This window comes from Cytophaga aurantiaca DSM 3654, assembly GCF_000379725.1.
Taxonomy (GTDB): Bacteria; Bacteroidota; Bacteroidia; order Cytophagales; family Cytophagaceae; genus Cytophaga; species Cytophaga aurantiaca.
This window is the reverse complement of record NZ_KB903635.1, coordinates 1-57671: the sequence shown is the minus strand read 5'-3', so window position 1 is coordinate 57671 and position 57671 is coordinate 1. Positions and strand designations below refer to the sequence as shown.

Annotated in this window: 57 protein-coding genes (1 of these 57 running past the window's edge); 20 read left to right on the top strand and 37 right to left on the bottom strand. The window is 36.1% G+C overall.

The features are described 5' to 3' along the window. From radC to A3EE_RS0109630, 6 genes are all read left to right on the top strand, one after another. A protein-coding gene (gene radC / locus A3EE_RS0109660) for a RadC family protein (protein ID WP_018343241.1) crosses the window boundary here: on the top strand, positions 1-397 show its 3' portion. Its footprint begins 305 nt before the window's first position; only the last 397 of its 702 coding nucleotides appear in the window; its start codon lies beyond the left edge, outside the window; the stop codon is at positions 395-397. Next, the gene (locus A3EE_RS0109655) at positions 381-1025 is read left to right on the top strand and encodes a DUF1684 domain-containing protein (protein WP_018343240.1); all 645 of its coding nucleotides are present in this window, start codon (positions 381-383) and stop codon (positions 1023-1025) included. The genes radC and A3EE_RS0109655 overlap by 17 nt, the downstream gene beginning before the upstream one ends. A gap of 2 nt (positions 1026-1027) precedes the next feature. Next, positions 1028-1465, top strand: a complete 438-nt coding sequence (arfB, locus tag A3EE_RS0109650; protein ID WP_245553826.1) for an alternative ribosome rescue aminoacyl-tRNA hydrolase ArfB — start codon at positions 1028-1030, stop codon at positions 1463-1465. A 550-nt stretch (positions 1466-2015) separates the two neighbouring features. Then, complete coding sequence (locus A3EE_RS0109640; protein ID WP_018343237.1) at positions 2016-2465, top strand: DUF1569 domain-containing protein; 450 nt, start codon at positions 2016-2018, stop codon at positions 2463-2465. 21 nt (positions 2466-2486) lie between these two features. Next, positions 2487-3182 (top strand): hypothetical protein, encoded by a 696-nt coding sequence (locus tag A3EE_RS0109635; RefSeq protein ID WP_018343236.1) that lies wholly within the window; start codon positions 2487-2489, stop codon positions 3180-3182. Positions 3183-3300: 118 nt separating this feature from the next. Beyond that, a complete protein-coding gene (locus A3EE_RS0109630; RefSeq protein ID WP_018343235.1) occupies positions 3301-3561 on the top strand; it encodes a hypothetical protein in 261 nt (86 codons plus the stop codon). Between the two features lie 63 nt (positions 3562-3624). On the opposite strand, the gene A3EE_RS0109625 is transcribed toward A3EE_RS0109630, so the two are convergent. The 3 genes from A3EE_RS0109625 to A3EE_RS0109615 form a co-directional block, all read right to left on the bottom strand. Then, on the bottom strand, positions 3625-4080 hold the full coding sequence (locus A3EE_RS0109625; RefSeq protein ID WP_018343234.1) for a hypothetical protein: 456 nt from the start codon (positions 4078-4080) through the stop codon (positions 3625-3627). Between the two features lie 4 nt (positions 4081-4084). Beyond that, the gene (locus A3EE_RS0109620; RefSeq protein WP_018343233.1) at positions 4085-4711 is read right to left on the bottom strand and encodes a hypothetical protein; all 627 of its coding nucleotides are present in this window, start codon (positions 4709-4711) and stop codon (positions 4085-4087) included. A 125-nt stretch (positions 4712-4836) separates the two neighbouring features. Then, positions 4837-5184: a hypothetical protein gene (locus A3EE_RS0109615; RefSeq protein ID WP_157446964.1), complete on the bottom strand. Its 348-nt coding sequence runs from the start codon at positions 5182-5184 to the stop codon at positions 4837-4839. Between the two features lie 634 nt (positions 5185-5818). Here A3EE_RS0109615 and ilvC point away from each other — a divergent pair. After that, complete coding sequence (gene ilvC / locus A3EE_RS0109610; protein ID WP_018343231.1) at positions 5819-7297, top strand: ketol-acid reductoisomerase; 1479 nt, start codon at positions 5819-5821, stop codon at positions 7295-7297. A gap of 76 nt (positions 7298-7373) precedes the next feature. On the opposite strand, the gene A3EE_RS0109605 is transcribed toward ilvC, so the two are convergent. From A3EE_RS0109605 to A3EE_RS20350, 3 genes are all read right to left on the bottom strand, one after another. Continuing rightward, positions 7374-9923 carry a winged-helix domain-containing protein gene (locus tag A3EE_RS0109605; protein ID WP_018343230.1) on the bottom strand — a complete coding sequence of 850 codons (2550 nt, stop codon included), beginning with the start codon at positions 9921-9923 and terminating at the stop codon, positions 7374-7376. Beyond that, the gene (locus tag A3EE_RS0109600; protein WP_018343229.1) at positions 9920-11080 is read right to left on the bottom strand and encodes an AAA family ATPase; all 1161 of its coding nucleotides are present in this window, start codon (positions 11078-11080) and stop codon (positions 9920-9922) included. Before A3EE_RS0109600 ends, A3EE_RS0109605 begins: the two co-directional genes overlap by 4 nt. Positions 11081-11321: 241 nt before the next feature. Then, positions 11322-12293 (bottom strand): DUF4349 domain-containing protein, encoded by a 972-nt coding sequence (locus tag A3EE_RS20350; RefSeq protein WP_018343228.1) that lies wholly within the window; start codon positions 12291-12293, stop codon positions 11322-11324. 494 nt (positions 12294-12787) lie between these two features. On the opposite strand from A3EE_RS20350, the gene A3EE_RS0109580 reads away from it, so the two are divergent. The 8 genes from A3EE_RS0109580 (at position 12788) to A3EE_RS21640 (ending at position 20448) form a co-directional block, all read left to right on the top strand. Continuing rightward, on the top strand, positions 12788-13876 hold the full coding sequence (locus A3EE_RS0109580) for an ATP-grasp domain-containing protein (protein WP_083921263.1): 1089 nt from the start codon (positions 12788-12790) through the stop codon (positions 13874-13876). Then, positions 13866-14984, top strand: coding sequence for a hypothetical protein (locus A3EE_RS0109575; protein WP_018343224.1), 1119 nt, complete (start codon positions 13866-13868; stop codon positions 14982-14984). Before A3EE_RS0109580 ends, A3EE_RS0109575 begins: the two co-directional genes overlap by 11 nt. After that, the gene (locus A3EE_RS0109570; protein ID WP_018343223.1) at positions 14974-15945 is read left to right on the top strand and encodes an aromatic ring-hydroxylating oxygenase subunit alpha; all 972 of its coding nucleotides are present in this window, start codon (positions 14974-14976) and stop codon (positions 15943-15945) included. The genes A3EE_RS0109575 and A3EE_RS0109570 overlap by 11 nt, the downstream gene beginning before the upstream one ends. Next, entirely contained in the window at positions 15945-16949 is a 1005-nt protein-coding gene (locus A3EE_RS0109565; RefSeq protein ID WP_018343222.1) for an NAD-dependent epimerase/dehydratase family protein, read from the top strand. The genes A3EE_RS0109570 and A3EE_RS0109565 overlap by 1 nt, the downstream gene beginning before the upstream one ends. Continuing rightward, on the top strand, positions 16928-17770 hold the full coding sequence (locus A3EE_RS20345; RefSeq protein ID WP_018343221.1) for an MBL fold metallo-hydrolase: 843 nt from the start codon (positions 16928-16930) through the stop codon (positions 17768-17770). The genes A3EE_RS0109565 and A3EE_RS20345 overlap by 22 nt, the downstream gene beginning before the upstream one ends. After that, complete coding sequence (locus tag A3EE_RS0109555; RefSeq protein WP_018343220.1) at positions 17763-19064, top strand: F390 synthetase-related protein; 1302 nt, start codon at positions 17763-17765, stop codon at positions 19062-19064. The genes A3EE_RS20345 and A3EE_RS0109555 overlap by 8 nt, the downstream gene beginning before the upstream one ends. Next, positions 19048-20031, top strand: coding sequence for a 3-oxoacyl-ACP synthase III family protein (locus tag A3EE_RS0109550; RefSeq protein ID WP_018343219.1), 984 nt, complete (start codon positions 19048-19050; stop codon positions 20029-20031). The genes A3EE_RS0109555 and A3EE_RS0109550 overlap by 17 nt, the downstream gene beginning before the upstream one ends. A gap of 306 nt (positions 20032-20337) precedes the next feature. Then, entirely contained in the window at positions 20338-20448 is a 111-nt protein-coding gene (locus A3EE_RS21640) for a DUF1731 domain-containing protein (protein WP_245553827.1), read from the top strand. A gap of 355 nt (positions 20449-20803) precedes the next feature. Here A3EE_RS21640 and A3EE_RS0109540 read toward each other — a convergent pair whose 3' ends face one another. The 7 genes from A3EE_RS0109540 to A3EE_RS0109510 form a co-directional block, all read right to left on the bottom strand. Then, positions 20804-21913 carry a hypothetical protein gene (locus A3EE_RS0109540; RefSeq protein WP_157446963.1) on the bottom strand — a complete coding sequence of 370 codons (1110 nt, stop codon included), beginning with the start codon at positions 21911-21913 and terminating at the stop codon, positions 20804-20806. 48 nt (positions 21914-21961) lie between these two features. Further along, the gene (locus A3EE_RS0109535) at positions 21962-22666 is read right to left on the bottom strand and encodes a hypothetical protein (protein ID WP_026209707.1); all 705 of its coding nucleotides are present in this window, start codon (positions 22664-22666) and stop codon (positions 21962-21964) included. A gap of 10 nt (positions 22667-22676) precedes the next feature. Beyond that, the gene (locus A3EE_RS0109530; RefSeq protein WP_018343216.1) at positions 22677-23156 is read right to left on the bottom strand and encodes an RNA polymerase sigma factor; all 480 of its coding nucleotides are present in this window, start codon (positions 23154-23156) and stop codon (positions 22677-22679) included. A 121-nt stretch (positions 23157-23277) separates the two neighbouring features. After that, positions 23278-24261, bottom strand: a complete 984-nt coding sequence (locus A3EE_RS0109525; protein ID WP_157446962.1) for a hypothetical protein — start codon at positions 24259-24261, stop codon at positions 23278-23280. 140 nt (positions 24262-24401) lie between these two features. Then, positions 24402-24665 (bottom strand): hypothetical protein, encoded by a 264-nt coding sequence (locus A3EE_RS20340; RefSeq protein ID WP_018343214.1) that lies wholly within the window; start codon positions 24663-24665, stop codon positions 24402-24404. Between the two features lie 202 nt (positions 24666-24867). Next, complete coding sequence (locus tag A3EE_RS0109515; protein WP_018343213.1) at positions 24868-25932, bottom strand: response regulator; 1065 nt, start codon at positions 25930-25932, stop codon at positions 24868-24870. Positions 25933-25943: 11 nt separating this feature from the next. Further along, the gene (locus A3EE_RS0109510) at positions 25944-27038 is read right to left on the bottom strand and encodes a PAS domain-containing sensor histidine kinase (RefSeq protein WP_018343212.1); all 1095 of its coding nucleotides are present in this window, start codon (positions 27036-27038) and stop codon (positions 25944-25946) included. A gap of 274 nt (positions 27039-27312) precedes the next feature. On the opposite strand from A3EE_RS0109510, the gene pheT reads away from it, so the two are divergent. The 4 genes from pheT (at position 27313) to rny (ending at position 32082) form a co-directional block, all read left to right on the top strand. Beyond that, positions 27313-29724 (top strand): phenylalanine--tRNA ligase subunit beta, encoded by a 2412-nt coding sequence (gene pheT / locus A3EE_RS0109505; RefSeq protein WP_018343211.1) that lies wholly within the window; start codon positions 27313-27315, stop codon positions 29722-29724. A gap of 102 nt (positions 29725-29826) precedes the next feature. Continuing rightward, positions 29827-30126, top strand: a complete 300-nt coding sequence (locus tag A3EE_RS0109500) for a hypothetical protein (RefSeq protein WP_018343210.1) — start codon at positions 29827-29829, stop codon at positions 30124-30126. Between the two features lie 21 nt (positions 30127-30147). Continuing rightward, positions 30148-30438 (top strand): cell division protein ZapA, encoded by a 291-nt coding sequence (locus A3EE_RS0109495; RefSeq protein ID WP_018343209.1) that lies wholly within the window; start codon positions 30148-30150, stop codon positions 30436-30438. Between the two features lie 75 nt (positions 30439-30513). Next, positions 30514-32082: a ribonuclease Y gene (rny, locus tag A3EE_RS0109490; protein ID WP_018343208.1), complete on the top strand. Its 1569-nt coding sequence runs from the start codon at positions 30514-30516 to the stop codon at positions 32080-32082. 360 nt (positions 32083-32442) lie between these two features. Here rny and A3EE_RS0109485 read toward each other — a convergent pair whose 3' ends face one another. The 7 genes from A3EE_RS0109485 to A3EE_RS0109455 form a co-directional block, all read right to left on the bottom strand. Next, positions 32443-33912, bottom strand: coding sequence for a T9SS type A sorting domain-containing protein (locus tag A3EE_RS0109485; protein ID WP_018343207.1), 1470 nt, complete (start codon positions 33910-33912; stop codon positions 32443-32445). Between the two features lie 236 nt (positions 33913-34148). Next, a complete protein-coding gene (locus tag A3EE_RS0109480) occupies positions 34149-34706 on the bottom strand; it encodes a hypothetical protein (RefSeq protein WP_018343206.1) in 558 nt (185 codons plus the stop codon). A 207-nt stretch (positions 34707-34913) separates the two neighbouring features. After that, positions 34914-35279: a hypothetical protein gene (locus A3EE_RS0109475; RefSeq protein ID WP_018343205.1), complete on the bottom strand. Its 366-nt coding sequence runs from the start codon at positions 35277-35279 to the stop codon at positions 34914-34916. Between the two features lie 159 nt (positions 35280-35438). Then, the gene (locus A3EE_RS0109470) at positions 35439-35900 is read right to left on the bottom strand and encodes a hypothetical protein (protein ID WP_157446961.1); all 462 of its coding nucleotides are present in this window, start codon (positions 35898-35900) and stop codon (positions 35439-35441) included. 119 nt (positions 35901-36019) lie between these two features. After that, positions 36020-36454 carry a hypothetical protein gene (locus tag A3EE_RS0109465; RefSeq protein ID WP_018343203.1) on the bottom strand — a complete coding sequence of 145 codons (435 nt, stop codon included), beginning with the start codon at positions 36452-36454 and terminating at the stop codon, positions 36020-36022. 45 nt (positions 36455-36499) lie between these two features. Further along, entirely contained in the window at positions 36500-37042 is a 543-nt protein-coding gene (locus A3EE_RS0109460; protein WP_157446960.1) for a hypothetical protein, read from the bottom strand. 161 nt (positions 37043-37203) lie between these two features. After that, the gene (locus A3EE_RS0109455; RefSeq protein ID WP_018343201.1) at positions 37204-38070 is read right to left on the bottom strand and encodes a hypothetical protein; all 867 of its coding nucleotides are present in this window, start codon (positions 38068-38070) and stop codon (positions 37204-37206) included. A gap of 219 nt (positions 38071-38289) precedes the next feature. Here A3EE_RS0109455 and A3EE_RS20335 point away from each other — a divergent pair, with 219 nt between their 5' ends. Continuing rightward, complete coding sequence (locus tag A3EE_RS20335) at positions 38290-40446, top strand: OmpA family protein (RefSeq protein ID WP_018343200.1); 2157 nt, start codon at positions 38290-38292, stop codon at positions 40444-40446. Between the two features lie 41 nt (positions 40447-40487). On the opposite strand, the gene A3EE_RS0109445 is transcribed toward A3EE_RS20335, so the two are convergent. The 17 genes from A3EE_RS0109445 to A3EE_RS22270 form a co-directional block, all read right to left on the bottom strand. Continuing rightward, complete coding sequence (locus A3EE_RS0109445) at positions 40488-40958, bottom strand: hypothetical protein (protein ID WP_018343199.1); 471 nt, start codon at positions 40956-40958, stop codon at positions 40488-40490. A gap of 78 nt (positions 40959-41036) precedes the next feature. After that, entirely contained in the window at positions 41037-41615 is a 579-nt protein-coding gene (locus A3EE_RS0109440; protein WP_018343198.1) for a hypothetical protein, read from the bottom strand. A gap of 6 nt (positions 41616-41621) precedes the next feature. Next, the gene (locus tag A3EE_RS0109435) at positions 41622-41855 is read right to left on the bottom strand and encodes a hypothetical protein (RefSeq protein ID WP_026209705.1); all 234 of its coding nucleotides are present in this window, start codon (positions 41853-41855) and stop codon (positions 41622-41624) included. Between the two features lie 29 nt (positions 41856-41884). Continuing rightward, positions 41885-42943, bottom strand: a complete 1059-nt coding sequence (locus A3EE_RS0109430) for a bestrophin family protein (protein WP_018343197.1) — start codon at positions 42941-42943, stop codon at positions 41885-41887. Between the two features lie 93 nt (positions 42944-43036). Next, entirely contained in the window at positions 43037-43522 is a 486-nt protein-coding gene (locus tag A3EE_RS0109425) for an OmpA family protein (RefSeq protein WP_018343196.1), read from the bottom strand. A gap of 56 nt (positions 43523-43578) precedes the next feature. Next, positions 43579-43968, bottom strand: coding sequence for a DUF1801 domain-containing protein (locus A3EE_RS0109420; protein ID WP_026209704.1), 390 nt, complete (start codon positions 43966-43968; stop codon positions 43579-43581). 16 nt (positions 43969-43984) lie between these two features. Next, a complete protein-coding gene (locus A3EE_RS0109415) occupies positions 43985-44692 on the bottom strand; it encodes a hypothetical protein (RefSeq protein WP_018343194.1) in 708 nt (235 codons plus the stop codon). Between the two features lie 23 nt (positions 44693-44715). Beyond that, complete coding sequence (locus A3EE_RS0109410) at positions 44716-45102, bottom strand: DUF4267 domain-containing protein (RefSeq protein WP_018343193.1); 387 nt, start codon at positions 45100-45102, stop codon at positions 44716-44718. 146 nt (positions 45103-45248) lie between these two features. Next, complete coding sequence (locus A3EE_RS0109405; RefSeq protein WP_026209703.1) at positions 45249-45653, bottom strand: hypothetical protein; 405 nt, start codon at positions 45651-45653, stop codon at positions 45249-45251. 42 nt (positions 45654-45695) lie between these two features. After that, a complete protein-coding gene (locus A3EE_RS0109400) occupies positions 45696-46571 on the bottom strand; it encodes a cation diffusion facilitator family transporter (protein WP_018343191.1) in 876 nt (291 codons plus the stop codon). Positions 46572-46749: 178 nt separating this feature from the next. Continuing rightward, entirely contained in the window at positions 46750-51768 is a 5019-nt protein-coding gene (locus A3EE_RS0109395; RefSeq protein WP_018343190.1) for a cellulase family glycosylhydrolase, read from the bottom strand. Positions 51769-52040: 272 nt separating this feature from the next. Next, positions 52041-52697, bottom strand: coding sequence for a GTP cyclohydrolase I FolE (gene folE, locus A3EE_RS0109390; protein ID WP_018343189.1), 657 nt, complete (start codon positions 52695-52697; stop codon positions 52041-52043). Further along, a complete protein-coding gene (locus tag A3EE_RS0109385) occupies positions 52694-53350 on the bottom strand; it encodes a sigma-70 family RNA polymerase sigma factor (RefSeq protein ID WP_018343188.1) in 657 nt (218 codons plus the stop codon). The genes folE and A3EE_RS0109385 overlap by 4 nt, the downstream gene beginning before the upstream one ends. 22 nt (positions 53351-53372) lie before the next feature. Further along, a complete protein-coding gene (locus A3EE_RS0109380; protein WP_018343187.1) occupies positions 53373-53753 on the bottom strand; it encodes a hypothetical protein in 381 nt (126 codons plus the stop codon). Between the two features lie 242 nt (positions 53754-53995). Then, the gene (locus A3EE_RS0109375) at positions 53996-54622 is read right to left on the bottom strand and encodes a hypothetical protein (protein ID WP_018343186.1); all 627 of its coding nucleotides are present in this window, start codon (positions 54620-54622) and stop codon (positions 53996-53998) included. 68 nt (positions 54623-54690) lie between these two features. Next, positions 54691-56490, bottom strand: a complete 1800-nt coding sequence (locus A3EE_RS0109370) for a tetratricopeptide repeat-containing sensor histidine kinase (RefSeq protein ID WP_245553825.1) — start codon at positions 56488-56490, stop codon at positions 54691-54693. A gap of 212 nt (positions 56491-56702) precedes the next feature. Continuing rightward, complete coding sequence (locus A3EE_RS22270) at positions 56703-57314, bottom strand: Ig-like domain-containing protein (RefSeq protein ID WP_425386822.1); 612 nt, start codon at positions 57312-57314, stop codon at positions 56703-56705. Positions 57315-57671 lie beyond the last annotated feature (357 nt).

Here is a 57671-nt window from a genome sequence, read left to right as displayed (position 1 = left end):
AGTGTCGGAAGTAGAGATCAAACCTCAGGTAAAATCTTCTGAAGATGTGTACAATTACATTCAAGGTGATCTGGCAGATCTTCCCTATGAAGAATTCTGGATCTTACTGTTAAACAGGGCGAATCGAATTGAAAAGAAAATCCGTATAAGTACGGGTGGGGTATCGGGTACAATAGCAGATCCAAAGCTCATTTATAAATATGCATTGGAAAATCTTGCTTCTTCTATTATCTTAGTACATAACCACCCGTCGGGGAATAAAAAACCAAGTGATGCAGATTGCAGCCTGACAAAAAAATTGTGTGAAGCAGGAAGGTTTTTAGAAATTCCTGTTTTAGATCACGTAATTATATGCAATCACACCTGGTACAGTTTTGCAGATGAAGGAAAAATATAACAGTTTAAAACGGAAACAGATTTTACGGATCATATTTGTGCTATGTGCGCTTTGCATTGTAGGCAGTTTGATCTTATCCAGTATCAATGTGGATACACATGCGGAGATCAACCGTAAATACCGAGAACAAAAAGACGAGAATTTTCGAAAGTCGATCAAGTCTCCCATCAAAGACAAAGACAATTTTGGCGGACTGATTTACTTCGACTATTCAGAAAAATACCGTGTAAATGCGTTTGTTGAATTTACGAACGACAGTCAATTGATCAGTATGCCCCGCACCGATGGAAAACGTTCGTTTTATACGGCGTTTGCAAAAGCAAGCTTTAAAATCGATGGGAAGATGCAAACCTTGATGATGTACAAGCATCCCGACGATTATCAAAACAAGCCCATCCTCTTCATTCCGTTCTACGATGTGACCAACGGCACAGATACCTATGCAGGCGGAAGATACCTGGATGTTGAATTGAAAAATAATAAATCCATTATCATCGATTTCAATTATGCATACAATCCATTTTGTGTTTATAATTATCAATACACCTGCCCTGTTCCGCCAGCAGAAAATAAATTGAATGTACCCATCCTTGCAGGTGAAAAATTATTTGCGCAAGAAGCACATTAATTATGATGTTCCCTCCACGATATAGCAATCCGGATTACTGGAAAGAGTCCGGTATCATTCAGGAAGCCCGCTTTCAGACCTCTTTATCCGGAGGTAAAGGCGGACAGAATGTAAACAAGGTTAGTACGAAGGTTGAAATTTACTGGTCGCCGTCGTCTTCTACCGTTCTTTCAGAAGAAGCACGTAGCCGTATAGTAGAAAAGCTTGCATCAAAGATCGATAACGATGGAGAGATCCGTGTGACCTGTGATACAAGCAGAAGCCAATTGCAGAATAAAAAAACTGCGATCGATAAGATCAGCATCATCATTGCTTTTTGTTTCAAAGAGAATAAACCACGCAAGGCTTCGAAGCCTACTTTTTCATCTGTGAACAAACGTCTTGAGTCGAAGAAGATCCATAAGGATATTAAGGCGAACCGTAGGAAAACGGATTGGTAGACGCTGTTAGAAATTCCAAATAACAAAAGACAAATTCCAAACGAAGTGAATATAAACTAACCAGCCAGAAAACTGAGATAAATATCTAAAAACATGATTAGATTTATTGGATTGAGTATTGGTTTATTTTTCATTCAAATATTAGGATTAAGAATTGTTGCCGATGGCAATAATGAAGCAGTAATTTTTTCTATGATTTTATTTATAGATTTCATTTTAAGTTTTATTACAACATTCGTCCTTAATTTAATAAGGCGTTTTTCAAACAAAAAAGACATCTTATTTATTATACTTGTTTGTATTGTAAATATGTCCCTATTCTTTTATACTTCATATTATCATTTACAAGAAATCACAAATGAATTAAAATATTCTTTAATCATTTGTAATTTTGCCACATTATTATTTATGATTTATTCAACCATCTATATGAATAAAAAAATCATACACATTCCATAACCTAAGATGAACCAGAAGAAGGTAGCCCCAACTGGATGCAGAGACAAGGCACAAGCGAATGCTTGCGCCAGCGCGTAAACCAACTAACGATATGCAATTAAACCGTGAACAATTAATACCCCTTCTTGAGAAGTTAACAAATGAAACCCCAGGGCAATTTGGCAATCTGAAACCTCAGGAAATGATCGAGCATATTACGGTAACGTTTCAAACTTCTTCCAATCAAAAACAATGGGCCGCACCTAAAGATGCGGAGAAAGCAAACGGTGTCAAACAATTCATGATCTATACAGATGCAGAAATGCCTCAAGGCCTTAAAACAGCAACAATGGGAGAACTTCCTCCGCCATTGATACATACAACATTGGCTGATGCAAAAGAATTTTTATACAACGAAATAGAAACGTTTCATACTTACTTTAGAAATAATCCTGAGGCCCAAACCAGTCACCCGCGTATGGGAAACCTCACGTATGCAGAGTGGGTTGTTTTACATACAAAACATCTTGACCATCACTTTAAACAATTTGGGTTGTTATAAATATCCTCACACATTTTTCATATGACAGCACTCGAGATCGTACACATATTACAACCCTATCAAGAGTATCTGATTCAATTACAGGGATTGGAAGCGAAACAACAGCCACAGTATGAATACTCTTACAGTGCTAGTCTAAGCTATACATTTATCACTTTAAAATTATTCAGAGGAGCAAAAGACAGCACGGACAAAAGCCTTCACATTCAAATTGTATTTAGGATTGAAAATAACAAAATCGTTTTCGCTGAAATTTTTCATACGGACAAGATCAATATTTTTCCGTTAACAGAAGAAATAAAATCAAATGTTTTACTACACAACGTTTCATTTGCGGCACCACAAAAAACAGATAAATACTTATCGGACGAAATAACAACTTCCCTCGCTACTGCTGATCGTATTTCTCAACATGGAATAAACATGCATTCTGGAGATAGCTATTGGCCGGGAAATTACAGCAAAATAAATCTTACACAGGATGTAATTAGGTTAGAGCAGGTGAATCATATGAACAGCCGTTCTTTAAATCACAAAGACGATTACAGTTTGCGGGATCTGGTTTTTCAAATCCCGATACAAAACACCGTTACGCTAAAACAATCTTATGATGATGTTTTCATAGGAAAGATGTTGATCTCTTTTTCAGATCGTTCGACACAAAATAACCGTGAGGCAGGCAATGCAATTCAGGAGCAGATAAAAAGTGAATTATAATTCATCCTATTCAATAATACAGCTCTTATGAAATACATTACTTTTGTATTTTTATTTAATACAATGCAGCCAAAGACCTTCGCATAAAAACAGCAGAGATTTCTTTATTCTATAAATTATGATTAGCAAAAAAACGATCTCATCTATCCGAATTGCAATGGGCGCTTATACATTTGGTGCTACAATTTTAACATACTTCTGTATATTCAAAGGTATGCAACCTGCTGTGTTCTGGTATAATTTATTTACCAGCTATATTACATCTGAAGCCATATTAACATATACCAACAAATTCACCTTTTTATTCACACTACTAACCTTGATTCTGCCTGCATTAATTGTTATTGGAGTTGTTGGGCTATTTGAAAAAAAATCATAGTCGATGTACGCATTACTTCTACTGTGTTTAGACAACACTTAAGAACGGATGTCCATTATTATTTTATTCATTCTTATATGTATCCAAATCAATTTCATAAAGCTCTCTAACATTCGCTTTATATTCATCCTGACCATATTTTAATATTCTTCTTTCCCACCAATTCTTATGGAATGCCAGAACAGAAAATTCAAATGAAATATTCAATAGTTTATTATCAATATCTTCAATTTGCTTTTTAAAATTATCATAAAAGTACTCGAAGCTTTTAATCTTTTCATTCGTAAGAATGAATTCCACCGCATCTCTGACTGAAAGATCATCCCACCAATCATATATTGACCAAGGATAATATTCTGCAGCTCCAACTACCTGACCCCAAACCTCAATTATTGTATTGGGACTGTGATACATTTGAATCGATCTGGTATCCGAATATTTACTCATCATAACATCCTTAAACAATTGAATAAATTGTTTATAATCATCCCAATATGTATCAGAGTATTCGTAGTTCATTTTTCTATTTACATTCAGCCACGTCTTCCGGAGTAATTGTATAGGTCACATATTGTATTTCCTGATTACTAAAAAAGCCTTCTTTGCCTGGTGACGTATTTATCTGAGCTCTTGAAAGCATATTCGTAATGGCGCCAAAGTTTTCATTGCTGAACGTTTGCGATTTACCATTTACTGTTATTTTAATATAGAATTGTTGAGAGTATAAATAATCTGTCGGCAATTCCTCCCCAATAACAGCACTTAAACAACCTCCATTTACATAAGGACTGTTCAATGCTTTTGAAATGTTTGTTTCAACAACCACCGGAACATTAGATGTATTGCAGATCTTTACCTTTATCAGAGCATACGTTTGTTTTCTGTATTGATTAAAGAAGAATAACTTCAACAACACCAAAACAACAAACAGTAAAATTCCAATAGATATTATTTTCGATTTAGAACTTTTAGTCCCTTTTGAGGAATCTTCTGATGAATTATTTTCTTCGTTGGCAAATTCTATTTGATTCAATTCGCTTTCAACAGCATCGGAATCATAGCCTTTAGAAAGTAAATGAGCTCTGGCTTTCGTCTTGTCAGCACCAGTTATCAGTATCTCATACAGGTCTTCTTGCAGATCGTTTGGCATAATTTTAAATATTCGTTATAATTTCAATTTATGTTTTATTATAATGAAAACACAAGCGAATGATTGTGTCAGCATATGATTTGTAGTTAAAAATATCTTAATCTTAAATATGGTTTCAACTAATATTATTTTCTTTTCCTATTAGGATCAACATATAAATTAAATGTTAGCGTCACACGATGATTTGATATAGCATTATATTTATCTCCTCCAATATGAATGTTGTATCCATAACAAATGTTTGCAAATGTTACAAAGTCAAATCCAATCTCAGGCAAAAGTCTTATATCAACTGATTTGTCATGCAGGTAATTTATTTCTGACACTCGAAAACAAAGCAGCATGCTAGATAATTCGTATCCAATTTTAGGTGCAAAATTTATCTTTGCCCCATTAAAAACAAACTCTGAACCAAGTCGTAATCCGGATACTGAATAGTTGCATGGCCCCATATTATAGTTTGCATACATCATGTAAATTCGCCTGTCCATTGTCTTTGGTATGTGATTGCCGGAGAAAAAACAATCCTCTTGGGCGTATGATATTTTGTCGAGTCTTGAGCAAAGCCAATTTGTGCCAGGTTAAATAAAATCAAGAATAAGAGGTATTTGCTCATTGTTAATGTCTTCTGTTGTACCAGTGTGAACGTTTGTATATACGTTCGCACTCGTTTCTTAAATCATACGTAGCGTTATGAATATGTAATAATACAATTTAATTTATTGTTTCAAATATCTGTAGCTAAAACCGAGGTTATGTACATGCTACATTGTCTCATATTGTTTCCCTATATATCTGATACATGTCCCGTACTAATGATCGGGTACTTCTATACACATGTCATACACTATTCATACTTCAGTCATACTTCCCCTCATACTATCGCCATACTTAACCCATACTTCAATGATTTCAAGCCAACAATATTACCCGAATTGAAATCATTTTTATTTATTGATTTACTGATAGTTACAAATATTAAGCATTAAATAAATATTACCAATCCATAAATATTACCTAAAAAAGACAAAAAGAACCATGTTTTTACCTGAATTTTATGCAATTTTGATATCGTAAAATTGTAATTCATAAACAGGTACATACAAAATGGCAAATTATTTCAACACTCTTTCTTTAAGAGAAAAATTAGCTCAGTTAGGTGTTTGCGAATTCATGGATAGAAGTGAATTCACAGATGGCGTTGCTGCTTTAAAAGGTAAAAAAATTGTAATCGTAGGTTGTGGTGCTCAAGGTTTGAACCAAGGTTTAAATCTTCGTGATTCAGGTTTAGATGTTTCTTACACGTTACGTAAAGAAGCAATCGAATCTAAAAGACAATCTTTTTTAAATGCATCTGAAAATGGTTTCAAAGTTGGTACGTACGAAGAATTAATTCCTTCTGCTGATCTTGTGATCAACCTTACTCCGGATAAACAACACACTGCTGTTGTATCTGCTGTTATGCCGTTAATGAAAAAAGGTTCTACATTATCTTACTCTCACGGTTTCAACATCGTTGAAGAAGGTATGCAGATCCGTAAGGACATCACGGTAATCATGGTTGCTCCTAAGTCTCCAGGTTCTGAAGTTCGTGAAGAATATAAAAGAGGTTTCGGTGTTCCTACATTGATCGCGGTTCACCCGGAAAACGATCCTGAAGGTAAAGGCTGGGATTATGCGAAAGCATATTGCGTAGGTACAGGCGGCGATAGAGCTGGTGTATTGAAGTCTTCTTTCGTTGCTGAAGTAAAATCGGATTTAATGGGTGAGCAAACAATCCTTTGTGGTTTGTTGCAAACAGGTTCTATCCTTTGCTTCGACAAAATGGTTGAAAAAGGTATCGATAAAGGATATGCTTCTAAATTGATCCAGTATGGATGGGAAGTGATCACTGAATCGTTGAAACATGGTGGTATCAGCGGTATGATGGATCGTCTGTCAAACCCTGCTAAGATCAAGGCGTTCAACGTATCTGAAGATTTGAAAGACATTATGCGTCCATTGTTCCAAAAGCATCAGGATGACATCATCAGCGGTGAATTCTCTCGCATCATGATGGAAGACTGGGCTAATGGCGATAAAAACTTATTGACCTGGAGAGCTGCAACGGGTGAGACTGCGTTTGAAAAAACTCCAGCTGGTGATGTTAAAATCTCTGAGCAAGAATATTATGACAATGGTTTGTTAATGGTTGCTATGGTTCGTGCGGGTGTTGAATTGGCATTCGAAACAATGACTGAATCAGGTATTATTGATGAATCTGCTTACTACGAATCATTACACGAAACTCCACTTATCGCAAACACAATCGCGCGTAAGAAATTGTTCGAAATGAACCGTGTAATTTCTGATACTGCTGAATACGGCTGTTATTTATTCGATCACGCTTGTAAGCCTTTGTTGGCTGACTTCATGAAGACTGTAGATACAGACATCATTGGTAAAAACTTCAACGCTGGTAAAGACAACGGTGTTGACAACCAATTATTGATCGCTGTGAATGAAGTGTTACGTTCTCACCCAATTGAAATTGTTGGTGCTGAATTACGTGAAGCGATGACTGAAATGAAAGCAATCGTTTCTTAATAAGACTAATTAGAAGTTTAGTATAGATTAAAAGTGGTCGACAGTGCAATGCTGTTTGACCACTTTTTTTATGAGTTTATTTATAATCAATAGCCATTTTTTTAATTTCCTTAAGAACATCTTCAACAGGCTGCTTTAATTCTTCACCCATTTTCAAATATTCATTTGGATATTCCTTTTGCATATAAAACATTAATGCATAATAAATTGGTTTCATCCTTTCTTTTAAATTTATTTTCTTATTTTCGAAAAGAGAATAAGTAAAATGATATTGTTTTTTGGCCAATAACAATAAAATTATTTTTTTCAAATAATCATGATTTAACTCTCCATCATTTAAGAATATTTCTTCAGCATGTTGGTTTATCAAAACAAATGTATCATCAAACCGATCATCCCATACATGTATATATAAGAATATAACTAAACCTAATCCTCCTATTTCTTGAAAATCAAAACCTTCAATAGCTTTCAATGCATTAATTTTATTCTTTCGTTCAATACTTATATCGGCTAACATAGCCTTTCCTATAATAGAGTATTGGTTTAATGGTGCATTCTTTTTATTTGCCAATTTATATGCTTCAATAAATATTCTCTCTGATTTTTTAACATCATCATCATATAAAAATAAATTAATACCCTTAAGAAATAGATAATCCAAATCTTTAGGATTATTCATTAGCTCTTTTTCTATAATAAAATCAGCCTTAGAAAAACTTTGTATATTAAATATATAAATCATTATTAAATCTTTGTAACAATCAAAATTGCCACTATTAATACCTTCAAAACAATATTTTTCTGCCAATTCAAATTGCTCTAAATTTACATATAGATCAATTAATTGATTATAAGATTTTACATTTCCCTCTTTAATTGAAATTAAATAATATTGAATTGCTTTTTCAAATTCATTCTTTCTTTTATATATTAATCCAATTTTATTTGCAATTTCACCTTTATTTTTAAATTGAGGATTATTTAATACAGCTAAAAAATATTCAATTGCTTTGTCATATTTCTCCCAAAATATATTAATATCTCCAAGTATTAATTTTTTCATATTAGAATCTTTTACTTTGATTATAATATTATATCCTTTGTCAATATTATTTGTTTCTAAATAACACAATGCCAACAATTCATTAATACTATCTTCGCTTTGCTCAATAGTTTCTAAGATATTAATAGCATCAATAAATTTCCTCTCTTGATATAATCCGAATGCTTGTCTCTCTTTTTGCGAATTAATTGACGGCAATAATTTACGGTCCTCATCATTTAATATATTAAATGTTTCTTCTAATAATTTTATACGATTTTCGAAATCAATATGTATTGAATTACTCAATGCATCAACAATCAAAATAGCCGACTGACTATAATATTTTCCCGATTGAAGATGCTTTATATGTCTATTAATAAAACTTTTCATTTCATATTCATCAGCATACCATGTTTCTAAAAATTTTGTAAGCCACTTAACCTTACATTTATCATTTCTATCTCCATGGCGCATCAAATACCAAATATTAAAGAACCGTTCCTTCATTTGATACAAATGATTCTTTGTATTCGTCTGCTTTTTCTCTATTACATTATTTTTTTCAAGTTGTTGCAATTGCGCGGAAATAGTTTTGGTAGAAATTTGTTCTCCATCTTCTCTAATATTTTCTGCGATTTCTTTTGTGCTAATAGCATCCCATTTTTTCGCAATAACATCTACAATTCTTCTTTGTTGAACTGGCAGATCCTCCATTCGATGTTTATATAACGGAGTAATCCGATCTAAAATACTTTCCAAATCCTTTAATGCACTCCCATCCTGATCTGCAAGTATAACTTCATACACAAGCATTATGGTACGTATTACACCACCTGTTAAAATTGCTAAGGTCTCAATTTTTGCTTTACTTTTTTCTAAATCAATTTTATCAATTGATTTATCTTGAAGTTTACTAATGAGATTATATGTTTCTTCTTTATTTAAACCTTCTAAAGGCATTATTTTAAAAAATTCATAAAAAGGTTTTGAGTAATCATGTAAATCATTCAATACAATTGCAGAAGCACCTACAATTCGTATATCTGAAGAATTCATCAGAATTTCTCTTAAACGATGTTGCTCTTTTTCTTTTAAATTATTCAGGAATAATTCACCAAAATTATCAAAGAATATAATAAGCTTCTTATTCTCTTTATTCAATATTTGTTGTAACCATTCAAAACATTTTTTTTCATAATCTTGTCTACTTACAAAATCATTCGTCTTATCATAATAAGCACCACCAGTTCCCCATAACTCATCCAGGTACTTCAAAAGTTTTTCCCATAAATTAGAAAGCGATGTTAAATCGTAGGATTCTTCATTAAAAAAAACAGGCGTGAGCCAGGTGTTTAATTCCGGTGTATTTTCTATCTCATATTTAAGTCTTAGTAACAAAGTAGTTTTACCCATTCCTCGCTGCCCTTGAATTAGATAATGCTGTTCCGGATACTTCATTTCACCTGTACGAATATCCTTAAATATCTTTTCAAACACATTCGTACGCACGACAAATCGTTCAATCAACTGATTCTTATCTTGTGAGGCAGGGTTGTATATTTTGTTTTCGTAACTCATTTGCAAATATGTTTTTTACACCATTGTTGAAGAATTGGAGAAGTATATCGATATGCTTTATCTACTTGAAATAAATAGCCATCTGATTCTAGAACATCTAAAATTTGTTTTATCTCACCTAAACCATGCTTAATTCCTTTGTCATAAAGTATTGCCTTCTCTATACTATCATTTTCCGCAACAATCATTAATATCTCTATAACAAAATCATATTCGTTATCCTTAAACAATTTTGTTAGTCTTGAAAAATAAGGTTCAAATTGAGGTTTATTTCTACTGTGAACAACTCTTTCGAATGCTTTATCAATCGTATCATTCGTTATTTCTTCTCCGGTTGTTTCGTGAACATCAATTATTTCTTGTTCTATCAACTGTATATGAAAAGGAATTAACCAACCAATTTTATTTAATGTGTAATCAATAACCTTATCACTAATTGTAATCTTATATTCCAATAACAAGTCATTTAAAAATAGTTTTGCATCTACCACATTTAATGGTTCAACATCAACCGTTCTCAAATCATTTATTGATGTTAAAGCTGTAACTTTTTCTACCATCGGAATAAGTGAGACAGATCCAGTGTATATGAAATTTATTTTTTCCTGAACATTTTTGTGATGCCTTAACTCTCTATTTTTTAAAATAAAATTTTCCGCGCTACTCTTTCCTAACGTTTGAAAGATATTCTGAATAGTTTGTGGAAATTCATCGACCATAATTACTACTCGTCCATGCTCATCAGTAATATTTTCAAAAAGGTCTTTAAGTAATTCAAAATATTCAGGCTCTTCTCCTTCTCGCAATTCTATTACATCAATACTCTTCACTCTACCTATTATTGAAGAAATTGCTTCTTTAAACTTAGTTGATAATTTGGAGAATTGTTTTATAGCATCACTTTTTAAAAGCCCTTCAAAAAGGACTTTAAAGAACTCATTCTCATCATAGACAGATTCTGTTATTACATATACAAAACAATATCCATCCTTTGAAAAATCTTCTAAATTCTTTAGAATAGAAGTCTTACCAACTCTCCTTGGAGCAGATAGATATATACTCGTTCCTGTATCAAGAACCCTATAAATTTTATTGATAATTTTATCCCGTTGAAAGAATGCATCTCCTCTAGCAGGATTCCCTAAACTGTTTCTCATTTGACAAAATATTTATAGTCAAATATAATGACAAAATTTTTATTGTCAAATATTTTAACAAAATTTTTATTGTCAATATTTTAAATGATACTAAATATCTGATTTTGTGACATTTGAAAATATTGTATTATCTAATCTCCGCAAATTATGCGGAGATTAGAACACTTATTCTCCGCATACCAAACAAAAAATCGTCTATAGAATTGTTTCTATAGACGATTAAAAATATACTTTCAGATTATTATTTTTTCAACTTAGTCGCAGCAAATCGATACAGGAAAAACACCGCAACCGCCGCTAAGATCAATCCCCATAAATTCAGTATAAACAAAATTACAACTTCCAAGATGTGCCAGCCGGAACTTAATGCATCGATCAATTTATGTCCGAAGCCAACTTCATACGCGTCAATATTTTTGTGATTTGAAATCAGTTCGCGCTTGATCTCCTGACGCTGATACATATTGAGTGTTATCGTACTGAAACTGATCTGATCGTTCAAGGTCAGGTTTGCAATCTTTGCATTATCCGCTTGTTCTTGCTTGTTCGATAATATTTCTTCGGATTGTACAGTTTCGTCCAATTTCTTTCCCCTGTTATCAATCGCATCCGCCAATCGCTTTTCAGTTTTCGCACTGCGCTTTTGAGTTAAGTCGTTAGACAGGATCTGCAAGGATACATCCTCCGCTTTAATCAGTCTATGATCTAAATATTCAATGTGTTTCGCAATATCTTTTAAGGTTGTGTCCAGTTTGGTGTTGGGCACACGTATCGTCATATAATTAACAACCGTAAAATACGTCGTTTCTAAAGATGAATCCGCACTGATCGCTGTCGTATTTACACTGTTAATATTACTATTCAAACTTGTGTGTGTTACAAAACCACCATGACGGCTGACAATATCTTCTATACTATATGTAGCCTTAATAACATTTTTCACCTTAAACAGGAGGTCTGCCGTTCGGACAAATTTTCGTCCATCATTTTTGTTTGTTTCAACAGCTGCCGATGATGAGACGGGTGGATTCGCATTTCCATTCGCTTCATCTTTATCTGCAGCAGGTTCGGCACGAGCAGCGGTAGAACCAGGACTGCTCTGTGAATTTGCATCCCAAGTTAAATCTGCACTTGTTTGTTCTGCTTTTTTTTCGGCACAGCTTCCAATAAAGAATAGGAAGCCTAGCCCAATCAAAAATTGTTTGGTTTTCATGTTAGTTGTAGTTTATGGGGTAAATAGTTAAAAAATTGTCTAAGAGGTAACGGAGGATTTGAGTTGTGTAGTATCTGTATTTGAATAAATAAGTTTTATATAATTTAACCGCAAAGAGCGCAAAGATTTCGTTAGGGGCGCAATTAAAATTTAATTAGAAACTTTGGGCTGTTGTTGATGTTTCTCCCTGAACAGATGTGATGTTAGAGGAAACACATTTGCGCAGAGCACCAAAAACCATGTACTACTAACTAATAAGAGCAACAGGTTGTTGGTAGCCCGTGTTGTTTTCTGTGCAATATTCAATCTGCAGAACTGACGGGAATACCAACAACAGCATTCACATATTTCTTTGCAATCTTTGCGTTTTTATCTTTGTGAACCTTGCGATAAAAATCTATTAAAAGACTTAATGTGGAACCAATTTCTATAAAAGTCATCCTCTCTGCATCCTACCATTAAAACTACTATATTGCACCTGTTTAACCGACTCTATGCAAACAATTCTCATATTAGGAGCGCGAGCACCTATTGCTCTTGAAATGGCAAGATCCTTTTCAGCTTTTGGATGCAGGGTGATCATGGCAGACTCTTTAAAATGGACCCTGGCCCGTTGGAGCAATTCCGTTGAGAAGTACTATAGATTGTCTGCTCCGAATACAAAGCTTACAAAATACATACTGGAACTTAAACAGATCATTTCGAAGGAACAGGTTACGCATTTGATCCCAACCTGTGAAGAAGCTTTTTACATAAGCATGTATAAAAATGAATTTGCCTGTACCGTATGGACGGCAAATTTCAATTTAATGAATCAGCTGCATAACAAACACGATTTTATAAAACTGGCAAGCACATACTTTAGTGTTCCGAAAACAATATCGGTTGATACATTTTCAGATTGGGCAAATAGCAAAGACTATGTTTTTAAACCCATTTATTCGAGGTTCGCAACATCGGTTATTATTAATAAGAATCAGGAATATTGTAAAAGAACGATTCCGCAGCCGGATAAGTGGATCGCCCAAGAACGCATTCATGGAAAAGAAATCTGTGTGTACACCGTCTGGAACGATGGAGTATTAAAAGCATTTGCTGCTTATCATCCGCTTATGCGTATCGGTAAAGGATCGAGTATTTACTTCGAACCTTATTTCGACGAGCATCTATTTGAACAGATACAAACATTTGGAACGGCGATCAACTATACAGGACAATTGTGTTTCGATTTTATTGTAAATGAGAACGGTGCTTTTGTACTGGAATGCAATCCCCGCGGCACATCCGGAGCGCATCTGTTGCATCAGAAATTGGCACCTGCTTTTTTAACAAACGACTCTTTTATCTTAACGTCAGCAAAAACGTTTTCAATTAAAGCAGCGATTCTTTTAACCCAACCACTTAGTCTGTTCACAAAAAAATTCCACAGATCCAGCGATGTAATTATACAATACAATGACATACTTCCGGGACTACTACAACCCTTAAGTTTATTGGAGATAACGTACATCAAATTCAAGTATAATAAAACCTGGCTGGGCGCAACAACAGGCGACATAGAATGGGACGGTCATGAAAATTGAATGGATCAAAGCTGAAGCCATCAAAGATCCATTGTTAAAACGTGTTGCCGCACTTTTTAGCAATCATACAAGTCGTGCGCTCATCCAAAACGTTGATACAGAAATACGGTTTATACAGATTCAACATTCTCTTGTATTCCCTGTAACCATCAACAACGCCGAATGGGACAATTCTTATGTATGCTCTCCTTATACAGCCTATGTTACGTATGCAAAAGAAGAAGCTGAACAAAAGATACAGAATAAAATCCTTCGATTTATTCTTAAATTATTCATTTCAACTTTTGGCATTTATTTAAAAAGTACACAGATCAACAAGGTTGTACATGTAAACAACTTTATGCTTTCTACCAATCCATATCCTGAATGGAAGGGATCACACATCAGAGAAGTACTTGCATTTTTAGTTAAAGAGCTTCCCGGACACGCAATCATCTTCCGCTCTATCAATGATATTCAACACAAAGAACTACTGAAAGCGTGTGTGAATGCAAATATGAAATTGATAGCGAGCAGGCAGGTATATATATACAACGAACCGTTCACTGATTTTATGAAACGCAACAACAATTATCAGGATCAGCGGATCATTCGAAAAAAAGGACTGATCTATGTATCACACGAAGAGATGTGGGGCTACCTGGAAGAAGCATTGCATCTATATAATTTATTATATCTTAAAAAATATTCGAAACATAATCCCCAATTTACCTTAACATACTTTACTGAAAGTTATACACTGGGTCTGATTCATTTTCAAGGATATAAAGATCATACAGGAAGATTACGGAGTTTTTGCGGACTCTTCACTCAGGGAGACACCATCACCTCTCCCCTTGTTGGTTATGATACGAGTGCTCCTAAAGAAGATGCCTTATACATTCATGCGATACAATTAATTTATATGTATAGATTAAACGCAAACAAAACATTAAATTTAAGTTCGGGTGCTCCTTTATTTAAACGTTTAAGAGGCGGAATTCCTGCTATAGAATATTCCGCTGTGTATGTAAAACACTTATCTCTGTTCAGAAGAAGTGTATTTGTCTTATTGAAATTTGCAAGTAATTCTATTGGTGTGCCTTTATTAAAAAAGTATGAACTCTAATCCGTATTTTATTCCGGTACTATTTGAAAAGCAGCTGACTGCCGACAGTCCGGTGAAGGTATGGCTGATAGATACACCTGTAGTACTTGTAAAATCGAAAGATGCGATACATGCATACGAGGATTTTTGTCCGCACAGAGGTGCACCGCTTTCCAAAGGGTTTGTAAAGGACGGCGTACTTACCTGCAGATACCACGGTTGGGAATTCAATGCAAATGGAAAGAACAAACATGTGCCTGTTAAAAATGCAGCTGTTGATTGTGAACTAAAAAGAATACAGGTAGCTGTAAAATATGGCATCATATGGATCAGTAAAGATTCAACTGCACTGATACCTGAGTTGTCTGAAGAACTTCCTGCGTTTACATTAAACGGAAAAATACATGCAAGTATATTAAATACACTTGAGAATTTTCTGGAAGGCAGTCATACACATTTTGTACATGATGGCCTGGTTCGTTCAAAAAAAATAACACGACAAAAAATAGAGGCTACACTTATACCTTCTGAAACCGGCTTCTCGGTTCACTATCAATCGGAGCCTCCAAAAGGTTTGCTAACGGTTCTTACTCCAGCACGATTTAGAAATCTCCGTGCAGTTTCAACATATATGCATCCAAATATTTCTGTTCTTGAATATTGGAACGATGCCAATATACGTGTAGCCAGAATAGAAGGAATCTTAAGTACACAACAAACTCAAACCGTTTATCTTGCAAGAATCTATCTGCATCTGGGTTTATTTACTCCCATTGCAACGATGATTGCCAAACCTATTTTTAAAAAAATCATTCAGCAGGATAAAGTAATTCTTGAATTGCAGGAAAAGAATCTTCAGCATTTCAAACAACCTAGTTTTGTATCCGATGAAACAGATGTGGTAGGTGTTGAAATCCAACGATGGTTGTATAACAAAGAAAACAGAGCAGTTGAACCGTTCAACTTTACAGTATATTGGTAGTGAATAGAAAAACAAAAATTATAATTACCGGAGCTGCAGGTTTTTTAGGCGGCAGACTTGTGAAACAGCTTGCTGCATCAGGTATGTATGATGTCATTGCAACATCGCGCAGAACAGAAAGAAAAACGGAGCTTGAAAGTGCTGGCTGTACATTTATATCAGGAGATCTGTTGAATAGTGATTTTTGTTTGCAGCTAACAAAAGAAGCGGATATTATTGTGCACTGTGCAGCCTTGTCTTCTGTTTGGGGAAGCTATTATGATTTTTATGATGCCAATGTGATCACAACAAAAAATCTATTGGCAGCGGCAATACAAAATGGTGTACGTAAATTCATTTTCATTTCAACACCAAGTATTTATTTTGATTTTACAGACAAATACAACATTTCCGAAAACGATGTACCTCCGGAAAAATCTGTCAATGCCTATGCTTCAACAAAACTAATGGCAGAACAGTTTGTGCTTGAAAAAAATTCTGAACAGATCAAAACAGTTGCCTTAAGACCTCGGGCAATTATCGGTGCAGAAGATACCGTGATCTTTCCACGCATCATTCGTGCGTATACAGAAGGAAGATTAAAAATTATTGGTGATGGAAAAACACTGGGAGATTTAACTGCGGTAAGCAATGTCATTGAAGCGGTACACTGTTGCATACGCGCAGACGATTCAGCGATGGGACAAGCATATAATATCTCGGATGGAAATCCTGTTTTATTATGGCCAACCATCAATCATATTTTAAAGGAATTAGGACACAAACCGATTACTAAAAAAATATCTGCAGGACTTGTTTTAACAATAGCATCTATCATTGAAGGTACGGCGAAGTTATTCAATGCAAAAAAAGAACCAAGCATCACAAAATATGGTATTGGTGTATTGGCCAAAAGTATTACGATGGATATCCATAAAGCAAGAACTGCTTTAAACTATAAACCTGTTCAAACAACCGAAGAGGCAATAAACGAATTTATAACATGGTACAGGAAACAGAAATAACATTTCAGCTTTTTGCTTCGGGATACTGTACTGCAAACGCAAAGATCATTGATCCCACATCTGCATTGAAGTCAAGCAGGTTTTATGCTGTATGGGCTTTGCTGAAACATCCTTCGTTGGGACTTGTACTCTTTGATTGCGGTTATAATGAACTGTTTCAGAAAGAAACACAATCCTTTCCCGAAATACTGTATCGTTGGGCCACGCCAGCGCACATACCAAAAGAACAAACTGCTAAATATCTGTTAGAAGAAAAAGGAATCAAACCCGAAGATATCCATTACATTATTGTATCACATTTTCATGCCGATCACGTTTGCGCATTAAGAGATTTTCCGAACGCTCAATTTATCTGCAATCAATCTTCCTTAGATGAATATCGATCCGTATCCGGATTTTCTGCCTTAAAAAAAGGAATCATAAAAAAATTAATTCCTCCTGATTTTGAATCGAGAGTTATTGTGTTGCAGAATATTTCAACTTCTTATGTAGATGTAAATTCCGGATTGCTATTTCATAGATTTTTCGACCAGGATGTATTTGAATTGATAGAATTACCAGGACACGCTAAAGGTATGCAGGGAATTAAAGTAAACCTATCCGACAAAAAGATTGTTTATGCTACGGATGCAGCATGGAGTAAAGAGGCTTTCAACAAAGGGATTTTACCCATGAAAATTGTGAAGCTATTCTTTGATTCATGGAAAGCATATAAAAATACATTTACAGCACTAAAAAAGTATGAGGCAAATCATCCGGACTATACAGTTCTGTTTACACATTGTCCGGAGACATTACAACTCATAGAAAATAATGTTTAAGATAAAGATCATTTTCTATTGGATTACTTTTAAACTGAGAAGAAAATTCACAGATAAGGAATCCTTGATGTCTTTTCAGGAAAAATCATTTAAGCGTTTTGCTTTACAAACACTTACAAAATCGCCGTACTATCGTCCCTACAACAGCAACACGTTGCAAGATCTAGCTCATATTTCTGTGATTGAGAAATCACAATTCATGGAACATTTTAATACGATCAATACATTAGGCATTGATAAGGAACAGGCATTGCAAATAGCATTAGAAGCAGAACAATCCCGCAATTTTACTCCGCAGATCAACAACGTAACGATTGGTTTATCGACAGGTACCAGCGGTAAGCGTGGCATTTTCCTTGTCTCTGAAGATGAGCGTGCACAATGGGTTGCGATGGTAATGAGTCGTGTTATAGAACCTAAATTATTCAAAAAACAAAAGATCGCTTTTTTTTTACGCGCAAGCAGCAATCTGTATAGTTCCGTACAATCTTCTCTTTTTATTTTTGAATATTTCGACATCTTTGAACCCATCGAACAGTTAGCTGCTAAACTACAGCAATACCAACCCGATATTCTTGCAGCCCCACCTTCTATGCTGGCAGATCTAGCCAAACGACAAGAGGATGCTGTTATAAACATTCACCCCCATCAGATCATTTCATTTGCAGAAGTGTTATACGATTCAGATAAAATTTATATCGAAAAAATATTCCGTCAGCAAATCAAACAGATCTATCAATGTACCGAAGGATTTTTGGGGGTAAGTTGCAGGTATGGGAACATTCATTTAAATGAAGACATTGTTTATATTGAAAAGGAATACATAACACACAATCGCTTCTACCCCATTATTACAGATTTCACCCGAACCACACAGCCGGTTGTACGTTATAAGTTAAACGATGTATTGATCGAAAAGCAGGAACCTTGTGCCTGTGGATCAGCATTTACAACGATTGAAAAGATAGAGGGACGTTCGGACGACATACTTTTATTCCATGTAACGAATCAATTTATAAAATTATATCCGGATCTGATCTGCAGAAAAATCGCACAGTATACAGATAATTTCAGAGCCTACAAGATCGTACAGCCTGCATGGGATCAATTACATATTTATATAGAATCAGCTGCTTATGAAGAAGCAAAGGTCCTTTTTACTCAAGCAATAGAATCCTTGTTTGAAATGTATTCTATACGAAACATTTCATTCAGCTATTTCAACACAATCCCTGTTATAAAGGGAAACAAGATCAGAAAAATTGAACGCACATTCGATGAACATAACATTTAGAGCAATCAGTACCTACTTTCCCGGAGAACGGATCGCATCTGCAGAACTGGATAAACGCTGCGGTTTAAAAGAAGGGTATATAGAAAAAAACACGGGCGTTAAATTCCGGCACCATGCACATAAAACAGACACGGTTGCAAAAACCGCTGCACAGGCTTTAAACAAAGCGCTACAGACGGCAGGATTGAAACCTTCGGACATTGACCTGCTTCTTTTTACGGGTGCATCGTTTGATCGTCCGATCCCGCACAACGCCTGTCTGATCAAAGCGCAGATAACAGACGACAGCAATCCATTTCCATGTTTTGATATTGACTCAACCTGTTTGAGTTTTGTCAATGGTTTGGATGTTGCACATCTGTATATTCAATCAGGTCGATACAACCGCATTGCATTAGTATCGGCAGAAATTCCTTCAGACTGTTTGAATATAAAAGATCCGGGCACCTACGGTTTATTTGGCGATGCAGCTGTGGCTGTCATTATTGAAAAAGGAAATGGGTATACTCCTTTACCGGGAATGTTTTTAACTTATCCCTCCGGTGCCGAGCTTGCAGGCATTAAATATGGCGGCGTTGAAGACAGAGCACTGCATAAAGATACCAGCGACCCTGATTTCTTTTTTAAAATGGAAGGTCGGCCGATGATACAATTGAGCAAAAAACATCTCAATAATTATATTGAACGTCTGGAAGCACAGTCTCACATGCCTTTACAGAAGATGGATTATATCTTTCCGCATCAATCCAGTAAATACGGAAACATGTATTTCATGGAACAGTATGCACTGCAGGAAAAGCAAGTCATCAATACGCTGGAAGAATATGGTAATTGTATTTCAGCATCCATCCCATTGGGATTGGAACGGATATTAAATAATAAAAACATAGATCTTCAGCATAAAAACATGCTGCTGATTGGTACTGCAGCGGGATTTTCGTTGGGCGGAATGGTATTGAAATTTTAAAATAAATCATTTTTAACCTAGCCTGATAAATATTATCGTTTTTCTAAACTTACTATTTACAAACAATAGAAATTAGATCAATTAAAACTGTTTCTCAGGACGACTCCTGCGGGATCGAATATTTATAGCTCATACATAATAGTTTTTTTACGCACAATATCGAAGGTATTTTATTTGAAAGAATACCTTCAGTATTGTGCGTATTTTATTTAAATCTGATATTCTATAAACATATGACCCCGACTATCAACACCCAAATGGTTATTGAACATTGGTGCAGTACTTATTCGTACGGAAACGGAATTAATATTAAAAAGCAGATGGGTATTGCCGGAACGACTGCAAGCTAAGGGATATGTATTTAAACATCCGCAATTAGAGGAAGCATTACATGACATTCTCCATAATGAACAGTAGGCATAAAATTCTGTTCTCCCTTATTGCAATTATTATTTACATATCTACCCTGACAAATACTATTATTATTCTATCAATAGTATAGATTATATTTAATTGAAAGCATTGTTCATGAAAGACCCCATCGGGGTCAAATATCTGTAGAAAAAACATATAAAAGATTCTACGCGCGATAGCGAAGGTATCATACTGTCAAAATACAATACCTTCGGTATTGTGCGTGTTCTTTTCATTCTAATCAATGCTACAGATATTTGACCCCGATGGGGTCTTCTCATAATATACAAGTACCTCAGTTGTATATTACGAGAAGACTTGCCACAAAAAACAATTGTATTTTTCAGGGTAGATCTAATTATCTAATTAAAATATCGGTAGTAAGTTCGAAAAGTTTATAATTACGATCCTTTCCAATAATACCTTTTCCCATAGTACCCATAACTTTCACCCAATCATTCTGAAAGCCCAGGGTAAGGCCTTCAAACGTGCTGCTGAAATATTCCGTATAAGCGAATCCAAAAAGCATTTTATCGTATCGTGCATTAGCAGAGATGTGCACATACGATAATTGTGTAACAGAAGAATTATTCAAAAGAAACCGGTATGCATCACCGCTTTGATCGCCTGTTGATTTACTGAGATTGAAATAATGTTTCATTCCCACTCCTACGATCGGAGTAAAAACAAAAGCAGCATGTTCACTTCTGCTGAATGAATAACTAAAATTTATGTTTGGTTCTATCGAATACAATACCGCATCTGAAACAGATTCAGACTGTTGCTCTGTCTTTGTGTTGTACGAATACGTACTTATTATTGTGTGTTCATTGTAAGCACTTCTTTCAAATGAAATTTTCGATAGTAAAAGTAACTTTCCGGAATTCAATTGTAATCCAATACCCGAACGAATGATGTTATTGGAGAAATTATATTGAACATAATCTGAAATAATTGAATCCTTTAGTTGTATGCCATCCGGATGATCGGAAGAATATATTATTTCACCACAATTCTTTGCGTTAAAATTCAGAATACTTGAATTCGTTGTTTTACCTACTTCTAAAAAAAGAGAAGGTGAAAAAGTATACTTCGGTTTATAGTGGCTCTTTGCAGATTTAATAGTGTATTTAGGCGCGATACAAAAACCAGCCAGATATTGTTTCTGATCATTAAAATATTTCTTTTGAGAGAGTTGATCCGGCAAATACGTTTGTGTCTCACTTGTCATCATATTATCCTTCAAATTCCGATATAGAAAATATGCCCCAATGCCTGAACTTAATCTACGTGACATCTGGTCATACCCAACAGCTAGATTGGAATATTTTGATAGATCCTGGTTCAATGCATTCATTCCAAAACTTACACGCTTGTTTTCTTTTGAACCGGCCATGGATGGATTCAATTGTAAGGGCAATTGATTAACCTGAGCAAAAGGAGTCTGCGCCTCTGACAAATAAATCAAAGAAATAAATAAACCAATACATAAAAAGAACCTCCTACACATAGTCCCTTAAAAATTTGGATTCGTTGGTATAAAATCGGATGATGGTTTAAGAGTTACTTTTGTTTTATGTTTCACTTTTTTCTTTTCCTGTGCTGCAGTGTTCGGCTTGGAAACTGTACTCTTTGAAGCAAGCGTATCAACCTGTTGTTTTTCATTTACCGTACCAATCGTTTCATTTGTTTTAATCGTTTGCAACGATGTAGTATCTGCTATAGATGCGGATGACTGCACTTGTTGATTTATCATTGCATCAGGCAATAAAATGCCGGATGAAACATCATTTGCTTTAACAGGATTTATCTTTGCTGGTTTTATTGTTGAAATAACTGTATTGGATTGTTCTTTCCCGACAGCAGTGTTTTGTGATTGTATCGTTTCATTCGTTTGAATAGATTGCTCCTGCACCTGTTTCGTTTCATCTGTATAAACGTAAGCAAGTGTTCCTGTTATCAGCAATATGAACGACACGATAATTGTATATTTATTTAAATAAGGAGAAAGAACGGGTTTCTTCAGTAACTGTGTAGTTAAACCATAATCAGGCTCTGAATGATCCACATGCGCATAGGATTGAGCCCAACGGGTAAACTCAACCTCATACTCGGGATGTTGATGAATCAGATTCAACAGATCCGTTTTTTCCTGCTCTGACAAATTACCTTCGTAATAGTCGAACATGCGTTCTTCTATATGTTCAATATTTATTTTCACAACTGTAGCCTTATAAAACCAAACGTAAATCTCCGATGTAACTTTTAATTATCTGACGCGCTCTGAATAAATACACTTTCACCTGTGAGTCCGAGAGAGTCAGTATCTCTCCTATTTCCTGATAACTGTATCCTTCATAATCTTTCAGCAACACAATGGATCGCTGCTGATCCGTTAATAATGCCAATGAATCATTGACTATTTTTTTCAAGTCTGTATTTTCCTGCTCGATCCATCGTTCGGGCAATTGATCGAAGTTGTCAAATCGTTTCTGTTTATTCAGATGATCCATACTCAGCCGGTATGCTGTAGTAAATAACCACGCACGAACTTTATCGAAATTAACACTCGCTCTTTTTTCCCATAAACGCAGATAGGTTTCCTGCGTGATGTCTTTCGCAACAACGGTATCGCGCACGAGTTTATCAACAAACCGGCAAACCCGATTGTTGTACTCCTCCACCGACTGATTGTAACGTTTATGCAACATGTAGCTATATTCTGATTGCTTGCTATCTCAAATTTTCGGAACCATTTAAATCATGTGATTCTTCACTTTACATAATCAAAGTAAAGTACCACATGTATGTCTTTTACCGATCTCAATCCAATTAATAATAGATTGTTTTTGTATAATACTCATGACCTATAATTATAAACTGGCTCAATGGTTCACCGTAATATACCGGCATGCCTGTGACTTCCGCTTCAATACTAGTCAAACGACCATATGTATCGAAGGTATAGGAAGCATCGAAATATCGATAATTAAAGAGAGGGCCTACAAGATATTCTGCATGCGTTGCATACTTATAGGGGGTAGTTCTTGGATACATGTTCACATATCCTGCTTGTCCGATCGGTATAATAGTAGAAGCTACTTCATCTTGAAATTTTATTTCTTTATTAATGCCATTCACAGTACCCGAATTCCAAACCGACGTACTAGTCTCCATACCCGGATCAACAAATATTCCCTTAAATGGATAAACTCCATTCTCCGTGTTATTAAAAAATTCGATTAAGTTGCCACCGTAATCATGAGATGAACCGAGTGTTCCTTCTCCTTTACCTGTAAATATAGATGCAGAACTGGAATTCATTTGAATACTATCCTGAAATGTATGTGCGATATTTGTCCTGATTATATAATCAACCGTTCCTGTAGCCGTGTAATTATATACATACATTGTATCATAATCCTGAAATGTTGCAAGTTTCCCCAGATTATTGTATGTATATATTTGTGGTCTGATATAACCGGAATATTGAGGATTCACATTATCATCAATATAATAGATTTTACTTGATAACTGATTGCTTGAATTGTATGTATACACAATAGAATCCTGGTGATCTGTTCTTATTGAATCATACATACACATTTTAGTGACTAAACCTTGAGCATTATATGTAAAAAGTTGAATATTAGTTGGACGATACCAACCATCAATACCAAACGTTATAACCTTTTTGGGCAGTTTATCCTCCTTGGATAATTTAGTGCCTGAGCTATTATGTATTGGCTCAACATGCTCCTTTTTACATGCGCTTAAACAAGCAAGAAGACACAGAACAAAAATAAGTCTTTTCATAGTTTTATAGGTTTTATATCGGTGAGACAGACATCCCCTATAAAATGTTACAAGCAATATGAATATTTTTCAAAAAATAATTTGCTACGCAGACAATATACAGATCCGTAGTTGTTTTTTCTAAAGCGAAATGTATCTTTTTATACGAATGAGAAGATTTTTTTAAATCTTTCATATATCCCATATCTCTCAATTATTTCCTTCTTTGCTTTCTGTCTTTGAACATATCGAGACAACCCCTTCCCCTTTCTTGCCAGCACTTTCATTTCTTCAATCATCCCCTTGGGGTTGCAGGCAACATTATATTCTACAAGCTCATTTTTGGACTTGATGCGAATATATTCCTCTCCTATTTCGTAATGTGTAATAGTTGATTCGCCGGTATCATTCACATATATTTTCATAAAAATTAAAAAGTTATAGCTATTGATAAAATATAGAAAACCCGTACAATAAAATGATGTTTCAATATCGAAGTTCAATTATTTATATTGCAATGCAATTAATTAAAAAAAATAATTATTTCCTAAGAATTAGATCCTTCGATCGATCTATTTTCACGATCGGTATGTGCATTCAAAACTGCAGCGGATTAGAAATTCTCAATTAATTTTTCATCCGCTGCAGCTTTTCAATACTCACAATTGTTATTTTACTTCCTGCAATCTGTACCAATCCTTCATCTTTAAAATCTGACAAGGTACGAATCACTGTTTCTTTTGAAGCACCTGCTAATGCTGCCAGATCTTCCCTGTATAATGCAATTGTAAATTCATCTGTTTTGTCTTCTTTATGAAAATTCGAATACAACATGAGCAATGACTCAGCCACACGTTTACGAACTGAGTTAAATGCCAGCTGCAATAAGCGCTCTTCTTTTTCAATTAAATTATCAGAGAGCATTTTAATAAATGCATTTGAAATTTCTTTGCTACTCGACAATACTGCAAAAAATTCTTCGGCAGGAATAATATAGATCTCTGTTTCATCCAGTGCCATAGCCGACTCTGTATATATCGCACCTTCAAGTATGTTCTGATATCCCAAAAATTCACCGGCACCATACAATCCGGTAATAAATTCGCGACCTTCATCATTTGTTTTAAAGGTCTTTACCCTTCCCCTCACAATAAAAAATAATGCACTTGCAGGTTTTCCTTCTGCATACAACTGCTGTTTCTTTTTGAATGCACTAACTTTGCGTTGATTTGAGATCAATGTTTCCAGGCCTTCCTTATCCTTCGCTTCCAACATTAATTTATTAATTGTATTGAGATCGCTTAACGAATTTTTCTTAATCAACTCATGTCTGCGCAATCGTATGGTAACAGCATCCAGCAGATCCACATCATCAAAAGGTTTTGTTAAATAATCATCCGCGCCCAGATTCATACCCTTTCTGATATCATTCCGTTCAGTCTTCGCTGTTAAAAAAACAAATGGTATAGCGGAAGTTTTCGGAGATTTTGACAATATATGCAGCACACCGTAACCATCCAGTTCCGGCATCATGATATCACAAATTATGAGATCCGGCTTTTCCTGTTGTGCCATTTCAACCCCTCTTCGTCCGTCGTCTGCAGTGATCACCGTGTATTTAGCAAGCTCTAATATCTCTACTATATTTTCTCTTACGTCAAAATTATCTTCAATAACTAATATTAATTTCATGCATTTAGTAATTATAATGGTATTTGTACAGTGAAGGTTGTTCCCTCATGATTACTTGTGAATGTAATTGTACCATTCATCAAGTCTAAATATTTTTTAACAATGTTCAAACCCAGTCCGGTACCCGATATGCTTGTTGCATTCTGAGCCCGGAAGAACCGACTGAATATATACTTCTGTTCGTAAGCAGGTATACCAATGCCTTCGTCCTGAATGATCAATGTTAATTGATTGTTTTCAATCGTAGTTGTAATCTGTATCTTTTTACCTTCTTTCGAATATTTGATCGCATTAGAAACTAAATTTAGCATAATATTGCGAAGCAAACTTTTATCTAAGTATACGGTTTGTGTATCGCTTGTATGCTTAGAAACAATCTGCTGTCTATTCTTTAAAATCCCATTCAATTCGTCACTAACTTCTTCTGTCAGGTCTCTTATATCAAACGCAACGGCATCTACAACCGTTACTCCTTCTTCGAGTTTACTTAATGATAAAAAACCATTTAATATGGTAGTTAAATTATCAACAGAAGATTTGATACGGCCTACATGTTTTAAACGCTTATCGGTATCGTCATTTTCATTATACCGTGCAATGAGTGATATAGAAGATAAGATAGCACTGAGAGGCGTACGAAATTCATGCGAAGCCATTGTTACAAACCGTGACTTCAATTCACTTAATTCCTTCTCTTTTACCAATTCTTCTTTTACTTCTTTTAATTCTGAAATATCATGAACAATCCCGATGAATGTTTTTTTGTTAGCAAGAAGAACTTCACTCATGCTTAATAAAAAGGGGAAGATTGTCCCATTTTTACGTTTGCCGATTACCTCTCGTCCTCTGCCAATACTGTGCTGCCCGATCACATAACAATTGGTTGCGCCTTTATCTTCATCCTGCTCCCTTTCCGGAAGCAGCATTTTAATATTTGCCCCGAGCATTTCATCCTGCTCATATCCGAAAATTTCCAATGCCGCCGGATTTACTGATTCCATTGTACCACTTTCGTTGATCGTAATAATGCCGTCTACAGCATTTGTTACAATTGCCTGGTACCTGGGTTCCAGATCATCAAATTTAGCAGCTTTTTTTTCAGGCATATGTTTAATTTCACTTGCGGATTTAAAGCTACAATTTAATTCAAATTTAACAGTAAAGTTTTTTAGATATCCTTTAAAATCAACACCTAACCAAATTATTCAGACGTTTACGAAATACTTTCCTGAAAAATGATATTAGTCACCCCTATCTGCTCAATCGGAAAAGCTCTTTTTACAAATCAACCAGCCCTGCATTATTCAATTCTATATTGAAATATATGCCAAAATCTCACTTTATTCCGTATTTTTGTACGTTATAACATAGAATAAATACATGCGCATTTCTTATAATTGGCTAAAAGACTATATAGATTTAACAGAATCTCCTGAAGAGATTGCTCGTTTATTAACCCATTCCGGATTAGAAGTTGAGAAAGTAGAGACCTACGAAAGTATCAAAGGCGGACTTGTCGGCATTGTTATTGGAAAAGTATTGACGTGTGAACAACATCCCAATGCAGATAGATTAAGAAAAACAACTGTTGATGTTGGCGGTGAAACACCTTTGAATATTGTGTGCGGCGCACCAAATGTTGCAGCCGGACAAACTGTTGTTGTTGCAACGATTGGCGCAACCATATATCCATCCGAAGGAGAGCCTTTTAAAATACAAAAATCAAAAATACGCGGCGAAGTTTCTGAAGGCATGTTGTGTGCAGAAGATGAACTGGGCATGGGCAAATCGCACGATGGCATCATTGTGATTGAGAAAGAAATCAAACCGGGCACTTCTGCTCAATCGTATTTCAATATTGAAGTAGATTCTATTTTTGAGATCGGTTTAACACCTAACCGTGCAGACGCCGCATCACACTTAGGTGTAGCACGTGACCTGCGTGCATTGCTTAACCGTGCACTGAAAAAAGTAGATCTTAAAAACTTTCAGCCGGGCTTTAAGGCAAGCGGCATTACATTAAAAGTTGAAAATACAAAAGGCTGTCCACGTTATACAGGCCTCAGCATCTCAGGTGTAAAGATCGGAGATTCGCCGGAGTGGCTTAAAACACGTTTGCGTTCCATTGGATTAAATCCGATCAACAATGTAGTAGATGCAACCAACTATGTAATGCACAGCCTTGGTCAGCCGCTGCATGCGTATGACCTGGATGAAATAAAAGGCCATACCGTTGTTGTTAAAAACCTTCCTGCAGGTACTGAATTTGTTACGCTTGACGGTGTGAAGCGTAAATTACTGGAAACAGATCTGATGGTATGCAATTCTTCTGAACCTATGTGTCTGGCAGGTGTATTCGGTGGTCTGGATTCAGGAGTAAAAAACAATACCCGTCATATCTTCTTAGAGTGTGCATACTTCAATCCTGAAACCGTGCGTACTTCTTCCATGAAGCATGGCTTAAAGACCGATTCATCTTTCCGTTTTGAACGCGGTACCGATCCGAACATGCCTAAGGTAGCGCTTCGCAAGGCAGCAGCATTGATTGTTGAAATTGCAGGCGGAGAAATCTCTTCAGACATTTTAGATTCTCAAACAGAGACCTTCCCTCCGTTCCGCATTGAAACAACACACCAACGCATCTGCAAAATGATTGGTAAAGAAATTCCTGCAGACCGCATTCTTGAGATCATCAGTTTACTGGATATAAAACTGGCATTCCGTAACGGAGATCTTCTTGTACTGGATATTCCTCCCTTCCGCGTAGATGTGCAGCGTGAAGCAGATCTGGTAGAAGAAGTACTACGTATTTACGGTTACGACAATATTGAATTAAGCGATCATTTAAGTTCTGAATTCTTATCTGAATTCCCTGCAAAAGATTCTGATCGTATACACAGCTTAGTTGATCAAACATTGATCGCTAAAGGCTTTCAGGAGATCTTAACCAATTCGTTAACGAAAGCTTCGTACATTGAAATGCTTTCGAACAGTGAAGATGCCGTTCCAATTCTAAATAAATTGAGTGAAGAACTAGCCTACATGCGCTCTTCGCTTGCATTTACAGGTCTGGAAACCATTGCCCACAACATCAACAGACGTCAGAAAAACCTAAAACTGTTTGAATGGGGTAAAGTATATCACAAGAGAGGAAATAAATATAAAGAATATAACAAGCTGGCTGTATACCTATCGGGCAATCAGCATGCAGAAAGCTGGAACGCAGTTTCAAAATCCGTTGACTTCTTTGACCTGAAAACAATCGTTGTTCAGGTTCTTGAAAAGTTAAACATTGCTGTTACGCAAGTTCAGGAAATTGAATCAAATCCATTATTCTCCAAAGGTGTTATTTATAAAAACGGCGGTAAGGCATTGGTAGAATTCGGATATGTATCTGCTTCTTTCCTGAAAGCCACGGATGTAAAACAAGATGTTCTGTTTGCAAACTTTGATGCTGATCTGTTATTGGAATTGTATTCAAACAAATCCAAATACACTGAAATTTCAAAATTCCCGGAAGTACGCCGCGACCTTTCATTGGTACTGGACGCTTCGGTTACATTTGAGCAGATCAAAGAACTGGCTTTAAAAACTGAGCGCAAGATCTTGACAGATATCAATGTATTTGATGTGTATGAAGGAAAGCACATTGAAAGCGGTAAAAAATCGTATTCCTTGAGCTTTACCTTACTGGATAAGGAACAAACACTTACAGATCAGGTGATTGATGCTACGATGAGCAAGTTGATGGCGACTTTTGAAAAAGAGTTAAATACGATTATTCGTAAATAGGTAAAACGCCTGATATAAAAGCATTTTGGCTATTTGAGTTCATGTAGAACTTAATAATGGAGTTAGAGTTGTTTTATAACAGGTTTTTATATAATTTGTGCTATGTCTGGATCGGCTGAGATTTTAAAACGTTTGGAACAGTTAGAAGCGAAAGCTTTAAAATTGGCACTTGCGCATAAAGATCTCGCGATTGCTCACAAGGAACTTCAATCAGAGAACCAAAAGCTGAGAAATCAGATCATTCTGAAAGAAGAAGAGGTGAGAAACTTTCATAATCAAGAGAAAATAAGTAAAATTGTAACATCAATCACAGATGATACTTATAAGAAGACTGAGCTAAAGCTTAAGATCAATGAGTATATCAAGGAGATTGACAAATGCATTGCCTTTATCAAAGAATAAAACTGATTTAATCCCCTAACTATGGGAGAGTTATCAATAAAAATCAGGATTAGTGATCGCGAATACCCGATGCGCGTGGATGCTTCTGAGGAAGAACGGATACGTGCAGCTGGTAAATTAATAAATGAAAAGCTCAAACATTTCCGTGAGCAATTTGGAATTGACGATAAACAAGATCTTTTATCTATGACTGTATTTGATGCAGTAATGGATAAACTAAAAGCAGACCAGATTACCACGGATAATGAATCTATCGTACAATATAAGATAGAGCACATAGATCGCATTCTTTCAGAGGCTTTAGCTATATAGGCTATCGTATTTTTGCATTTGTTACCTCCTACCTTCAGTATCTGCTGAGATTGTTGTTAAACCCTAACTAACATCATGTCTGAATTAATAATGTATATCCTTGCCGCATCGGTTGTATCAATCGGTCTTGGTATTGTAGGCGGAAAATTCATTTTCCAAAAAGATTTTTCAAAACACGAATCCGAAGCAAAAGATAAAGCAAATCTTATTTTAAAAGAAGCTGAATTGAAAGCTGAAACAGCTAAAAGAGATAAACAGCTTGAAGCGAAAGAACATTTCTTAAAATTAAGAACGGAGTTCGAAGACGAATCAAACAAGAAGAAAAACCTGATTATTCAGAACGAACAAAAGATCAAGCAACGCGAACAGACAATCACAAAACAGATTGAAACAAATACCCGTCGTGAAGCTGAACTGGATTCTTTGCGTGAAAACCTTTCTTCTCAATTAGAAATTCTAAACAAGCGTAAAGAAGAGCTTGAAAAATTAAGACATTCTCAGATCGAAAAGCTTGAGAAAATTGCCGGCTTAACAGGCGATGAAGCAAAAGCCCAATTGATGGATACCATTAAAGAAGAAGCACGTACAGAAGCATCTTCTTATATCAAACGCATTACCGATGAAGCAAAAATGACTGCTACAAAGGATGCGAAGAAAATTGTTATTGAAACACTTCAACGTACTGCTACTGAAAATGCAGTTGAGAACTGTGTATCGATCTTCAATATTGAAAGCGATGACATCAAAGGTAAAATCATTGGTCGTGAAGGTAGAAACATCCGTGCGCTTGAAGCTGCTACAGGTGTAGAAATCATTGTAGATGATACACCGGAAGCAATCATCATTTCCGGTTTCGATCCGGTTCGCAGAGAGGTTGCACGTTTATCGTTACACCGTTTGGTACAGGATGGACGTATTCACCCGGCACGTATTGAAGAGGTTGTTACGAAAACAGCTAAACACTTAGACGAAGAAATTATTGAGATCGGTGAGCGTACAGCGATCGATTTAGGTATACATGGTTTACATCCGGAGTTGATCCGTTTGGTTGGCCGTATGCGTTTCCGTTCTTCTTACGGACAAAACTTATTACAGCACTCCAGAGAGGTTGCAAAACTTTGTGCAACTATGGCTTCTGAACTTGGCTTGAATGCGAAGGTTGCGAAGCGTGCAGGTTTGTTACACGATATTGGTAAAGTATATCCGGACGAACCTGAATTGCCGCACGCAATCTTAGGTATGGAGCTTGCAAAGAAATACAAAGAATCTGCAGAGATCTGCAATGCAATCGGTGCTCACCACGACGAGATCGAAATGACAGGCCTTATCTCTCCTATTGTTCAGATCTGTGACTCCATCAGCGGTGCGCGCCCTGGTGCTCGTCGTGAAGTAATGGAGCAATACATCAAACGTTTGAAAGATCTTGAATTGCTGGCGTTATCATTTGATGGTGTATTAAAATGTTATGCAATACAAGCAGGTAGAGAATTACGTATCATGGTTGATGCAGAAAATGTAAGCGATGACAGAGCGGGTATTTTATCGTTCGACATTGCACAGAAGATTGAAAAAGAAATGCAGTATCCTGGTCAGATCAAAGTAACGGTTATTCGTGAAATGCGTGCTGTGAATTTTGCAAAATAAAGATATAGCAAAACATCCCGTATTGCTTAATTGTAAGAGAGTCCCGTCCCGATAGCTATCGGGACGGGACTTTTCTTTTTTAGATTGAGATTTATTGGATTTATAGAAAATTGGGATTATCCTTTCCTATCCTTAGAGTTAGCGCAGCGCTCTAAGGATCTACAAATAATTAAGAGTCTTTGACTCGTTCTTTTTATATCGAGTCGAAGACTCTCTTCTATTAAACATCCGTAGAGCGCTGCGCTAACTCTACGGATAGATCCGAGATTATGCAATCTACTCTTTGGAGTACCTTTCAAAAAAAGCCTCATTGATTTTAGTAATCAATGAGGCTTTTTTAATGATTAGTAACAAATCTACTTAATCAACTTTAATAATTTTAATCACAGCAGCTGTACTTTGATTGGGAATGTGCAGATAATAACAACCTGCACTTAAACCTTGCAGAGACAAGATGTAGTCTTCATTAGATGTACCTGCAGCAACTTCCTTAGAAAGTACTTCATGCCCCAATACATCATATGCTTTTATTGTAATTGTATTATCACGATTCAATCCTTTAATTGTTACAAGTGAATTTGTTGGATTTGGATATACAGATAATGCAACCTCTTCGTATACTTCATTATCCAAATCATTTCCTATTCGTGCATTTACACTTGAAGTAGAAAATAAATTAAAGTAATATGTTCCATTATAATAGGATGGATCACAGCTTGTATTACCATTTAATATTCTTTTGCAAAACGTACCAATCATTGGGCGAATGACATTTTGCCAACCAGATTTAGTAGGATCCATACAATGACAAACATTACTTACACAATAATCAAACGATGTAGTTGTAGTAAATAGATAATATGAACACGGATAATTTGCTCCTTGAATATTCATATTCTTAATTTTATTAATAACAACATTATATGGAATCGAACTTCTACTGTTAGGATCTTTATGTTCTGTCTCATAAATCTGTATTCGCTGCAATGCAACACCATCATTAGTATTTTGTTCCATCCACATTGGCATCCTATCGTCTGCCTGTAATAATGCGTCATTAATAAGTGTTCCCGCAATGGGGAATACCCCTCGAATTGTATAATCAAGACCGTTATTTTGCGCTTTTACTACCAAATCGCTATGCAATGTCTGATCCAATCCTCCATACCCTTGTAAATTATACAAGTCGACCATTTCATTTGTCATAAAATATGGTTTTGTTAAAGCAAGCGCCTGTACAGTAACGGCACCCGCACTTTCTCCAAATAAAAATATTTTAGTTGGATCAATACGATAGACATCTTTTTTATTTACCAGGTATTTGATAGCAGCATTCACATCCTGCATGGCTACATATACTGCCAAACCGGGAAATGCAGAATATTTTCCATTTTTGTCTTTTGCAGTTGCCTCAATCTCATTTTTTATAGAACTATAATTCCCATAATATGTATCCCGATATAATCTATAACGATTGATTTTTAAAACGACATAGCCCATTCGTGCATATTGTTCTTCATAATATTGGTAATAAGCATCTTCAATACTGCCAAAGCCTCCTCCAGGAACTAATACAATTACCGGTCTGTTAGCCATAGGGTCATAAACCTGCAATGGCTGAGTAATATTGCATGTTAATGAAAAAGTATTGCCTACTAGATCTGTAGAACGATTTGTATAAGTTTCAGCTGCCCCTTTCTTTATTTGATTTTGATTAAAAACCATTTGTACAAACCTCTGAGGACTATTCCACCCAAGTATTACTTGCGCAGAAGACGAAAAACAGATTAATAAAAAGACTGCAGAAGAAAAAAGAAATTTTGTTTTCATAGCATGTTTTATTTTAAGTATAAAATATATTTTAATATACTGCAATATAACACTTTGTTGTTTTTTAATTATATGACTAGTTGTAGGTATTATATTAAAAATATTTAAAAAAATCTCTTTTTTGACCCTTGAACAAACACAAAATAGTCTTCAATTATTTATATCTACTTAAAGAATATTTTTAAATTCAATATTTGTAGAGCACTACTAACTCTACGAATAGATTTTATTCTATTTTATTTTTTATCCATCAATAATTTTAAACATTCTGCTTTTACATCCTCAAGCTTCGGATCATTCACATTCACCAGCAATCGCATTCTTGTATCTGTTTCTTCAACCTGAAGTTCTTTGTTATCTACATATGCTTCTCCGTAGTTACAAACAATGCCACCCAGATTTTGAACGAGCTGTCGGTGCTTTTTCAGTTCCTGTAAAAAGAGTGTTGCATCTAATGTGATCAGTTTTCCTAGATCAGTTCCTACATCTTCTTTAAATGCTCCATCCACAACAGCATATAATTTAAACCCAATTTCCACAGCATCTTTATTTCCTGCGAGAATATGTTTGCTTACATGCGGCCAATCGTCATACATCTTAGTGATCAATCCCTCCCTGGGAAGATCTTTCGTTAATGGTTCGTTCGGCAATTGCTGGTATACTTTAACTGCATTTTCATGTGTAGGCTGAGCAATATACGCATCCCAACTTCTCTCGAAAGTAGCCCAGGTGATCGATTCCGCTCGACATGTAAGCGTAATGCATAGTACTATAAATGGTATAAATATCTTCATATGAATAATATATATGCTCTATAATTTCAATTTACCATTTTCTATCCTTAGAGTTAGCAAAGCGCTCTAAGGATCTACAAATAATAAAGAGTCTTTGACTCGTTTTTTTTTACATCGAGTCAAATACTCTCTTCTATCAAACATTCGTAGAGCGCTGCTAACTCTACTAATAGTCCTGACATACAAATCACATCTTATAGCAAGCTATCACAATTCATTTTCTTCCCTCGTATCCGATTCCAGATCTTCGTGGTTGTCGCCACCCAAACTGTAATAGTTATTTTCTTCGTCTTCGCTGCCGATGTCTTCTTGTTGATCGTCTAATTCTGCACCGGGAACATCCAGATCGCTGCCGGACATATCATCTTTAAAATCTTTCTCATTCATCATATCTGGAATTTCATTTCTTCTTTTCTTTTTAGAAGGCTCTTCCGGATCTACATCGCCCATTTTTTCATCTCTGTAATAAATATCATCTTCCGGTGGGTATAATGGATATCCTGGAAAATCCACTTGCTGATTTTCTTCTTTAATTTTATCTAACGTTTCATTATTGTTAAGTTTCTTTTTCATAATCCAGCGGTTTAGTTTCTGTGTTCATAGAAATTATTCTAACTTAAAATAGTTTCAATAATTTCTATACTCTAAAGATGGGACTGATGCAGGATTAAAGTTTTATACGATCATTAAAAAGGATTACATGATTCACATGAATTTAAAAATATTTGCCCTCTATAAGGACTTGAACGTGTAATTTTTATAAGTCTGATACATCTCTTCTTTTATTTTGCTGAATTTTACTCTGCGCCTACTCTCAATTATTCGCATAGTAGAATCGTTAACAAACCATCCATAAAAATAAAAATCAAATTCCATACCTAAATACGTATCCTTGATGTGCATTATAAAAATATTGTTCTTTATTTGTAATTCGTATTTCAATGGAAAAAACAAACAAACTCCCATTTGACTATCCTGCGACCAATAATATTTAGAATCGATCCGCATTCTACTCCAATTTATTTCATTTGTTATCAGACTATCATTCAGTTCAACATTCTTTTCTAATTCAACTTCTTCTTCAATCCATACACCTTTCATTATTAAAGAATAATAGGTTGCTGAATCAAGATGAATCTGTCCGTATGCCTGAGAACATACTGTGAATAGTATTAAACAATATATCTTCTTCATATGTAATTTGAATATATTGTCTACCGATATTTATTCAACTACCCGAATTATTTTATTAAATGAAGAGTGTCGCCCACGTTCCATCTTATCATTCTTTTATTTAATGAGATTAATTTGATTCAGTACTTGGTGCTATACCTTTTATAGGTATCAGGAATCGATTCTTTCAGTTTATACTTTTTTATTCGACGCTTACTTCGAATTGTTTTCATAGTAGAATCATTCGGAAACCATCCATACACATAAAAATTAATTTTCATCCTTTCATACCTATCCTTAACATGTAAAATGAACAGGGTGTCTTTTATTTGCACTTTGTACGCCAATGGAACTTCCCAACAATGAGGATCAAAAACCCAATAATGGTTTCGGTCTATTAATAATGTCCCCATGCCCGAGGGGTATCCAGGCAGACTATCGTTCCATTTAATATCCGTCATATCAGCCCATCTTGCATTAGAAATATGAGAATAGTAGGTTGCTGTATCAAGATGGATCTGACCGTATGCCTGAGAACAGAATGCAAATAGTATTAAACAATATATCTTCTTCATATGTATTTAAGAAGTGTTCTGCAATAAATGACTACTTCACCCTAACTACTTTTTTTTAGGAGCCTCATCAAGCCAGATGATTTTCATATCTTTTGGTGACAAATTAAGAATATAATTATGATCTTTTGTTTCAACAACAATCAATGGCTCTTCTATATCAAATGAAATAACTGCCCAGTAGTATTGCAATTCTTCATAAGTAGCTTTCCTGAGTTTAAATTCCTGAGCACCTATTTCCTTCCTAAGAGCATCCCAAACCTTTTTGCTATCAACAACGCTTTGTGTCATCTTAGCACCAACTTTTCCTCCATCAATCAGTATGGTAACGTTCCCTCCTTCAATCTTCTTCAGTTCTTTTACTTTCTGAAATCTTGCCCACAATACAGGACCTACAAACATTACCTTCCCAGTTAATTCATAGGTTGGTTGTTTAGTAAGTTCTTGCATTACCAACACTTTTGCTTTTTCATATGTTACCGAGTCGCAGTATTTATAAGCCACTCCCTTAGGAATATCAATCGGAGATGACTTCTGCGCAAATCCTGAAAAACTTGTAATTATTAATAGCAATACGAAAACAATTTTCATATTTGTTAACCTCATCTTTGTGAATATTAAATTTTCGATACTCATTATTAAACAGATAATTTTTAAAAATTCATTCAATACATTCAAACGTGTCAGCTGATACTTAAATATGCTTCCTTTTCAAATCAAAACCAACGATCCGGAAATAATATACCCAAAGATCAGATCGTAAACTTCTGATTCACCAGCTCCACTCCTTCGCAGGTGTATATAATAAAGTAGTTGCCTTTTTTCCAGTTTCTAACTTTCACACCAAAATCAAACACAATATCTCCGGCAGGCAAAGATGTTTTGTACGGGTATGTCCACACCACTTCTCCGGCTTCATTTTTTACAACACCGATCAATTCCATTGGCTTGGTTGCTTTGATATCTATTTTACCTGTAACCTCAATGGCATTGTTTATAATGCTGCGATCAGGAGCAATCTCCGGCGTACGTTTGGTTGTATACCATGTATCTGCTTGTCCGGTGCGTTTAAACAGAAAGTCTCTTAATACTTTTGCATTGGCTGCATTATCACTGGTAACATTTGAAGGACTCTGCTCATCCGTAATGCACCAGATGGATTGCTGAATAAGCGACTCATCCAGATTGCGTAAGGGTGTCATAAACTGAATCAGATCTGTTAGGGACTGATTGGTATTTTTAGCAATGGTAAACGTTGAGCTCGTCTGCGGACAACGGTCTGAAAGTTCAGTGCAATAACCGCCAACAGCAATGGATTTATTTTCGGCAGGCTGCAGCACAAAAACATTCTTCTGCGGAACCACTAAAGTCTGTTCGCCTTCATCTTCCGGAATAAAAACGGTTCCGGCAGCTACTGTCAATGTATAAGGAACATTGGTCAGGTTTTTAATTTCCAATTCAATGCACTTACCGGAATGTCCACCGGTAGAGACAACTACCACACTGATCTTTTTAGCCTGTATCGCCTGAATGAGTTCAATAGGCAGCGTCGTAGATGTATACGATGAGATCAGAATTGCAATGAATGCTGTGACTAAAATGGATACGAGCTTTTTCATAATATTCTCTTTATAACATAATGTAAGTAACGTTGAAAAGATACGATATTATAAACTCACTGTTTTTAAATTTTACAGATTTCAATCTATTGTATTACATCACTATCTGATACCTATTAATAGAGTTAAAAACTCTACATACAAAAATTGTCCAATACTAATTTTTTAATACCATTATTATTACTAATATGTATTACAATCAGACAATTGCATTTCTTTATGCGCATAACATTCATTCTTTTATTCTTTTTTAATTTCTCCATATTTATTCATGCACAAACCGCTCCCTGGTTTCGCGATGACTTTAATTCAAATGAACAAAACTGGTTTACAGATAGCACTACACATATGAAATGCTTTATGCGTGATGGACATTATATATTCATAAATAAGGATGAAACGAAAACTGTAAATTATGTATATAAAAATATATACATGGATCCTGCAAAGGATTTCTCATTAGAAATAAAGCTTAAAATACCGGTAAGTAAAGGTGATGGAACTGCAGGCTTATACATCACAAATGAATATGGCATGAAGGATTTTTTCTGTATAAACCCGTATAACAACTCCTTCTCTGCAGGAATAATGAGCTCTTCCACATCTTGGACAAACTTAACCGGCACTGAAATAGGAGAAACCAATAGTGGCTGGCAACTAACCGATGCGTTTACATCTGCAACAGATTATCAAATAATAAAACTTCAAAAAAAATCTGATTTGATTCATTTATACATAAACGATACTGAAGTTAAGACAATTGGAAGTGACAGATTCTGCCAAATGCTTAAAGGCAGCATCGGTTTTATAACTTTCACTAAAATGGAATTGGTTATTGACTATATAGTTTTCTATCAGGACAATTTGCAGAATGTACTTGCAACCGATGCTGCACCAATAGCCTCTATTCGTATGCCAACTACAATCAATACGTATGCTGACGAAATAACTCCTGTTCTTTCGCCTGATAAAAAAACGCTGTATTTCACACGCATTAACCATAAAGATAATTACCCATTAGATGACGCATATAATGGTACTCAAAATGGAGACATCTATTATTCTGAATATATAGATAGCACATGGACAGAAGCACAACGTCTGGAATATGGCATAAGCAATGGCGGTAATAATGCAATTGTTTCTATGGCTCCGGATGGCAATAGCATGCTATTAGTTGGCACATATTCCAGAACCAGAAGCTACAGTGATCTGGGAGAAGGGTTAGCAATCAGCCACCGCGTATCAAACGGTTGGTCATACCCTCAAAATATTCACATCAGAAATTTCTATACATTTCCCACTTCCATAAGTTACTTTTTAGCGGATAATGGGCGCGTACTTATATTGGCCATTAAAAGAGATGATAGTAAAGGAAAGGATGATTTATATGTGAGTTTTAAACAAAAAGATAATTCATGGAGCGAACCAAAAAACATGGGAAGAAACATAAATACTTCAAACCATGAATGCACACCATTCCTTTCCTCTGACAATAAAACCTTGTATTATGCTACTTCGGACTTACCTGGTTATGGAAGTGCAGATACCTACATAACAAAACGATTGGATGATACCTGGACAAATTGGAGCACGCCTGTTAATCTGGGCCCTGCTATCAATGATGAGGGATGGAATGCATATTTTAGAATTTCAACGGACGCAAGTGTTTTATATTATTCTGCAACTAAAAATTCAATTGGAGGCACAGATATATTTATGGCTGAACTTCCCAAAGCTTTACGTCCTGAACCTGTAACAATGATCAAAGGGCATGTACTGGATGCTAAAACAAAACGTCCCCTTGAAGCATTTATTCATTACGAAAATCTTGGCGACAGTTCTGCTATCGGTGATTGTCGATCTACTCCACTGGATGGCTCCTATGCAATTGTCTTGCCATATGGAAGCACGTATGGATATTATGCAAAGGCCGATGGATATATTTCGATTAATGAAAATATTAATCTGCAGGAATCCAATGACTATCAGGAAATCTCCAAAGACATTTATCTCGTACCTATTGAAGTAGGACAGATTATTAGCTTAAACAACATTTTCTTTGTACGCAGTAAAGCTGAGTTGTTGCCTATTTCTTATCCTGAACTAGACCGATTGGTAAAAGCATTAAAAGAAAATCCTACCTTAGAAATAGAGATCAGAGGTCATACAGATACCTACGGCGATTCGCAAGCAAACATGCTGCTTTCAGAACAACGAGCGAAAGTTGTAGTTGACTATTTAATACAAAATGGAATAAAAAAATCACGTATCTCAGCAAAAGGATATGGCGATTCACAACCAATTGCATCCAATGATACAGAAGCAAACAGAGAAAAGAACAGACGTGTTGAATTTGTGATTATTAAAAAGTAATGGATTGAATTGATAAATATCCAAAACGAGTCTAAGACTCTTTAAGAATGAGGAAACGTTCCTGTTGGATATGTATGTTTCTTTCGTGTTAGCACAAACTCCTTCATCTCATTCTTTCCTGACGACATATCAATGAAAGAAATAATCACTTTCAGTCTTTTATTATTATTAATGATTGTTTTCAATCCAGATGAAGTAAAAAAATACTCTCTTTCTTTCCGAACTTCTTTTAATGTTAAGGTATCATTTGTATCCAAAAACAATACATTAACTGATATTATTTTTATTTTTTTATCAGACTTATTCCCTTTCAACCAATCATAGTAAAATCCTTCGCCCCAGGTATACGGGGTATACGTTCCGATTAGAAGACCGTTCCCACTCCTTTGACAACTAATGATATATCCATCTTCTCTAATATATTCTTCCTTTTTATCTGCTCTATAGGATATGTCTGTATAGAAAGAACAGGCAGATAGTGTTACTATTAAAATTCCAATTATGTATTTCATTCCTTCGTATTACTTGTGTTTGATCTCTACCTTATCTACTCTTAAATTTAGCGAAGCCTTATAAGAATTAAAAATAGGTTATTCATTCGAATAATAGCTTTTTATAATACATTCCGGATCAAGCCCAAATCCTTCTGTCCAAAAAATCGGTTTGTCTTTCCCATTATAAAACAACACACCATCACTCTCCTGATACAATGCTTTATCAATAACGTAACGTTTTCCATTCACATTAAATGCTATATATCCTACTGTTTTAACAGTGTCGATAATTTTTATAGACATTGAATCCAATGTTGGTTTTACAAATGCCCCATACATACCTGCTATATCATAGGCTCTGTAGATCTCCTGCCTTGAAGGATGTTTTAATTTTTCAGGAACAGAATCTAAACCTTGATCTACACGTCCTTCATGTTTTGCAAGAAAGGTGTTTAAATTCCAAAATCCGATAGCTACAGGTTTGTTTATAAGAATAATGTTTTTATCATGCGAAACGGTTTCTGGAACATCTAGTCCATATATATTACACGGACTATCCTTTTTTATCTGTTTTACTGTACTATCAACACGTGCTACAACATGACTTTCCTGCCTATCAGAATTACAGGAAAGAATACATATTAAAAATCCTACATATAAAATCTGTCTTTTCATTCACTTTCAATTTTCCGTCAACCGAATTCTTTCTTTAATAAAATATACCGGAAGTGCATACAACAAAGACAACAGAGATGCAATCAACATTGGCGAATACTCGTCTGTATTAAATAGATCACAATACAGCGAAATAAAATAACTTGATGGTGGAAAATTAAAATGACTCGTAAACAGAAGCAACAGAAATACAGCTGCGATACTCCATTCTAATAGTTTAACCTTAGTTGAATTTTTCATTTTATTATCTCTTATTATACCCTGCCAAACTACATCTGCGTATCATTACGCGCTTCAAATTGCTTCGGAATACTTGTAACATCTTCTCCAAGATTTTGTCGAAGATCAATTTCAATACCTCGTGCAATGGTTGAGATGGGTACATCATTCACGGATCCTTCAAATGGGTTTTCACCTACTCTACCTATTCGATTCATGGTGTGAAACACCCACATCACAACAACTGAGAACGGAACAGACATCCATATGAACCAATGTCCTATTCCAGGAATCTGATCATGAAATTTATCACCTATTGTTGAGAACTGATCTACAATAGCAATGGGCAAAATAAAAATAAAAATCCAGGTGAAGTAATGCAACAAAGATGCAAACTGTCTTGGATAGGGAAAGTTTTTAATGCGTTCCGATTTCCCCTGATGTCCCAACAATTCTTCTATTAAGCCTTCCAATTTCAAAAAAGAGAACGCCCACAATACACCACGGTCCTTAAGCTTACGAAGATGATGTGATTGCAAATATAAAACAGCCGTCTGCTTGTTGTCTTTGCTTTTAATGTATTCCAGTTCTTCCGCAGAAAGATAGCCTTTTATTGCTTCGTCAAATGAAATATGAAATTCCGGCACATAGATCATATGTGCCCATTCTTTATTCGTCTTTTCTTCCATCACCGTTTCCCATGCTCTGTGTTGACGCATTGCATATCGCAATGCTGTTAACCAGGCAATGTGTCGATACGTTATTGTTTTGATTTCCTGTTTTAACTCAGCTTCAGACAATGGGTTATTTGTTTGTTCATTATTAATAAAATCCTGAACCATTACACCAAATGCTCTGGATGAATTCACAATGGATCCCCATATCTGTCTTCCTTCCCAGATCCTACCATACGCAGCATTGCTTTGAAACCCTATAATGAAGGCAACTGCTGTACCTACTAATGCTACAGGTGTAAAAGGTATTTGTAAAATTTTATCGCTCCATATATACAGCAATACCTCTACGATTGCAATACCTGAAAACTGTATCGTTTCCACCCTTGTCCAGAGTGCCATGGACTTAACTCCGAATATATTCTTGGTATACATTTTATTTTACTTTTTTTTCATTTCAATTGACTGCTCCTAATGCATGTAGAATAAGCAGTGTGGTTATTATTGTTTATATATTTATACAATATTTTAATCACTCAAAATAATTATTTCAACGCGCCGATTTTTGCTGTGAGCCGAAAATTTTTCATCATCGGTTTTTAATTTTTCTATTTGCTCATTGGTCATTACCGGAAAGGCTTCTCCCATTCCGATTGATGAAATCCTATATTCCTCAATACCTAATTTCATCAAAATAGATATTAACCCCTTCGCCATTATATTGCTTTGATACAAGTTATATTCATCACTTCCTCTTAAGTCACTATACCAGAAAAATGCGACTCTCAATGTTTTATTTTGATTTAGAAAAGCTACTATTGAATCGTATACCTTTTTATTATCTCCCAAATCATAACATGGACTTACCGTACAAGGTCCATCATAAGCATTTGCAATATGAACAGTCTTTTTTTGTCCAACATGAAAAACAGTATCGTTGAACGTAAATTCATTTTGAGCGAATAAAGAATGTGAGCATGTCAACAAAATGAATACGGACAATAAAATTCTCATAGTTTAATATTTATAAAATATATTTTTCATTCAAATCGGATTACAATATCTACTGTTTACTTCAACCTTTCCAACACTCCTTTGCGCTTAACAATATTCTTATAATCCCACTGAATCGCTCTCGCTTTTTTCAACCAGCGTTTCAGATCTTTAGGCTTTACCTGTTCAATGGATGTATAACGTATCTCTGCGGCTTTGAAACTTCCTTCGTTTTGAAGGTCCTCTTCTTCGAACGATTGTCCGCTCCAGAACATCAATCGAACACTACCTTTGAGTTTACTATATCCAACAATGGGATTACCATCTAAAAACCATACAGGATGTGCATGCCAGATTTTATTTTCTGCATCGGACAAAGCAAGATCTATCTGCTCTGCAAGAAGATCGCAGATCACACGATCATCTGCAGACTGTTTGTTGTTGTATGCTTGTATGTCTTTATTCATAAGATTAATATTCAAATTATTCATTATTTGTCCATTCTATGAAACGAATCAGAACGTATTTTAAATTCTCATCCGTAAAATATTCTTTCATGGGCATAGTTGTAAAGAATGTATGCTGCCTGTATGCCAGATAAACAGGGAGCCAATTCTTGATGTTATCCGTTTGAACCTGATCAAAAAAATTTCCTTGAAATGAACGTATAGTTGTATCTTTTGATCGATCTGCTTCAAATTTGAAAAAATAAGGACAACCATCAATGACAGTCATTTCAAGCGAATCCGGTTTTATATCTTTCAGATCCAGCCTAACCGTATCTCCACGAGAAAAGAATCGATCTATATCTGCTTCCGGAATTTTATAATATCTATTGCGTGCATTCTCTGCTTTTATTGTATCGATAAGAGCCGGATTAATTCTGAATGTAAATACAGTTAATCCAAATAAACTATCCATCTGAAGAATAGTGTTTTCAATATGCGCATCGCTCACTAATTTTTTCGATGTATTCTTAAATTTTTCTCCCTGTATTTCTTCTGCTTTATGTGACCGTTCATTATTGATCAGGGAATATATTTCATTTCTACCGTCGCCGCCAGGCAAATACATACAGCTTAGCGAAAGCTCATAGCTTACAATTGTCTGCGCAAAAACAATCTGTATTGCAATTATAAAGAAACCTGTTAAGAATATCTTCTTAAAAAGATGCATATTAAATCCGAACATAGTATAAAAAAGAATCCGTTGAATTACTCGTGATGATGATTAAGCGGATGCAGCAAATAAAATCCAAGCCCTAAAATTACAGGAACCGCTAAAGCATGACGCAATGCAGATACCCAACCAATAATAGGACTAAAAATAAAAAAGTCTGTGATGGGAACAATGGCGCCGATGATCATTACAAGTCCAAGCGCTTTTAGCTGACGCGTCAAAGCAAGCATCACTATAATTACACCCATAGCTAATTGGCGTATGCCCATAGCTAATGCAAGAGTACTATCTAAATCCTGCAAATCAAAGATAACCTGCGCTGCCTCTGCAGTTAATAACAACATAGATCCCGATACAATTAAAAAGATACCTGGGAACAAACATAAATACTGAGCATTTTTTAATCCTTTAGGGTTTTTCATAAGAGTTCATATAAGGGTTAGAACAATTGTACCTTAAGATAACCAATAGAATTATGAAGCAGAACAAACTGTTATGTTTTTTTATATACAAGCCTTACATCTTGCAATAAAATACAGATAAAATATTATTCGTTGTTCTTTCAAATTTATTTCTTTACAGTAAATCCAACCGGAGCTCTCAACTCTCCTTTATCATACATATTTATGTATATCGAGATCTCTCCTTTTGAACCTTTGTAACTTACTTTGTAATTATCAAGCATAGCAGAACCCATAAATCCATTGTCGCTTTTAACCGGACAACAGCTACCTGCACGATAGTATTTAATCTGTTCACCATTCGGACCGGCAAGTGCATCCAGATAGGCACGCTCACCGGAAGGTCCGCCGCCTGATTCAACAGGCTTCAACGGTGTTAAGCCATACTCGGGATCCGTTGATACTCCGATAAGAGTTGCAGACTGTGATGAAACAACTATTGCCGGGGACAACTTTTTACTGGCACAGGATACTCCTGCAAGGATCAGTACAACTAAAATTATTTTCTTCATATTCATCTTCAATAAAAATTTATTCAAAAATTACAATGTATATTATTTATCAGGTTCTATGTGGATTAAAATATGTCCAAGCTGTGGAAGTTTGTGTTTTAACGTATCTTTTAAATTATGAGCAATTTCGTGACCTCTTTTCACCGTCAGGGTTGCATCAACCGTTACATGAAGATCAATGTGATATTTCATTCCGGCTTTACGAACAAAACATTTTTCAGTTCCTATAACTCCATCAACCATTAGTGATTCTTCTCTGATCAAAGAAATAAGATCGTCATATACATGCTCGTCCATGATTTCGGCAAGAGCTGGTCTGAAAATCAAATAACTATTATATAATATAAATGCTGATGCAAACAATGCTGCCCAATCATCGGCCGACTCATAGCCTTTCCCAAAATACAGCGCAATTGAAATACCAATGAATGCAGAAACAGAAGTGATCGCATCGCTTCGATGATGCCAGGCATCTGCTTTTAATGATGAGCTGTTTGTTTCCTTGCTTTTTTTGAGAACTATCTGATACGATATTTCCTTCCATATAATGATCAATCCAAGTACGATCAATGTCCAGGCTTCTGGCAATTCATGCGGAACGCCAATATTCTGAATACTTTTATAGGCAATTACCGTGGCAGAAGTGATTAAAAAACCAACAACCAGAAATGTGATCAGAGGTTCAATCTTGCCATGTCCATACGGATGATTCTTATCTGCAGGCCGTTCTGCATATTTCAATCCAAATAAAACCAGCAACGAAGCAAAAATATCTGTTGTTGATTCTATTGCATCTGCAATCAAGGCGTAGGAATTACCAAAAAATCCTGCAAGCCATTTCACAATAGCTAAACTTGCATTGCCAACAATACTAAAGTAGGTTGCTTTTATAGCGCTCTGTTCGTGAGTCGGGGTCATGTATAAAATCTAAAGAGTTATATGTCATATCCGATGCTGAGATTTACCGACAACATCCGATTTCCATCAAACATTTCTTCAATATCTATACTATGCTGTTTAAAAGCAATATCCTGATAACAAAAAAAGGACTTGCCTTACGACAAGTCCTTTTCGAGATGTTATAGATTTTAAAACATTATTGTTTAATCACTGTCTTACTGTATGTTCCATATTCTGAATCGATATGAACAACATACATACCTCTGCTGAAGTCAGACATATCAATATTTTCAATCGAAGCATTTTCAGTCTGATAGACTACTCTTCCAAGCATATCAACAACCTTCAATGATTTAGGACCATCAACCTTCGAAACATCTACCTGCAATTTATCTGCAACCGGATTCGGATACAGTTGAATGTTCGCATCCAGATATGCTGCATTGATACCAGTAGTAGTTGACTTTGTAATTGTCATCGTTGAAGTTGCCGGCACACATGGACTCACACCTGCAACAGCATACTGGAAGGTATACGTACCCACTGCTGTTAATCCGCTTACCGTTACGGAGGCAGATGCACCAGTAGGACTGAAGGAAACACTTGAAGGACCAGACACCAGACTCCATGTACCCGTTGCAGAACCTGTACCGGTTAATGTAGCAGTAATTGCTGTAGTGATCGTTTGAGGTGTTCCTGCGTTTGCAGTTGGCGGAGTTGTACATGCAGGACTTGACTTAACAACATTCACTGTTGATGTTGCATTCACGCAAGGGCTTACACCTGTTACTGTATACAAGAATGTATACGTACCATCCACTGTTAATCCGTTTGCAGTTACTGAAGCGCCTGTACCGGAGAATGTCACGGTTGCTGCTGCTGGTTTAGTTTGTACAGTCCATGTACCCGCTGTAGTTCCTGTACCTGTTAACGATACTGAAGTCGCTGTAGTAATTGACTGTCCGTTTCCTGCATTTGCCGTTGTAGGAGTTGTACATGTAGGAGTTGACTTAACAACATTCATCGTTGAAGTAGCATTTCCACAAGGACTCACACCTGTTACTGTATACAAGAAAGTATACGTACCATCTACTGTTAAGCCATTTGCTGTTACAGAAGCACCTGTACCGGAGAATGTCACGGTCGCTGCTGCAGGTTTAGTTTGTACAGTCCATGTACCTGCTGTAGTTCCTGTACCTGTTAACGATGCTGATGTTGCTGTTGTGATTGTCTGTCCGTTTCCTGCATTTGCCGTTGTAGGCGTTGTACATGTAGGAGTTGCTTTAACAACATTCACTGTTGAAGTAGCATTACCACAAGGGCTCACACCTGTTACTGTATATAAGAAGGTATACGTACCATCTACTGTTAATCCATTTGCAGTTACAGAAGCACCAGTACCGGATAATGTTACTGTCGCTGCTGCAGGTTTAGTTTGTACAGTCCATGTACCCGCCGCCGAGCCTGTACCTGTTAACGATGCTGATGTTGCTGTTGTGATCGTCTGTCCGTTTCCTGCATTGGCCGTTGTAGGCGTTGTACAAGGAGCCGGTGATTTCACAACATCAACCGTAGCTGAAGCGTCTACGCAAGGGCTCACGCCTGTTACTGTATACTTAAATGTATACGTACCATCTACCGTTAAACCATTTGCTGTAACTGAAGCGCCTGTACCGGAGAATGTCACAGTTGCTGCTGCAGGTTTTGTCTGTACGGACCATGTACCCGCTTTAGTTCCCGTACCCGTTAACGATGCTGAAGTCGCTGTAGTGATCGACTGCGGTGAACCTGCATTTGCTGTTGTAGGTGTTGTACATACCGGTGTGGACTTCACAACATTTACTGTTGCAGTAGCATTCACACATGGGCTAACACCTGTTACCGTATATAAGAAGGTATACGTACCATCCACTGTTAAACCGCTTGCTGTAACTGAAGCTGCATTTGCAGACGGACTGAATGTTACCGTTGCTGCAGATGGTTTCGTTTGCACAGACCACGTACCTGTTGTTGTTCCTGTACCTGTTAATGTAGCAGTCGTTGCTGTAGAGATTGTTTGAGCTGTACCTGCGCTTGCCGTTGTCGGTGTTGTACATGTAGGTGTTGACTTCACAACATTTACTGTTGAAGTAGCATTCACACATGGGCTAACACCTGTTACTGTATATAAGAAGGTATACGTACCATCCACTGTTAAACCGCTTGCTGTAACTGAAGCTGAAGCACCTGTAGGACTGATTGTAACAGTAGCAGCTGCTGGTTTTGTTTGTACTGTCCACGTACCAACTGCAGTTCCTGTACCTGTTAAAGTAGCAGTTGTTGCTGTAGTGATCGTTTGTGCTGTACCGGCATTTGCGGTTGTAGGCGTTGTACATGTAGGTGTTGACTTCACAACATTTACTGTTGAAGTAGCATTCACACATGGAGCTACACCTGTTACTGTATATAAGAAAGTATATGTACCATCAACTGTTAAACCGTTTGCTGTTACAGAAGCACCTGTGCCGGAGATTGTCACCGTCGCTGCAGCAGGTTTAGTCTGTACAGTCCAGGTACCAACTGAAGTTCCTGTACCTGTTAAAGTAGCTGTTGTTGCTGTCGTGATTGTTTGTGCTGTACCGGCATTTGCTGTTGTTGGTGTTGCACATGTAGCTGTAGTTTTAACAACATCTACGGTTGCACTTGCAGCAGCACATGGAGCAGTGCCCGTAACTGTATATTTAAATGTATAGGTACCATCTACGGTTAATCCGCTTGCTGTAACAGAAGCGCCAGTAGCTGAAGGGCTGAATGTTACGGTTGCTGCCGCAGGTTTCGTTACTACAGACCATGTACCAACTGCAGAACCTGTACCGGTTAATGTCGCAGTTGTAGCCGTGATCGCTTGCGCTGTTCCAGCATCGGCAGTTGCAGGTGCCACAATGGTAACTTTTAATGGTGTACGCGGACCTTCACATGTATTCGGACTAGATGTAGACTGACTTACATAATACGTTGTTACTCCAGCTACAGAAGTAGACGGGATTGGTGCCACCGTATTGGCTACCCCACCGGTAGCAGCAGTATACCATTTCAATGTCAAACCTAATACAGGTTTTGCTGTTAAAGCAACAGCATCTGTTGCATCTTCACAGTATGTTAAGTCTGTTGTAGTAATTGCTCTTGGTGTTGTACAGATATCTGTACCAAGTGAAGGATCACCCATACTTAAACCTGAAAATATAATTTTCTGATCTGTAAAGGCAAGCGGTTGATAACTCGGCGTACCTGTATCCAGTTTATTCACAGGTACAATCACCACTTCTACTACTTTAGAAAAATCAAAGTCAGCATTGTTTGTATTGATATCTGCCGGAAACGTTGGATTGTTCGGGTTCTTAATAGATAATGCATTTTTGAAATCAAATACAAAGTTTGTTGTGCTTCCAGGGGTAAGTGATAAGAAATCCGGTGTTACGTGATTCTTACTAAAACCTACTTCATACTTATACCAGTTAGCAGCATCTACGGTACCATTCGGCAATAAAACCAATTTGTTAATTGCAATCACTGTACCATCTGCATCTTTCATCTGAAATTTCAGATCCAGTGTTGCGGTATTCGTTGTAGGTGCTGAAACGGTTAATTTCAATACAGCATTTTGTGTTAAGTCTAATGTATACTTGTTTCTGGTAGTACCTACACAGTACGTACCAAAATTGAATCCTACAACATTATATGAATTTGCTGCTTGTGAAACCAAATACTGTAAAGTACCATTACCTGTTCTTGTTGCTTCTGCTTTGAAAGGGGTAGTAGGATTACGATCTTCGAACCAATATATACCGGCTGTAGCACCCGTATCAGCTGTTGCACAATTTGCATCTGCAGAACCACCTGTTACTTCAGAGAATTGTTTTGCGGTTTCAAACTGATCCGTAATACCTGTTGTAGACACATTGGATGCACCAACAATACTTATGGTATAAAGAGGAGACTCAGCAACCAATGCACCTGCTGCATTATAAGACTTCGCTGTAATATTATGTCCACCTGAAGATAAGGTTGTTGTTGTAAGCGTATACGGACTTGTTGTTTTTGAACTCAACAATGTTGTGCCGTCATAATAATCTACGCGCGCAACTGTTCCCGAAGAAATTGTTGCTGTTGCAGTCATTGTTACTGCATCACCTGCATTGTAACTTACTTTATTTCCTGCAAATGCAATCGTAAGTGAACCTGTTACTAATACAGAATTACATTTCCCTTTGATGTATGCTTTAACAAGCGTACCGGATTGAGTAAGTTGCCCTGCAGTCCAGTTAGAAAGACTTGAAGTCGATAATGCTGCGGAAGTTTCGTTTTTATTGTCAACTGCCCAGTTACAAGAACTTAATTTATTTGCTTCTAAGAAATCCCACCATGTCTGAGATTCTGCTGCATTATAGCCACCGTTACCCGAAGCATCACAGGTACCATATTCTGTTACAAAAATTGCAACACCTTTATTCAAGGCATTTGTAGCTTTTTGTCTTAATGAAGCTTTATGAGAGTTTGCATAATAGTGAAGCGTGTATGCAATGTTTGTTCCCGTAACCGGATCATTTGCTGCTTCATCTACATCTTGTGAATAGGTTCTTGTTCCGCAGATAATAATGTTATCCGGATCTATCGCACGAATGGTTTGAATCAATTCATTGTGGTATGGTTTAATAGTACCCGACCAGGATTGATTGATCGGCTCATTAAATGTCTCGTATAAAATATTTGGCTTATTGCCATAGGTTGTAGCAATATCTGTAAAAAATGTTTTCGCCTGTGCTTTATAATTCTCTGCATTATGCGAGTGAAAATCGACAATCACATATATACCTTTTGCTATACACGCATCAATAACTGTTTTTATTTTTGCTAATTCCGTAGCCGGATTGTTTATATAAGTGCTTGAACCTGTCTCCACAGACATGGTAGCACGAATTACATCTACACACCAGTCATCGCGTAACCAGTTAATGGTTGTGGCATTATAATACGGAGCACCTTCAGGATAGCCACTCCAGAACATGGACATACCACGTAATATCACGGGATTGCCATTTTGATCGGAGACCTTTCCGTTGAAGATTTTTAACTGCCCGTATTTTGCTACGGGTGTTTGTGCATGCACAGCAAGTACACTGCATAAAAGCATCGCTAATACGACAAACTTGCGCTGAAGGTTAGAAAATATATCCATAGTTATTAGTTAAAGTCAATTAAAACTTAATATAGTATAACAATTTAATAAAAAATTTCTAACAAATACAAAAAATACAATTATTTGTTAATAAAAGTCTAAATATTGAATCTGGGCGGGTTTTCTGCAAAGACGGACTTAGTTCATAAAAGTAAGCAGTAAATGGTGAAAATTTTAAAATTGAGGACATCCTGATTAAAAACAAACGTCGTTGAGGTTTAAAACTTCAACGACGTTCTTATACTATCTATCAAACACAGATCATTGTACCACTATTTCAACAATGCTATAAATTCTGTTTTTGTTTTTTCTTCTTTGAATTTACCTGAATACGATGCTGTAATGGTGCGTGAATTTGTGTCTTTAATTCCGCGTGAAGAGACACAGAGATGTTCTGCTTCAATAAGTACTGCAACATCCTCTGATCCCAATGCTTCTTTTAATGCTTCTGCAATTTGATTGGTTAAGCGCTCCTGTACTTGCGGACGTTTGCTGTAATATTGTACCAGTCTATTAATCTTTGACAATCCAATAACAGTTCCATTAGCGATGTAGGCCACGTGTGCTTTACCAACAATAGGTACAAAATGATGTTCGCAGTAGGAATACAGTGTAATGTCTTTTTCAATCAACATCTCCCTATAGTCATACTTATTTTCAAAGAGTGCAACTTCTGGTTTATTCTCCGGATTCAAACCACTGAAAATTTCTTTAACATACATTTTTGCTACGCGATACGGTGTTCCTTTTAAGCTGTCGTCATTTAGGTCCAGTCCAAGAATATGCATAATTTCTTTGAAGTGTTCCTGAATCAATGTAATCTTCAGATCGTCATTGATATCAAAAGCATCTTTACGAAGCGGCGTTTCAGATGACGTTGAAAGGTGATCATCTCCGATCAGATCATATGTTTCTGTTTGTACACTCATAAAGATCTGTTTGTAAGTTTTTGCATGACACGTTCAACCATAGCGTCACAGTAAACAAGATTAAATTCAAATATTTCTTCTGCGGAATATGTTTTTTCAACTTCCTTCCGTAACATAGATTTTGCTCTGTTCAACCGGGCTTTCACATTGGACTCGCTTATATTCAACGCATCCGATGTCTCCGCTACATTCAACCCATTCACTTCACGCAATGTAAATACGATCCTGTAATCTTCCGGCACTTGCTGCAGTGCATGTTCAATTACAAAACTCAACTCTTTATTCATAACCGTTTTGTTTGTGTCTGTATCTTGCTGACCCGAAAACATTGGCAACGATTCATCGTTCATCTCTGTTGCTCTTATATGTTTAAAACTCCATTTTTGTTGTTTTCTAAAACAGTTATTGAGCATAATTTTAATGATCCAGGTTTTAAAAGAGGAACGGCTTTCAAAACCGGACAAATGCGTAAAGGCATTTATGTATGTATCCTGCATCAAATCCTGCGTATCCTCGTGATTGTAATTATAGGATCGACCAACTTTGTATAAAAACGAATTGTTTCTACGAATGATCATTTCAAATAATTCCGTCTCACCCTGCAGAATTTTTTGTACAATTTCTAAATCTGAGTATTGTTCAAATGCTTTCATTACAGATGCCTTAAAGTTTCAATTAAATAAATTTAGCAATGCGTGCCAAAGAAAATGCCGAGATTGCCATTACAAGATCGCGCACCGCAACATCCATATACTTCAGACTTACTAACAAGGTCAATGCAATTAAGGTCAGCCAGGCAGCAACAATATAACCGCCAATCTCTGTTTTCTTCAACACAATAACTCCTGCAATAATTTCAATAACACCCACAATCATCATAAATACATGTGGAGAAAACGGCAGCATTCCAACAACACCCGGATGAATGTACTCTTCCCAATTGGTTAACAGATTGGTAAATTTGTCAAGCCCGGCAACAATCGGTACAATACCAAAAGTACCTTTTAACAAATTGAATACCGGCTTAATGGATTGATTTAATGTGGAATTTTCCATCTCTATTATAATTTAAGTTTAAAATAATTTGACTTATACTACATTAGAGAAGGGCTAAACTAAAAAGGTTACAATGCATGTGAAATATATCTGTAACAAGTTATCCTTATACTATTCATATGACTTATACATGAGATAGATGTGGGATAGATATGGGATAACAGTGGTTCTAAAATAGGTAAGGCCAGATCATACACAAAGATAAAGGCGCTAAAAAATCTATAATCCGGAATAATTATGAGTTAAAGATTCTCACGATATTTCTGTTGCTGCTCATTCTTCATGATCAGTTTACCATTCTTTGTTATTTTTCCATTTTTTGTATCTACCCAAACAATATCGCTGTCGGGGATCGGTTCTCCCAAGCTGTCACAGGAAAATTTCCATCTTACTGTATCCACACACCGGATCGAAAGGTCTTCATTTATGATCCCTGTTTCCGAACAGTATTCCAATCCGCAGTCGCCACCACAGCCATTAACGATCAACGAGGTTTCATCAATGCGATTGCCATTTTTATCAAAAGTGATCAGCATCGGATAATAACTATCAGCAGGATAAAAACAGATCAAAGAAAAAAACTTCGATGTGTCTTTTAGCATGCCATAATATTTGACACTACTTAAATAATCCGATTTTATAAAAATACTATCTGCAGAATTTGGATCAGCTGCAGTCATCTTTTCAAAATCCAGAATATCCCCTTCATTGCCATATCTGAATATAAAAGGAAGATCGAGGGGCTTGAACTTTTTCAGAAAAATTCGGAATATTTTAGACTGATCCTCTGTAGCCTCTGTTATTTCTTTATCACTCGTCTTACAAGAAAACAAAGTAAGAACGAATGTTATGAATAAAATATATTTCATAGCTGTATTGGTAAAAATGAAAAACTGGATATTCTAATTTAAAAATAAAATCCCACTTATTTATTTTATTAAGCTCCTTTAATGCAAACCGTAAATGTCGTTCCTTTGCCCGCTTCGGATTGCAGGCTTACCTTGCCCTGCAAACGTTCTACTGCCCGCTTTAATATATATAATCCCAAACCGGAACCTGAAGCTTTATCATTCGCTCTGAAAAACATATCGTAGATCCGTTCCTGGTATTCTTCAGAAATTCCCTGGCCGTTATCCGTCACTTTAATATATAACAAACTTCCTTCAGTATATACCTGCACCAATACATAGGGTTTTCTTATAGCCGTACGGATATACTTAATTGAGTTTTCGATCAAATTCTGCAGGATGGTATTTACGATCACCCATTCTGATTTAAAATCAATTGCTTCTTCAACTTCTATCTGAAACTCGATTCGGTCAAAATTATCAAAGTATGAATACGAATGAATACACTCTTCGATCAGCTGCATAAAATCGATCTGAACAGGAACAATCTCGTGAGAACTGATACGCGTGATATTGATCAGATCCATCACGATTGTATCGATACGCGTTGAAAGTTTTTTATACATATTAAAATACTTCAACGCTTCTTCATCAAACTGTTCGTGTTCAATCAAGGCATTTAAACCAAGTAAAGAAGAAATCGGACCTTTCAGATCGTGAGAGACTCTGTAAAAAAAAGAATCCAGTTCTGTATTTTTCTTTTGCACGATCTCCAGATAATCCATCTGCGCTTTCGTGTCTTTCTCTAATTTATATATTTCATTTGCCGCCTCGTAACTTTTAATGATATCAGCTGTATGCGAACGAACATTACTTTCTTTATGTAAAATAAATTGTTCAAGACTGTGCAGTGCCTTTGTTTCATCACCCAGAATTTTATACAAGGTATATAAACTCTGATAGGTCTTAAAGAGATTAACTTTTACATTGTGCTTGTTAGCTAACACAATTGCTTGCTTCAAAATGCTTTCAGCCTGAGCATATTTCTTTTTACCGATATACGTGAGTCCTAATTTATTCAGTACCATCCCCTCTCCCAGCTTGTCGCCAAACTTCTGCTGCAAGGCCAGACTTTCTAAAAAACACTTTTCTGCCCGATCTAATTTTTGTTGTGCAAAAAATACTTTTCCTTTTCCATAAATCGAATATGCCAGTCCACGTTCATCTTTTATTTTCTTTTTTATGGCAATACTTTTATCGGAGATCTTTGTGGCAGTTTCAATATCACCACGTTTCAGATACAATCCCGAAATCGGATTGTATGCATTTGACAACATAGCAAGGTCGCCATGTTTGGTGGCCAGTTCAATGCATTCTTTATAGATCAGAAAAGCTTTATTAAGATCCCCCCAATACTCATATATAGTTGCAATGGATTTTAATGCCCGGCATTCGCTGCTGCCATCGCCAATACTTTGATAGATCTGGCGACACTCAAGCAAGCCTTTCAATCCATCATGAAAATTATCTGTTTTGTATAAGGAGCTGGCAATATTAAATTTTGCATCGGCAATTTCTTTCAGACTTTGTACCCGTTGAAAATAATGTAATGCCTGTTTAGAATGTGTAATCGATTTGATATGATCCCCCTGAATCATATAGAGTAAGCCCAGATAATTATGTGAACGGGCTTCAATACGTTCGTTTTTTTGTGCTTTCGAAATTTTTAAAACGGAAAGAACACCTTCAAAACTTTCTTTAATATTATTTATACGCCCCTGATAGGCCTGCTCCAGTTGATCTTCAAGCAATTCCTCATTGGCTTTCTTCGTACCAGGCATAAAAAAACGATCGTTTTGAAAAGTATACGTTGTAACAAGTATACACAAATAACTGGAGACTTAAAATCACATGAAAAATTAATTGGAGGATTCAATTAAACAATACTATAATTTCATTAAAAGGTTAAATTATTCCGGGTTTTAAGACGTAATAAATTACGTTTCTACAAACAATTAAACAGATACATTTAGACATAAAAAAGCCTTCCCATTATTAGCGGGAAGGCTTTTATTAAATCAATTATATATTGTATAAAATACTAGTGTGCAATAATAATCTTCTTTGTTATAATGTTTGAATCCTCAGTGATCAGTAAGATGTATGCACCGTCAGCCAATCCACTCACATTTAATTGTGCATTTTTACCCTGAACAGTAGTTGATAGAGATACTTCTTCTCCCAATGCGTTTGTTACTTTCACCTGTGCGTTGGTAAGATCAATTTCAGTTTCAACAATCACTTCATCTCTTGCAGGTATTGGATAAACATTTGCATATGCATTATTACCATTTGTTACACCCGTACTGATTGAACTGCTTGTTACAGTTACCGGAGCAGAAGTTGTTACACCACCGTTGCTATCGGTTACACGCACCGTAATTACATGTGAACCACCACCTGGTGTTGTCCAGTCGTAGCTGTATGGAGCAGTTGTACTTGATCCGATCACCGTATTGCCATCCAGATATTCAACTGCTATAATCGTACCATCCGGATCTGAAATATCTGCTGAAATCGTAATTGTTCCTACAACCGTTGTATTTGCTACTGGTGAAGTGATCGCAATTACAGAAGGCTGATTCGCTGCAGAATTTACATCCGTTGCAAGTGAAGTAGCTTTGCAATTATTTCCATTTGTTACTTCTACCACATAACTACCTGCTGTTGTAGCTGTATACGATGAGGCTGTCCCAACCTGAGTTGAACCTTTAAACCATTTGTATGTTAATCCAGATCCAGTATTTGCATTCAAGATAACGCTTCCACCTGCCGGAATGCTTGTAGAACCCGAAGCTGTGATCGTTGCAGTTGGCAATGCATTTACTGTTACTGCAATNTGNGCTCNNGNACTTTCACAACCGTTTGTTGTTTGAGATACAAAATAGTTGGTTGTACCGACTGTTGTAGTTTGAGGAGTTGGTGCAGTTCCTAATGTTGTAGTAGTTGTGTTATCTGCGTACCATTTTAATATTGAACCTGTCGCAGTTAATGGTGTAGCGATTGCGTT

What these genes read in the sequence shown, in the direction of transcription:
- A3EE_RS0109655 (WP_018343240.1), top strand. Translation starts at nt 381, where the DNA reads ATGAAGGAAAAATATAACAGTTTAAAACGGAAACAGATTTTACGGATC.
- arfB (WP_245553826.1), top strand. Translation starts at nt 1,028, where the DNA reads ATGATGTTCCCTCCACGATATAGCAATCCGGATTACTGGAAAGAGTCC.
- A3EE_RS0109640 (WP_018343237.1), top strand. Translation starts at nt 2,016, where the DNA reads ATGCAATTAAACCGTGAACAATTAATACCCCTTCTTGAGAAGTTAACA.
- A3EE_RS0109635 (WP_018343236.1), top strand. Translation starts at nt 2,487, where the DNA reads ATGACAGCACTCGAGATCGTACACATATTACAACCCTATCAAGAGTAT.
- A3EE_RS0109630 (WP_018343235.1), top strand. Translation starts at nt 3,301, where the DNA reads ATGATTAGCAAAAAAACGATCTCATCTATCCGAATTGCAATGGGCGCT.
- A3EE_RS0109625 (WP_018343234.1), bottom strand. Translation starts at nt 4,080, where the DNA reads ATGAACTACGAATACTCTGATACATATTGGGATGATTATAAACAATTT.
- A3EE_RS0109620 (WP_018343233.1), bottom strand. Translation starts at nt 4,711, where the DNA reads ATGCCAAACGATCTGCAAGAAGACCTGTATGAGATACTGATAACTGGT.
- A3EE_RS0109615 (WP_157446964.1), bottom strand. Translation starts at nt 5,184, where the DNA reads ATGATGTATGCAAACTATAATATGGGGCCATGCAACTATTCAGTATCC.
- ilvC (WP_018343231.1), top strand. Translation starts at nt 5,819, where the DNA reads ATGGCAAATTATTTCAACACTCTTTCTTTAAGAGAAAAATTAGCTCAG.
- A3EE_RS0109605 (WP_018343230.1), bottom strand. Translation starts at nt 9,923, where the DNA reads ATGAGTTACGAAAACAAAATATACAACCCTGCCTCACAAGATAAGAAT.
- A3EE_RS0109600 (WP_018343229.1), bottom strand. Translation starts at nt 11,080, where the DNA reads ATGAGAAACAGTTTAGGGAATCCTGCTAGAGGAGATGCATTCTTTCAA.
- A3EE_RS20350 (WP_018343228.1), bottom strand. Translation starts at nt 12,293, where the DNA reads ATGAAAACCAAACAATTTTTGATTGGGCTAGGCTTCCTATTCTTTATT.
- A3EE_RS0109580 (WP_083921263.1), top strand. Translation starts at nt 12,788, where the DNA reads ATGCAAACAATTCTCATATTAGGAGCGCGAGCACCTATTGCTCTTGAA.
- A3EE_RS0109575 (WP_018343224.1), top strand. Translation starts at nt 13,866, where the DNA reads ATGAAAATTGAATGGATCAAAGCTGAAGCCATCAAAGATCCATTGTTA.
- A3EE_RS0109570 (WP_018343223.1), top strand. Translation starts at nt 14,974, where the DNA reads ATGAACTCTAATCCGTATTTTATTCCGGTACTATTTGAAAAGCAGCTG.
- A3EE_RS20345 (WP_018343221.1), top strand. Translation starts at nt 16,928, where the DNA reads ATGGTACAGGAAACAGAAATAACATTTCAGCTTTTTGCTTCGGGATAC.
- A3EE_RS0109555 (WP_018343220.1), top strand. Translation starts at nt 17,763, where the DNA reads ATGTTTAAGATAAAGATCATTTTCTATTGGATTACTTTTAAACTGAGA.
- A3EE_RS0109550 (WP_018343219.1), top strand. Translation starts at nt 19,048, where the DNA reads ATGAACATAACATTTAGAGCAATCAGTACCTACTTTCCCGGAGAACGG.
- A3EE_RS0109530 (WP_018343216.1), bottom strand. Translation starts at nt 23,156, where the DNA reads ATGTTGCATAAACGTTACAATCAGTCGGTGGAGGAGTACAACAATCGG.
- A3EE_RS0109525 (WP_157446962.1), bottom strand. Translation starts at nt 24,261, where the DNA reads ATGAAAAGACTTATTTTTGTTCTGTGTCTTCTTGCTTGTTTAAGCGCA.
- A3EE_RS20340 (WP_018343214.1), bottom strand. Translation starts at nt 24,665, where the DNA reads ATGAAAATATATGTGAATGATACCGGCGAATCAACTATTACACATTAC.
- A3EE_RS0109515 (WP_018343213.1), bottom strand. Translation starts at nt 25,932, where the DNA reads ATGAAATTAATATTAGTTATTGAAGATAATTTTGACGTAAGAGAAAAT.
- A3EE_RS0109510 (WP_018343212.1), bottom strand. Translation starts at nt 27,038, where the DNA reads ATGCCTGAAAAAAAAGCTGCTAAATTTGATGATCTGGAACCCAGGTAC.
- pheT (WP_018343211.1), top strand. Translation starts at nt 27,313, where the DNA reads ATGCGCATTTCTTATAATTGGCTAAAAGACTATATAGATTTAACAGAA.
- A3EE_RS0109500 (WP_018343210.1), top strand. Translation starts at nt 29,827, where the DNA reads ATGTCTGGATCGGCTGAGATTTTAAAACGTTTGGAACAGTTAGAAGCG.
- A3EE_RS0109495 (WP_018343209.1), top strand. Translation starts at nt 30,148, where the DNA reads ATGGGAGAGTTATCAATAAAAATCAGGATTAGTGATCGCGAATACCCG.
- rny (WP_018343208.1), top strand. Translation starts at nt 30,514, where the DNA reads ATGTCTGAATTAATAATGTATATCCTTGCCGCATCGGTTGTATCAATC.
- A3EE_RS0109485 (WP_018343207.1), bottom strand. Translation starts at nt 33,912, where the DNA reads ATGAAAACAAAATTTCTTTTTTCTTCTGCAGTCTTTTTATTAATCTGT.
- A3EE_RS0109480 (WP_018343206.1), bottom strand. Translation starts at nt 34,706, where the DNA reads ATGAAGATATTTATACCATTTATAGTACTATGCATTACGCTTACATGT.
- A3EE_RS0109475 (WP_018343205.1), bottom strand. Translation starts at nt 35,279, where the DNA reads ATGAAAAAGAAACTTAACAATAATGAAACGTTAGATAAAATTAAAGAA.
- A3EE_RS0109470 (WP_157446961.1), bottom strand. Translation starts at nt 35,900, where the DNA reads ATGAAGAAGATATATTGTTTAATACTATTCACAGTATGTTCTCAGGCA.
- A3EE_RS0109465 (WP_018343203.1), bottom strand. Translation starts at nt 36,454, where the DNA reads ATGAAGAAGATATATTGTTTAATACTATTTGCATTCTGTTCTCAGGCA.
- A3EE_RS0109460 (WP_157446960.1), bottom strand. Translation starts at nt 37,042, where the DNA reads ATGAAAATTGTTTTCGTATTGCTATTAATAATTACAAGTTTTTCAGGA.
- A3EE_RS0109455 (WP_018343201.1), bottom strand. Translation starts at nt 38,070, where the DNA reads ATGAAAAAGCTCGTATCCATTTTAGTCACAGCATTCATTGCAATTCTG.
- A3EE_RS20335 (WP_018343200.1), top strand. Translation starts at nt 38,290, where the DNA reads ATGCGCATAACATTCATTCTTTTATTCTTTTTTAATTTCTCCATATTT.
- A3EE_RS0109445 (WP_018343199.1), bottom strand. Translation starts at nt 40,958, where the DNA reads ATGAAATACATAATTGGAATTTTAATAGTAACACTATCTGCCTGTTCT.
- A3EE_RS0109440 (WP_018343198.1), bottom strand. Translation starts at nt 41,615, where the DNA reads ATGAAAAGACAGATTTTATATGTAGGATTTTTAATATGTATTCTTTCC.
- A3EE_RS0109435 (WP_026209705.1), bottom strand. Translation starts at nt 41,855, where the DNA reads ATGAAAAATTCAACTAAGGTTAAACTATTAGAATGGAGTATCGCAGCT.
- A3EE_RS0109430 (WP_018343197.1), bottom strand. Translation starts at nt 42,943, where the DNA reads ATGTATACCAAGAATATATTCGGAGTTAAGTCCATGGCACTCTGGACA.
- A3EE_RS0109425 (WP_018343196.1), bottom strand. Translation starts at nt 43,522, where the DNA reads ATGAGAATTTTATTGTCCGTATTCATTTTGTTGACATGCTCACATTCT.
- A3EE_RS0109420 (WP_026209704.1), bottom strand. Translation starts at nt 43,968, where the DNA reads ATGAATAAAGACATACAAGCATACAACAACAAACAGTCTGCAGATGAT.
- A3EE_RS0109415 (WP_018343194.1), bottom strand. Translation starts at nt 44,692, where the DNA reads ATGTTCGGATTTAATATGCATCTTTTTAAGAAGATATTCTTAACAGGT.
- A3EE_RS0109410 (WP_018343193.1), bottom strand. Translation starts at nt 45,102, where the DNA reads ATGAAAAACCCTAAAGGATTAAAAAATGCTCAGTATTTATGTTTGTTC.
- A3EE_RS0109405 (WP_026209703.1), bottom strand. Translation starts at nt 45,653, where the DNA reads ATGAAGAAAATAATTTTAGTTGTACTGATCCTTGCAGGAGTATCCTGT.
- A3EE_RS0109400 (WP_018343191.1), bottom strand. Translation starts at nt 46,571, where the DNA reads ATGACCCCGACTCACGAACAGAGCGCTATAAAAGCAACCTACTTTAGT.
- A3EE_RS0109395 (WP_018343190.1), bottom strand. Translation starts at nt 51,768, where the DNA reads ATGGATATATTTTCTAACCTTCAGCGCAAGTTTGTCGTATTAGCGATG.
- folE (WP_018343189.1), bottom strand. Translation starts at nt 52,697, where the DNA reads ATGAGTGTACAAACAGAAACATATGATCTGATCGGAGATGATCACCTT.
- A3EE_RS0109385 (WP_018343188.1), bottom strand. Translation starts at nt 53,350, where the DNA reads ATGAAAGCATTTGAACAATACTCAGATTTAGAAATTGTACAAAAAATT.
- A3EE_RS0109380 (WP_018343187.1), bottom strand. Translation starts at nt 53,753, where the DNA reads ATGGAAAATTCCACATTAAATCAATCCATTAAGCCGGTATTCAATTTG.
- A3EE_RS0109375 (WP_018343186.1), bottom strand. Translation starts at nt 54,622, where the DNA reads ATGAAATATATTTTATTCATAACATTCGTTCTTACTTTGTTTTCTTGT.